The sequence below is a fragment of the Pseudomonas sp. NDM genome (assembly GCF_003105095.1).
Taxonomy (GTDB): Bacteria; Pseudomonadota; Gammaproteobacteria; order Pseudomonadales; family Pseudomonadaceae; genus Aquipseudomonas; species Aquipseudomonas moraviensis_A.
On sequence record NZ_QETJ01000017.1, the window covers coordinates 1 to 57,671 of the forward strand.

Consider the following 57,671-nt stretch of genomic DNA (forward strand, 5'->3'; position numbering starts at 1 on the left):
CATCAAATTGACTGACACACCGCTATCGCGAGCAGGCTCACTCCTACAATTCGATTTGTGGTGTGGGTTAGAGCGGGGCGGGCTCTTGCGCCGGTTTTGATTTGTCGATCGCCGGCACATGCAGGTTGCCTTCGGCCACCTGGTCGCCCTCAAGCTGCGGCTGGGTCACCCAGGTCAGGATGTCGTAGTAGCGCCGGATGTTCGCCACGAAATGCACCGGTTCGCCGCCGCGGGCGTAGCCGTAACGGGTCTTGCTGTACCACTGCTTCTGCGACAGGCGCGGCAGGATCTTTTTCACGTCCAGCCACTTGTCCGGATTCAGTCCTTCCTTCGCCGCCAGTTTGCGCGCGTCATCCAGATGGCCGCTGCCGACGTTGTACGCCGCCAGGGCAAACCAGGTGCGGTCCGGCTCCTGGATCGAATCGTCGAGCTGATCCTTCATGTAAGCCAGGTACTTGGCGCCGCCCATGATGCTCTGCTTGGGATCGAGGCGGTTGGATACGCCCATCGCCTGCGCGGTGTTCTGGGTCAACATCATCAGGCCGCGTACGCCAGTTTTTGACGTCACCGTCGGCTGCCACAGCGATTCCTGATAACCGATGGCGGCGAGCAAGCGCCAGTCGACTTTCTCTTTCTTCGCGTAATTCTTGAAGTGCTGTTCGTATTTCGGCAGGCGCTGCTGCAGGTGCTGGGCGAAGGTGGTAGCGCCCATGTAACCAAGGACATCGACGTGGCCGTAGTAGCGGTCTTTCAGGCGTTGCAGGGTGCCGTTCTTCTGCACCTTGTCCAGGTAGGCGTTGATTTCGTTGAGCAGGCTGTTGTCTTCGCCCGGACCAACCGCCCAGCTTTGACTGCGCGCGTCGCCAAGGTCGAAGGCCACGCGGATGTTGGTGAAGTACACCTGATTCATCGCCACTTCGTTGGAGTCGACCAGAGTCAGGTCAATCTGGCCCTCATCGACCATGCGCAGCAGATCGACCACCTCAACCGCGTCGGATTCTTCGTATTCGATACCGGGATATTTCTGTTTCAGCTCGGCCAGTTGCTCGGCGTGGGTGCTGCCCTTGAGCACGGTGATCTTCTTGCCGACCAGATCCGCCGGATCGGTGGGCCGCGACTGGCCGTTGCGGTAGATGATCTGCGGGGTAACTTCAAGGTAGGAGTGGGAGAACCGCACCTGCTTCTTGCGCTCGTCGCTGCTGACCAGACCGGCCGCCGCGAGCACCGGGCCGTTCGGCTTGCCGACCTGATTGAACAGGTCGTCGAGGTTGTCGGCGGTTTCGATCTTCAGCTCGACGCCCAAATCGTCGGCAAAGCGCTTCACCAGCTCGTATTCGAAGCCGGTTTCACCGCTGCGATCCTGAAAGTAGGTGGCGGGGCTGTTGCGGGTAACCACGCGCAGCACACCGTCCTCCTTTACGCGCTCGAGTGTGTTGGGTTTATCAACACAACCACCGAGCATCAGGAAGAGTCCGGTTGCGATCAGCCATTTGGCGTATCGCGGACGCAAAGCCGTTGGGAAAAACATCTGCGCAGTATACGCAAACGGCCACGGGCGCCATATCTCGACAGCGTAGGAGTAGTCTGCTAGCGATCACAAATCCGAGCGAAATCCCTTGAATACGGGCCTTGCCGGCATTTTGTTACAGTAAAAATAAGCCGTCCCTGAACGCCCGATTTACCTGACCCCGGAGGCAGAAACACAGATCGCCACCCGAGTGCAACCGTGCGTAGCGTTTCGGGTGATGTTGAGGTCGGTTTAGGCTAGAATGCACGGCCTCAAAGCACACCCCTTCCCGAGGCTGTCCCGAAGATGTTGATCCTGCGCGGCGCTCCTGCCCTTTCTGCCTTTCGCCACAGCAAACTCCTTGAGCAACTGAGCCAGAAGGTTCCAGCTGTCAGTGGCCTGTATGCTGAATTCGCTCACTTCGCCGAAGTCACCGGCGTCCTGACCGGCGACGAACAGCAGGTGCTAGCGCGCCTTCTGAAGTACGGCCCAAGTGTTCCGGTTCAAGAGCCGACCGGTCGTCTGTTTCTGGTGTTGCCGCGTTTCGGCACCATCTCGCCGTGGTCGAGCAAGGCCAGCGACATCGCCCGCAACTGTGGCCTGAGCAAGGTCCAGCGCCTGGAACGCGGTATCGCCTTCTACGTCGCCGGCCAGTTCAGCGAAGCCGAAGCCCGGCTGATTTCGGACGCCCTGCATGACCGCATGACCCAGATCGTGCTGGCCAACCTTGAGCAGGCTGCCGGTCTGTTCAGCCACGCCGAGCCGAAGCCGCTGACCGCAATCGACATTCTTGGAGGCGGCCGCGCCGCGCTGGAAAAGGCCAACACCGAGCTGGGCCTGGCCCTGGCCGAAGACGAGATCGACTACTTGGTCAATGCCTTCAACGGTCTCAAGCGCAACCCGCACGACATCGAACTGATGATGTTCGCCCAGGCCAACTCCGAGCACTGCCGCCACAAGATCTTCAACGCCAGTTGGGACATTGACGGGCAGAGCCAGGAAAAAAGCCTGTTCGGCATGATCAAGAACACCTATCAGATGCACAGCGAAGGCGTGTTGTCGGCTTACAAGGACAACGCTTCGGTGATCGTCGGCAATGTTGCCGGCCGCTTCTTCCCGAACCCTGAAACCCGCCAGTACGGCGCGGTGCAGGAGCCGGTGCACATCCTGATGAAGGTCGAAACCCACAACCACCCCACCGCGATCGCCCCGTTCCCGGGCGCATCCACCGGTTCGGGCGGTGAGATCCGTGACGAAGGTGCAACCGGTCGCGGCGCCAAGCCGAAGGCCGGCCTGACCGGTTTCACCGTATCGAACCTGCAGATCCCGGGCTTCGAACAGCCGTGGGAAGTGCCGTACGGCAAGCCTGAGCGCATCGTCACTGCGCTGGACATCATGATCGAAGGCCCGCTCGGCGGCGCCGCGTTCAACAACGAATTCGGCCGTCCGGCGCTGACCGGCTACTTCCGTACCTTCGAGCAGTCGATCAGCACCCCGCACGGTGATGAAGTGCGCGGTTACCACAAGCCGATCATGCTCGCCGGCGGCATGGGCAACATCCGCGAAGAGCACGTCAAGAAAGGCGAGATCGTCGTCGGCTCCAAGCTGATCGTGCTCGGCGGCCCGGCGATGTTGATCGGTCTCGGTGGCGGCGCGGCTTCGTCGATGGCCACCGGCACCAGTTCGGCGGATCTGGATTTTGCTTCCGTGCAGCGTGAAAACCCTGAAATGGAGCGTCGCTGCCAGGAAGTCATCGACCGTTGCTGGCAGTTGGGTGACAAGAACCCGATCAGCTTCATCCACGACGTCGGCGCGGGGGGTCTGTCCAACGCCTTCCCGGAACTGGTCAATGACGGCGACCGCGGTGGCCGTTTCGAACTGCGCAACATCCCCAATGACGAGCCGGGCATGGCCCCGCACGAGATCTGGTCAAACGAATCCCAGGAGCGTTACGTGCTGGCGGTCGGCCCGGAAGACTTCGAGCGTTTCCAGGCGATCTGCGAACGCGAGCGCTGTCCGTTTGCCGTCGTCGGTGAAGCCACCGCCGAACCGCAACTGACCGTGACCGACAGCCACTTCGGCAACAACCCGGTGGACATGCCACTGGAAGTTTTGCTCGGCAAGGCGCCGCGCATGCACCGGTCGGTGGTTCGCGAAGCCGAACTGGGCGATGACTTCGATCCGTCGAACCTCGACATCAGCGAGTCCATCGAACGCGTTCTGCATCACCCGGCCGTGGCGAGCAAGAGCTTCCTGATCACCATCGGCGATCGCACCATCACCGGCCTCGTCGCTCGTGACCAGATGGTCGGCCCGTGGCAGGTACCGGTGGCCGACGTTGCCGTCACCGCCACCAGCTTCGATGTCTACACCGGTGAAGCGATGGCAATGGGCGAGCGCACTCCGCTGGCTCTGCTGGACGCCCCGGCATCGGGCCGCATGGCCATCGGCGAAACCATCACCAACATTGCCGCGTCGCGCATCAACAAGCTCTCCGACATCAAACTGTCGGCGAACTGGATGTCGGCGGCCGGCCACCCGGGTGAAGACGCGCGTCTGTATGACACCGTCAAAGCGGTCGGCATGGAGCTGTGCCCGGAGCTGGGCATCACCATTCCGGTGGGCAAGGACTCGATGTCCATGGCCACGCGCTGGAACGACAACGGCGAAGACAAGACTGTCACCTCGCCGATGTCGCTGATCGTTACCGGTTTCGCGCCAGTGGCTGACATCCGTCAGACCCTGACCCCGGAACTGCGCATGGACAAGGGCACCACCGACCTGATCCTGATCGACCTCGGTCGCGGTCAGAACCGTATGGGTGCTTCGATCCTTGCTCAGACACACGGCAAGCTCGGCAAACACGCGCCGGACGTCGATGACGCCGAAGACCTGAAGGCCTTCTTCGCCGTGATCCAGGGCCTCAACGCCGACGGTCACCTGCTGGCTTACCATGACCGTTCCGACGGTGGTCTGCTGGCCTCCGTGGTGGAAATGGCCTTCGCCGGCCACTGCGGTCTGAGCCTGAACCTGGACAGCGTCGCCGAATCCGCGTCGGAAATCGCCGCGATCCTGTTCAACGAAGAACTCGGCGCGGTGATCCAGGTTCGCCAGGACGCCACCCCGGACATCCTCGCGCAGTTCAGCGCCGCCGGTCTGGGCGACTGCGTGTCGGTGATCGGTCAGCCGATCAACAATGGCCAGATCAACATCACCTTCAACGGTGACACCGTGTTCGAAGGCCAGCGTCGTCTGCTGCAGCGTCAGTGGGCCGAGACCAGCTACCAGATCCAGCGTCTGCGTGACAACGCCGACTGCGCCGAGCAGGAATTCGACGCGCTGCTGGAAGAAGACAACCCGGGCCTGAGCGTCAAGCTCAGCTACGACGTCAATCAGGACATCGCTGCGCCTTACATCAAGAAAGGCATCCGCCCACAGGTTGCCGTGCTGCGTGAGCAGGGCGTCAACGGTCAGGTGGAAATGGCCGCCGCATTCGATCGCGCCGGTTTCAGCGCGATCGACGTGCACATGAGCGACATCCTCGCCGGTCGTGTCGACCTCAACGAGTTCAAAGGCCTGGTGGCCTGCGGCGGTTTCTCCTACGGCGACGTGCTCGGCGCCGGTGAAGGCTGGGCCAAGTCGGCGCTGTTCAACAGCCGCGCCCGCGACGCGTTCCAGGGCTTCTTCGAACGTAACGACAGCTTCACGCTGGGCGTGTGCAACGGTTGCCAGATGATGTCCAACCTGCACGAGCTGATCCCGGGCAGCGAGTTCTGGCCGCACTTCGTGCGCAACCGCTCCGAGCAGTTCGAAGCGCGGGTGGCGATGGTGCAGATCCAGGAGTCGAACTCGATCTTCCTGCAGGGCATGGCCGGTTCGCGCATGCCGATCGCCATCGCCCACGGTGAAGGACATGCCGAGTTCGCCAGCGAAGAAGCGCTGCTGGAAGCCGATCTGTCCGGTTGCGTGGCGATGCGTTTTGTCGACAACCACGGCAAGGTCACCGAAGCCTACCCGGCCAACCCGAACGGCTCGCCGCGCGGGATCACCGGTCTTACCAGCCGTGACGGTCGCGTGACGATCATGATGCCGCACCCGGAGCGAGTGTTCCGCGCGGTGCAGAACTCGTGGCGTTCGGAAGACTGGAACGAGGACGCACCTTGGATGCGCATGTTCCGTAACGCCCGCGTCTGGGTCAACTGAGGCCTGTGTACAAGCTCGCCTTTTTTGTTCCTGACAGCCATGTCGAGGTGGTCAAGGGCGCTGTGTTCGCTGCCGGTGGTGGGCGGATCGGTGACTATGACCACTGTGCGTGGCAGGTGCTCGGTCTGGGCCAGTTTCGACCTTTGGACGGGAGTCAGCCGTTTATTGGTGAGGCGGGGCAGGTTGAGCGGGTTGAGGAATGGAAGGTTGAGCTTGTTGTTGCGGATGAGTTGATTGTTGCTGTTGTGGCGGCTTTGAAGCTTAGCCATCCGTACGAGACGCCGGCTTATGAGGTGTGGCGGCTGGAAGATTTCTGATCTTCTTGGCTGCTGAAACGGGAAACCCGCAGATGAGGGATTGTCTGCGGGTTTTTTGTTGCCTGCGATTTGCTTTTCTGTAGGAGTTGGCCTGCTCGCGATGGCGCCCTTATAGGCGACCATGCTCTGGCTGACTGAGTGAATATCCGTTTCTTCGGGGGCTGCGGCTGGCGGTTTCGCCCTTACGGCGAGTCACCTTTTTCAAACGCCAAAAAGGTAACCCAAAAGGCTTGCTCCTGCGTTCGGCCCTCGCAGGCTCGGGTTCCTTCGCTGCGGGACTGATCCGGGCGCAGCGGCTCCGGTTTGCTCCGCTGCACCTACACTCGCTGTGTCTGGCTGCGCCAGACGGTCGCTGCGCTCCCACGCCCGGATCAATCCCTCCGCTCAGCCTTCCGACGTCGCCCGTGGATCAAGATCAAAAGCTTTACTCGAGCTAACGCTCATCGTGTAGGAGCTGCCGAAGGCTGCGATCTTTTGATCTTGCCTTTGCTTTTCTGTGGGAGCGAGCCTGCTCGCGAAGGCGGCCTGACAGCCGACCTGTTTCTTGAGGTTGTACTCGATCCAATTGTAGGAGTGAGCCTGCTCGCGATGAGGCCCATCCAGACGCCCGACAACTTGAGATTGTTTAAATCCGGTACCCGATGACCAGAACCTTCCCACAAGGTTTTCAGGTTGTCCGTCGGACGTGCGATCTCTAGTCTTTTCCCGTCGCTGCGAATCAGCGATCGGGAGTGAGATCCCCGGATAGCTTGCAACTGGCGCCAGCACCACGATAATTGGCGCCAGCTCAATCTGCTGCCTGTTTTATGGCGGCTGTGTGCGGGCAGACTTCGGTCTGGCCGGTTGCCTGCTCCGGTGGATCTCACCTCGCACATAGCTGCCACCCATTCGCCGCGTGAGATCCGGCGATCGATGGCTGCCCATCAGCATCAGCAGGAGAAGCACTGTGGACAAAATCGTTCCCGACCCACCCCTCGAACCCACAACCCCCCTCGAACAAGCCATCCGCGCCGACGACCTCGCCAAAAACCGCGAAGCGATCAAGCGTGCTCTGGATTTTTACCTGTGCCCGCAGCCAGGCAAACCGCACCCGCCCAGCACCATGTTTGTGATCCAGCCGGAAATCGACACCGAAACCCTCCTGGCCCACGCCTGTGAATCCCTCGCTTCAGCCAACACTCTGGCCAGCGATTTCGCCGATCAGCTGGGGCGGCCACAGCGCAATACGGCGCTGGCCATTCAGCAGATCATCATGCTCGCGGAGCTGGCGGTGAATCGGGCGCTGGATCGGGTTGATCCGCGAACCTGAAACCCGGGTCCCTGGCCGTTCGCTTGCTTTCGGTCATAAAAAAACCACTGGGCTTCCAGACCCAGTGGTTCTTACACAACGCGCAAGCGAACCTGTGTTATTTCACCTGGGTCAGTTTCACGTCGGTCACAAGCATCTCGATCAGCGTTCGCAGGTATTTGAACCCCTGGTCTTTCTTATCCCAGCGATCTATGAACAACAAGCCTTGGTCGTTGGCCTGAATCGGCGTGACGACAATTTCACCCGCTTTGGATTTATGCACCAGACGTGTTCCGCTCGTGCCTTCGTTTTCGATCAGGAACATACCGGGCTGGGTCAGTTTGCTGCGTCTGACAGGCGGCGTCGGCGCAATGTTCTTTTTGCCAGGCACCGCGATGTTCAGGGTGAAATTACTGCGCACGGCCCGTGTGTTGACCGCTTTTTCCGGAATCATTGTCGACCACGCGCCCTGTTGGATCGAGCTGGCCAGACCAGGCGTACTGTCGCGGACGTGAAGACTGACCGCGCCCAGCGTCTCGCCCAGCCCCGGAACCCCCAGACTGTAGTTGGTCTGCGTGGCGTCAACGAGTGCCATCCATTTATGCGGCCCGTGGACCAATTGGTCATTCTTGATCACTTGCGTGGCGAAATAGCTGAATATCTCTTTCCTCGACAGCTCGGGATCCGGCAGCCCTTTAACGTGGTAGCTGGCGACGCAATCGATGGCGCGGATACGGATGTTGTATTTGGCCGCCGCCTCACAGACCTCGTTGAAATTGTCGTTACCCACATAACCACTCGGGCGGTCCGCGCTCAGCTTTTGCAGATGGGCTCTGAGGCGCTCGGGCATGCGCTGCGTCAGATGAAAAATATCCAGTTCGGCCTGATGCAGATCGGTGAACATATTCGCAAGGTACAGCGTGTCATAACCCGCATCCTTGAATGCCTTCATGTGTTTCCTGAGCAGCGCCTTGCCTGACACCTCGGTTGGATTTTCTCCGATCAGCAGATTCAAGCGGCCGTCGGCCAGTTTTTGCAGAAACGTGTCAAAGGTTTCGTCGCTGGCAATCACCGGCAGCGCGTCTGGCTTCGCATGTTTGAATTCGCTGGAGGCGGCTCTGGCCGCTTTGCCCAGGCGCTGTCGGGTAGCGATAAAGGCCGTGAACAATTCACGGTCTTCTTTCGCGGGATTGAAGAAAGTGTCGAGGCCGTTTCGGTCGCGCATCAGCCTGACCACACCCTCGTGAAACGACGACGCCATGTCGTAGTCGCCCAATTGAGCGGAAGCCGCGGCCGGTGCCACTGGCTTCGGGACGGCCCGTGGTGCCTTGTACGCAGTCGGCATTTGCACAAGATAATCTCCCTTCGCGGCTGCATCACCGCTGATCGCACCGGGTGAATCGAGGCTGATGCGTGCGGATTGACCCAGGTCGATGTCTTCAATCCGCACGGCGATGGCATCGTGCAGGTCGGCCAGGCCTGGTGTCTCGTCGAAGGTGCACATGCGTGACTGTTCGGTGAGGACGATCCAGCGTTCGTCGGGGGCGTCGGCGATATCGGCAGACAGTTTCCTGTGCGAATAAAAATTTCTGATGCTGTTGCTTCGTGGGGTCAACGGCGAGGCGTCGGCCAGCGTCATGGCGCGCTCCAGTTGATAACTGGTCGAGGCGTCCAGAGCGTGGACGCGCAACTTCTTTTTCCGGGCGGCGCGCATAAGTGCCAGATAGGAGAACGGCGCCTTCTCCGTGTGCCCCAGCGCGTGGTCAACACCTCTGAGGTGGGTTTTGATGTTTTCCCAGCTGAGCTTCTTGTTGAAATTTTCCAGCTTGGCATGAAAGATGTCGTCCGCCAGATACTCGACATGCAAGCGCTTGAAACCGCTGGCAATGAGTTCGTCCAGAGAATCGATCAGCACCTGTTTGCTGGCGATGGAACCGGGTTGGGCGCCGATCACCAGGTTTTTCCCTTTGAATGCGTCGCTGTTGATCAACTGCGCAAATGAAGTATCGGCAGCAACTGCCGGGACTTCGGCGCGAGCGGGCAGGGCGGCGAGTTCGGCGAAATGACCTGTGGCATCGGTGGTGAGTTTTTCTACCTGATCCATATAGGCGGCGCGTGTCGAGGCCAGACCCTCAACTACGCCGGTCAGGGTTGAGAGGGGCGAGACGCCCATGTAGTCCTGACCTCTCTTGATTACGTCGTCGCGGAATTGCGGATTCATCACCATCGCGACGCGCTCCCGGTATTTGGGCACCACGCCGTAGTCTTTGCGTGGGCTCGGTGTGTCTGGCACGGCATCGTATTTCGGCGCGCCGCCGACCATGCCACTGCGCACCATCACCCCGTCTGAATTGCGAACAACGAGGATGCCGGTCGAGACGATGTCAGGGGAGTTCGGCTTGCTGCGATAGAGCAGATAACGACCGAGTGCGTCGGGATTTTTCCCGGCAAGGTAAATCCGGCCTCTGAAAACCACCGGACGCATGTCATCCCAGTCAGGTCGAGGCGCTACCTGATCGACCAAGGTCACGACATTCTGCTGTTCGTTGCCAGCACTGGCGATCGCTTGGCGCAGCGGTCGGCGCGCGAGCTTGAGTGAGCGCAGGGCGGGGCGGAGATCGGTCAGCACCGCGCCGACACTGTTGAACAGGTAACCGAGCAAATGCTGGAAAGCTTCACCGTGGTCACCCTGCCGATAAGCGTGCAGGGCGAGCATCGCGTCCTTGAAAGCCAGCAGCAATCCGGTGCTCAGACTGAGCAGCGGGAAAGGGGCGGTGGCAATGGCCGCGAGCCATTCGACACTGGTCCAGATCAGCCCGGCGATCATCTGCGCTCGACTGGTGGTCGTGGCGTGGACGTTGTCGATCCGGCGCTGCAGCTTCATGTTGTACAGCGCCGAGCGCAAATCGCTGACGGCAGCGGTGGCGGGCGTTGAATCGTAGCGCGCCGGGCTGGGCGTAGTCTTGTCGAGGCCTTTGGGGAGCTGTTTTTTTTGCGTTTTCGAGGAACGTCCGCACTCGCGTCTGAGCACTCACGCCTACCCGAGAGGTGAGGTATTCGATCATGCCGGTCTGCTGTTGGAGCAGGTAGTTGAACAGCCGCGCTTCGCGAAACCTGACACCGTCGGGTGCGTCCGGGGTATAGAGCAACACCGGGTTATCGGAATGGCTGAACAGCCACACATCCATCACCCACTCGCCATCGATCATCAATCGATGGATCGGGTATTTGGTGCGCGTCGGCCCCGAGGTTTCCTCCATGCTGGTGATGCTTTGCTCCAGCCATTGCCGATCGCTGCGGCTGATATGTCCTTGCAGCTGGCATTCCAGCGCGGCGACCTTCATCTGGCGCTGAGTAATCGCCAGGGTCGCGTTGCGTCTGAAATCGTAGCCCTCGCTGGTCGAGCTCTGCAGGTCATCCCTGACCTTGTTGGTGTAGCGTTCGCCGATCCACACCCCGGTGACCGAGCGTGCGACGTTCTGTGCGGTCAGGTTGCTGACATCGATACCCGGCGGCCCCTTGAAACGTGCCGAGCGGGAGAATTTCTCATCGAGAAAACCGACGCCATCGGCATAGCCGTCGCGATACAACTGGGTATACGTCAGCGGTTTCGGCGTCAATGAGGGCACGATGGACATCGGCGCGTAGGCCCAGACGGTATCCGGGTCGACATCATTGGCCGAGCGCTTGAGCAGGCGGTTCAGACTGATCTTCGCCTGTTGGTGCACGTAGTCATCAAAAGCCGGAAATTGGCTGCCGGACAAGGCGTGCTGGTTGAACCCGCGCAACGCGCCTTCGGCCTCTTCGCTCAGGGTCGAGAGTTGTCTGCGATCGGCAGCGGTGGTCGAGCGATACCACAGGGGGGTGCTGAAGTCGTAGTCATCGACGCGCGTAGCGAGCATGTGAACGGCCATCGCCTTCAGGCAGACGAGATGGTCGCCACAGTGTTCGAAAGTGACCTTCTGGTGTTCCATCGCTTCAGGTCTGAAGCTCAGGCCCGCCAGTACTTTGCGCAGCGCCGGGCGAAAGCGCATCGGTGCGCGGCTGATCAGGTAGCCCGTCATGCTGTCGGCGGTATCGCTGTGTGTGGCCCAGCCCAGCAGATGGGTCTGGCATTCAAGCTCACTGTCGAAGGCCTGGAACTGTCGCTCGCGAGGGGCCTGCGGGGTGCACAGCAAGACACGCTTGACCGCGCCGCTGGCGTCGCTCTGGCGCAAGACCCATACATCCTGCAGTTGTGCGCCGTGCACCGACAGAGTGGCGGCGCTCAGGAGCGGATCGCCGCCGCTGCGCAAGCGCTGGATCAACGACAAATCACTGTCGAGCAGGTGCCCCTGCAGGACTGCCGTATGGGCGAGGGCGACGATGCGTTGATCAAGCATTCGCTCAATGGCGGGCTTGATTGCGGCTCGGGCGTGCATGTCTTTTTGCAGGCGATTGAAGTCAACCCGGGGCTCCAGGCTTATCGCTTCCTTGACCAGCCATTGCGGTGTCAAGTCGACATAACGCTCCGGCAAGGGCGCGCCGTCGTAGGTGAGCGTGGTGTAGCTCAGGAATTCCGAGCCCGGCAATTCATCGCCCGTGTGCGCGCCGCGCAAGGACAGATCGAGCAGATTGCATTGATGCGTATAAACGCCATAGCCCGGCACTCGGCGATCGGTGCTGATCTGCAGTTTTTCCGGCTCGAGATCGTCGATCTCCAGATCATCGCTCAGGCGTTCCAGCCATTGCTGGCGCGCCAGTGCGATCAGACTGCCGACGGGCTCCATCAGGTCGAGCAAACGTTCCCGCGCCTGCTGGTAGTTGCTCAAGTGCTGCGCCAGTTCGATCTGTTTTGTGCTGCTGGCGCTGCGGTACCAGTCCGGTGCGCTGTAGCGCAAGTGGCGTTCGAACAGGGTCAGTGCGCGTAACTCCAGGCGCGGCGTGAGATCCGGCAGGGTGGCGGTGACCGCTTTTTCCAGCGCTGTGAGCAATTGCGCAGGGTCTTGTTGCGGGTTGTCGGCGAAGCTCAAGGCGCGCTCGATATCCTGCGTGCGTTTTTCGATCAGCGCGTCGTAGGTGTGTTCGAACAGGGGTTTGCTGTCGATTGGCGCGAGCGATAGCGGCCAGATCCCTGCGGCACCGACGTCGTGATAGCGCGTCGGCAGCATTTGCATGAAGTCGAGACGGCCACTGCGCGAATTCAGCGACTCGCGCAGGTGACTATCGAGATCGGTCAGAGAATTGAAGAACTCGATGCCTCGTGCGGGCGTGAACAGCACGGCGTAGCCGGCGCTTGAACCGTTCAGCAGGTCGGTGACTCGCGGGCTGTCATTTTGCGTGACGACAAAGGCGCCGGCCAATTCGACAATGGTGGCCTGATAGCTGAACTGCAGTGCATACATGGCGGGACGCAGCATCGGGCCCAGGCCGGTTTTTTTCAGCAACTCGCCGGCTTGCGGGTGCAGCAGGCGATCACTGACGGCCTGTTGTGCCTCGTGTTCGATGGCGGTGAAGCCCGCGTCATATTTGAGGAAGGTTTTTGCCGGCTTGCCGTCGATCTGGTCCCGCAGGTCCATGTTGATCAGTTGGGTGTTGAGCCTGATCTTCAGGGTTGCGATCAGCTTCTTGCCGTTTTCGCTTTGCAGGTCGCTGGTGTCCAGCTCCTGAAAAAGCAGACGGCTGCGTTGCTGATAGCTTGTCCGGTAGGTTTTCAGCTGTTCGTTGAGGCGTTTAAGGTAGGTCTGTCCGGTGGTCGGTTTGAGTTCGGGAAGCAGCGGCGTGGGTGTGTTGAACAGATAATCGCCGATCTGGTTGAGGTCGCTTCTGATCTCTTCGGGGGTGGGGGCTTTGGGGGTGCTCACGGGCACTTTCTCCAGGCTGAGGATGAAGGCTCAGCATGGCGAGGGAGGTGTTTTGCGGGGTGGTATATATGTATGTGTCGGGAGCCTCTTTGTGGAATGCCTGTCTGGGTGGCGGCGAGCCTGCTCGCGAAGAGGCCCGCCAGACCAGCGCAGATTCAAACCTGCGCGCTGAACTCCCGGCGACTGACCAACCCCTCCAGCGCCCCACTCAAACTCGCTGCCTTGTCGCCCACCAGCAAATGCCAGACCCCACCGTCCAGGCGGCTGACACCCAGGCAGCCCAGCACCTTGAGCTGCGTCTCGGACAACACCTTGTCATCGGCCAGTTGCAGGCGAATCCGGGTCATGGCGATGCAATCAAGCTGCAGCACATTGTCGCGGCCGCCCAGAGCATTCAGCCACTGCTGCGCCTCGTTGCTGGCAAGTGCAACGGTCATCGGCTCCTCGACGGTCACAGCAGTGTCAACCAGCGCCCCACGGCCCAGCGCCGGCATCGCCAAGCGGATTTCATCAGCGATGCTATCGGCCAGCGGTCCGACCACGACCTGCAAACTGCCACCCTTGCCCGGGCGCACCACGGCCATCGCGCCCAGCGCTTTCAGCCCGGCGTCCGACGCCTTGTTGCGGTCGACCATTTCCAGGCGCAGTCGGGTCGTGCACGCGCCGACGGTCAGCAGATTCTCTGCGCCGCCCAAGGCCTTGATGTAAGCGCTGGCGCGTTCGGTCTGCGAAAGCACGGCTTTTTCTGCCGTGGCCACGTCTTCGCGTCCCGGCGTCTTGAGGTTGAAGCGGCGGATACAGAAGTCGAACACCAGGTAATAAATGACCGCGTAAGCCAGGCCGACAGGCACCACCAGCCAGCCATTGGTGGATTTGCCCCAGCCGAGAATCATGTCGATGAAGCCACCGGAAAAGGTAAAGCCCAGATGAATGTTCAGGCCGTTGGTGATCGCCATCGACAGCCCGGTCAGCAGCGCATGCAGGAGGAACAGCAGCGGTGCGAGAAACATGAAGGCGAACTCGATCGGCTCGGTCACGCCGGTCAGAAACGAGGTCAGCGCCATGGATAAAAAGATCCCGCCCATCACCTTGCGCCGCTCCGGCAGGGCATTGCGGTACATCGCCAGACAGGCGGCGGGGAGGCCGAAGATCATCATCGGGAACATGCCGGTCATGAACTGGCCGCCCTTCGGGTCGCCGGCGAAATAGCGCGACAGATCGCCAGTCACCAATGCCCCAGTGGTCGGATCGGTGAAGTTGCCGAAGACGAACCACGCCATGTTGTTGAGGATGTGATGCAGGCCGGTGACGATCAGCAGGCGGTTGAACACGCCGAAGACGAACGCGCCAATGCTGCCGCTTTCCATCATCAGCGCGCCGAACGCGTTGATGCCCTGCTGGATCGGCGGCCAGATGTAGCCGAACAGCACGCCCAGCCCGACCGCCGCGAACCCGGTGACAATCGGCACGAAACGCCGGCCACCGAAGAACGCCAGATACTCCGGCAGCTTGATGTCCTTGAAGCGGTTGTACAGCGCGCCGGCCAACAGGCCGCTGACGATCCCGGCGAGCATGCCCATGTTGATGGTCGAATCGAGCACCTTGAGGGTAGAGATCATCACCAGATAACCGATCACCCCGGCCAGGCCGGCGGTGCCGTTGTTGTCTTTGGCGAAACCGACGGCGATGCCGATGGCGAAGATCATCGCCAGGTTGGCGAAGATCACTTGCCCGGCATCGTGAATGATCGCGATGTTCAACAGGTCGGTGTCGCCCAGGCGCAGCAGCAGGCCGGCGATCGGCAGGATCGCGATCGGCAGCATCAGCGCGCGGCCGAGGCGTTGCAGGCCTTCGATGAAGAGTTGGTACATGGCGTTGGTCCTTGTTGTTTTTGTTAGCGCAGAGGCCAATGTTGATGACAGGCGTGGCGAACGGCGGCGGCGCTGGACAGCTTGAGCAGGTCGCGGCTCAGGCGCTGACATTCGGCTTCGTGCACCTGGCGCACGCGGTCCTTGATCTCACCGATCTGCACCGGGCTCACCGACAATTCGGTGACGCCCAGGCCGATCAGCACCGGCGTCGCCAGCGGGTCGGAGGCGAGGGCGCCGCAGACCCCGACCCAGCGTTTGTGCACCGCCGCGCCTTCGCAGGTCATGGCGATCAGACGCAGCAGCGCCGGATGGAGGGCGTCGACCCGCGCCGCCAGGCCGGCGTGATCGCGGTCCATGGCCAGGGTGTATTGCGACAGATCGTTGGTGCCGATCGAGAGGAAGTCGGCGTGTTCGGCCAGTTGTTCGGCCTGCAGCGCGGCGGCGGGGACTTCGATCATCACGCCGATCTCCGGGCGCTCGGCAATGCCCAGCTCAAGACACAAGGCGTCGACGCGCTGGCGAATCTGCAGCAGTTCGTCAACTTCGGTGACCATCGGCAAGAGAATCCGGCAACGTTGCAACGGCTTGACCTGCAGCAGCGCGCGCAGTTGCTGATCGAGAATTTCCGGGCGCGCCTGGGCCAGACGAATGCCGCGCAGACCGAGCACCGGGTTGGCCTCGGCGGGCAGCGGCAGGTAGTCGAGTTGCTTGTCGCCACCGACGTCGATGGTGCGAATGATCACCGATTTGTCGCCCATGGCATCGATGACCGCTTGATACGCGCCGCGCTGTTCTTCGACGTCCGGTGCCGTCTGGCGATCGACGAAGAGAAACTCGGTGCGCAAGAGGCCGACGCCATCGGCACCGTCGGCAAAGGCGTCTGCGGCTTCGCTGCTGGAGGCGACATTGGCAACTACTTCGATGTGCACGCCATTGCGGGTTTCGGCGGGCAAATGCGCCTTGGCTTGCTGGCTTTCGCGACGCTGCTGGCGCTGGATTTGCGCCTGTTGCACTTCGCTCAGGCGCTCGGCGTTTGGCGTCAATTCGAGACGACCGCCGTCGGCGTCGAGTACCACGGCCTGATCTTGCGGTTGATCGAGCAATTGCGCACCCAAAGCGACGATGCACGGCAGGCCTTTGCCGCGCGCCAGGATCGCGACATGGGAGGTGGCGCCGCCCTCGGCCATGCACAACCCGGCGACACCTTGCGCGCTGAGTTGCAGCAGATCCGACGGCGTCAGTTCCTGCGCCGCGACGATGGCGCCGGCCGGCACCTGGTATTGCCAGGCCTCGCCAAGCAGGGCGCGCAGTACGCGCTGCCTGAGGTCGCGCAAATCGTTGGCACGCTCGGCCAGCAGCGGACTGCCGGTGCCTTGGAGCATGGCGCACTGGGCGTCGATCGACTGACTCCAGGCGTGCGTCGCTGCGGTGCCTTGCGCGATGAATTGCTGCGCGGCGTCGAGCAGGGCCGGATCTTCGAGCAGCGCCATGTGCGCGGCGAAGATCGCTTCTTCGTCGGCGTTGCTGTGCTTTTTCGCTTGGGCGAGAGTAGCGGCGATTTCGCTGCGCACCGCGTTCAACGCCGTTTCGAGAGTCTGTTGCTGTTGCACCGGATCGTGGTTGCCCATATCCGCCGGCAACGTGATTGCGTTCAAGCGAAACAACGGCCCGGCGACCAGCCCCGGCGCCGCGCAAACACCGTGCAACACGCCAGCCTCGGCCGGACGTTTCAGCGCCGCAGTGCTGACCGGCGCTTGCCCGTGATGATCGTCCGGCAGCGCCGTGGCCAATGCGCTGAGCAGCGCTTGCAATGCGGCATCGGCGTCCGGCCCCTGACAACTGACCTGCACTTCATCCTGTTCAGCGATCGCCAGCCCCATCAAGCCGATCAGGCTGTTGCACGGCGCTGATTTGCCGTTGAAGTGCAGCTGTGCCTGGCTGTTGAAACCCTGGGCGGTTTGCCGGATCAGCGCAGCGGGGCGCGCATGCAGGCCGCCGCGATGAGCGACCCGCACCTGGCCCCGAGCCTCGGGGCCGCCGCTTGTATCGGCATTCGCCGCCACCGCTTGGCGCGCGATGATGTGCAGCAGTGGCTCGCCGACCTTCACCGTTTTGACGGTAATCGGCCGCACCTGAAAATCCGCGCTGTTGGTCAGAATCAGCAGGCTGACCAGGCTTTTGCACTGCTGTCCGACCTTGTCCAGGTCATAACGCAACAGCGGCTGACCGAGGCTGACGCGGTCGCTTTCCTTGACCAGCATGGCGAAACCTTCACCGTTCAGCTCAACAGTGTCGAGGCCCAGATGCAGAAGGATTTCGGCGCCGTTGTCGGCGCGCACGGTCACCGCGTGGCTGCTGCGCGCGACGTGGATGATCACGCCGGCGCAGGGCGAATACAGCGTGTCGTTGAGCGGGTCGATGGCGATGCCGTCGCCCATCGCGCCACTGGCGAACACCGCGTCCGGGACGTTGGCGAGCGTCAGCACGGGGCCGCTGAGCGGGGCGCTGAGGGTCAGCTCTTTATTGTTGTCGGGCATGGCTGGGTCTCATCAGGTGTGCAGTCAGTCGGACTTAATGCGTGCGGGTCACTTTGCTCAAATGGCGCGGCTGATCCGGGTCCATGCCCCGCGCCACGGCCAGGCCTGCGGCCATCACGTAGAAACTCTGGATCGCCAGAATCGGGTCGAGGGCCGGGTGGTCGGCGCGAGTCAGGGTCAGGTCGCGTTCGCTGACGTCATCCGGGGCGGCGAGCAGTACCCGGGCGCCGCGTTGGCGCATTTCTGCCGCGAGGCTCAGCAGGCCAGCCTGCTCGGCGCCGCGTGGGGCAAAGACCAGCAGTGGATAGTGTTCGTCGATCAGCGCCATCGGCCCGTGACGGACTTCGGCGCTGCTGAACGCTTCGGCCTGAATCGCCGAGGTTTCCTTGAATTTCAGCGCCGCTTCCTGGGCGATGGCGAAACCGGCGCCACGGCCGATCACCATCAGGCGCTGACAATCGCGCAGCGTTTCGATGGCGACGCTCCAGTCCTGTTTTGCGGCTTCGCGCAAACCTTCAGGCAGGGCGTTGCCGGCCTCGAGCAATTCGCTGTCTTCTTTCCAGTGCGCGATCAAGCGGGCGCTGGCGCTAAGGGTGGCGATAAAACTCTTGGTCGCGGCGACGCTGCTTTCAGTCCCGGCAAGCAGCGGCAGGCTGAATTCACAGGCTGCTTCCAGTGGCGAATCGGCGGCATTGACCATCGACACACTTAGCGCGCCACGCTTGCGCAACAGGCGCAGGCTGTTGACCAGATCCGGGCTCTGCCCCGACTGCGAAAACGCGAACGCAACCTGACCGCTGACTTTCAATGGCGCTTGCTGCATGGTCACTACGGACATCGGCAATGAGGCCACGGGCACGCCGAGTTGCTGCATGGTCAGGTAGGCGAAGTAGCTCGCCGCGTGGTCGGAGCTGCCACGAGCGACGGTCATCGCCACTTGCGGCGGCTGCCGGCGCAGGCGCCCGGCGATTTCGATCATCGGCGCGTCGAGCTGTTGCAGTTGGGCTTGCACGGCCTCGAACGAGGACAGCGCCTCTTCAAGCATTTTTGAAGTCAATGTCTTCTCCTTCGACCATGACGGCGGTCAGTGTGAGTGAACGATCGAGCCGCACGCAGTCGGCCCAGGCACCCGGGGCCAGGCGCCCGCGTTCGGTAATGCCGAGGTAGTCGGCGGGAAATTGCGACAGACGTTGCGAGGCCTCGGCGATCGGCAAGCCGATCTTCACCAGATTGCGCAGAGCCTGATCCATGGTCAGGGTGCTGCCGGCCAGCGTGCCGTCGGGCAGGCGCACGCCGCCCAGGCATTTGGTCACGGTGTGGCTGCCGAGCTTGTATTCACCGTCGGGCATACCGGCGGCGGCGGTCGAATCGGTCACGCAATACAGGCACGGGATCGAGCGCAGGGCCACGCGAATGGCGCCGGGGTGCACGTGCAGCAGATCGGGGATCAGCTCGGCGTACTGCGCATGGGCGAGTGCCGCACCGACGATGCCCGGCTCGCGGTGATGCAGCGGGCTCATGGCGTTGTACAGGTGAGTGAAGCTGGTCGCACCGGCAGCCAGCGCGGCGACGCCTTCCTCGTAGCTGCCGAGGGTGTGGCCGATCTGCATGCGGATGCCACGGCTGCTCAGTTCACGAATCAATGCATCGTGGCCGGCGATTTCCGGGGCGATCGTAATCACGCGGATCGGCGCCAGCGCCAGATATTCTTCGACTTCGGCCATCAACGCGGTATGGGCGAAATTGGGTTGGGCGCCGAGTTTTCCCGGGTTGATGTACGGGCCTTCAAGGTGCACGCCAAGCACTCGCGCGGCGCCTTTCGGACGCTGTTCGCAGAACTCTCCTACCGCTTTGAGGACGCTGGAGATCTCGGCGCGCGGCGCAGTCATGGTGGTGGCCAGCAACGAGGTCGTGCCAAAGCGCACGTGGGTTTTGCTGATGGTTTCGAAGGCGTCCGCGCCTTCCATGATGTCTTTGCCTCCGCCGCCGTGAACGTGCAGGTCGATGAACCCCGGCAGCAGATAAGGCAGATCGTTATCGGCCGGATCGCAGGGCACGCCGTCGATCGACACGACCTTGCCGTGTTCGTGAATCAGCCGGCCGCGAACCCAGCCGCTGGCGGTGAGGATGTTGTCTTCGGACATTTTCGTTCTCGCTTGGGGCCGCGCTCAGCGGCGCAGCTCTGCAACAAAGTCGTAGTAATCGTTGCGGCAATAGGTGTCGGTGACTTCGATCGGCGTGTTGTCTTCCAGATAGCCGACCCGGGTCATCAGCAGCATGGCGGTGCCGGGGGCGATGCCGACCAGGGCGGCGAACTCGTCAGAGGCGTTGATCGCCTGGATGTGCTGGAGGGCGCGGACGATCGGTTTGCCGATGCCGTCGAGGTATTCGTAGAGCGAATCACCCACCGCTTGCGGTTTGGGCATGATCGACGCGGGCAGGGTACTCATTTCAATCGCCATGACCGTGTCATCGGCTTTGCGCAAGCGCTTCATCCGCGCGACTTTGTCATTGGGCGACAGGCCGAGGCGGATCAGTTCTTCGTGGGTCGGCAGAGTGATTTCCCGCTCCAGCCACTTCGAGCTGGGTACGAAGCCTTTCAAACGCAGCATTTCGCTGAAGCCGGAAAGCCGCGACAGCGGTTGTTCCAGACGTGGGGTGATGAATGTGCCAGAGCCTTGCAGGCGGCGGATCAGACCTTGCTCGAGCAAGACTTCCAATGCCTTGCGCGCGGTGACCCGGGAGATGCCGAGCTGGTCGCTGAGGTTGCGTTCGGACGGCATTGCCTGTTCGGCCTTCCACTGCCCGGCATGAATCGCCGCTTCCAGATTGCGCGCCAGCTGCAAGTACAGCGGCGTCGGCTGGGCGTCGTCGGGACGTAGGGATTGGAGGTCGTTCATGTAGGTTGTTTCCGTCGCGAGTATAGGATTGTTGTGGCTCGCTTGTGGGGCGGAAACTAATACCACTTGAATACCATGTCAACGCAGGTAAATGGCCTCTAACCCAGTGAAATGGCGGTGTTCAGGGGTGGTGGTATCAAGTGGTATTAACGATAGGCGATAAAAAGCAAAAGATCGCAGCCTGCGGCAGCTCCTACAATTCGGAGTGGTATCACCCCTGTAGGAGCTGCCGAAGGCTGCGATCTTTTGATTTATTTTTTTACGGGTGACCAGCGGTCGAGGTTACGGGCGAATCTCGATCATGGTGCCGTCCGGCACCAGGTTCCACACTTCACGCATGTCGACGTTGCGCATGGCGATGCAGCCATCGGTCCAGTCGAGGGTATGGAACAGCTGCTCCGGGTTGTCTTCCGAGTCCGGGGTGCCGTGGATCATGATCATCCCACCGGGCTCGACACCTTCACGGCGCGCGCGGGCGGCGTCGCTGATGTTCGGGTAGGAAATGTGCATCGACAGGTTGAATTTCTCGCTGGTCTTGCGCCAGTCGATCCAATAGAAACCTTCGGGTGTGCGTTTATCGCCCTCGATCAGTTTCGGCCCTTTCTTCGCCCCCTTGCCCAGGGAAATGCGATAGGTCTTCAGCGGCTTGCCGTCGGCGATCAACTGCAGTTGGTGGGCCGATTTGAGTACCAGGACTTTTTCGATCAGCGGGGTATTCGATGGCGTCACGGTGGTCACGAATGACGCTTGCGAAACGCTGACGAACGACAGGCAGAACAGGGCAAGCAACCAGCGCATTGAAACGATTCCCCAGGGAGTGACGCAATCAGGTTTTAGGTAGGAGCTGCCGAAGGCTGCGATCTTTTGATCTTCTAGCCAACAATGACCGGCTGCACCAGTGGCGGGATCGATTCCGAACGCACCGGGTAGTTCTCGACGCGCCGATCAGCGAAGAAGCATTCTAAGGTACGCCCGACCGTGCGGAAAGCCAGCTCGTCCCACGGGATGTCGGCTTCATCGAACAACTGCACTTCAAGGCTTTCAGGGCCGGCGGCGAACTCCAGGTCGGCCAGTTCGGCGCGGAAGAACACGTGCACCTGACTGATGTGCGGCACGTCGATCAACGTGTAGATGCTCAGGTTACGCACCCGGGCGCAGGCTTCCTCGGCGGTCTCGCGGATGGCCGCCTGTTCGATGGTCTCGCCGTTTTCCATGAAGCCGGCCGGCAGCGTCCAGTAACCGAGACGTGGCTCGATGGCGCGGCGGCAGAGCAACACTTGCGTGCCCCAGGTCGGCACGCAACCGGCGACGATATTGGGATTCTGGTAGTGAATGGTCTGACAGCTGTCGCAGACAAATCGCAGCCGCGAGTCGCCTTCGGGAATGCGCTGGGTGACCGGGTTACCGCAGTGGCTGCAAAATTTCATGCTCGGGTTCCTGAATGCTGCGCCTATCTTGGCGTGCAGCGGGGCCGGTCGGCAAGTTGTCGTTTCGCGACACGACGGGTTTCGGGGGCTTGGGCGCTCGCTTTGATTGGTGCATGATGCGGAGCAAGGCACCGATCGAGAACACTCATGCTGGACGAGCTACTGCATAGGGTAAGCAACCACACACCGCGCACGCTGGAGACCGACGCACGTTTCCCCGAAGCCGCCGTGCTGGTGCCGATCACCCGCAGTGACGAACCGGAACTGGTCCTGACCCTGCGCGCCAGCGGGCTTTCGACCCACGGCGGCGAAGTCGCCTTTCCTGGTGGACGCCGCGACCCGGAAGACCCGGACCTGATCTTCACTGCGCTGCGTGAAGCCGAAGAAGAAATCGGACTGCCGCCGGGGCTGGTCGAAGTCATCGGCCCGCTGAGTCCGCTGATTTCCCTGCACGGTATCAAGGTAACGCCGTATGTCGGGGTGATTCCCGACTTTGTCGAATACCAACCCAATGATGCCGAAATCGCCGCCGTCTTCAGCGTGCCCTTGGAATTCTTCCGCAAGGACCCGCGCGAGCACACCCATCGCATCGACTATCAGGGCCGCAGTTGGTATGTGCCGAGCTATCGCTTCGGCGAGTACAAGATCTGGGGGCTGACGGCGATCATGATCGTCGAGTTGATCAACCTGCTCTATGACGCCAAAATCAGCCTGCACCAACCGCCGAAAAGCTTTATCGATACCTGAGCCGTCGTTCGAACGGCCGTGAGCCCCGAGGAAAACAAGATGAAATATCGCCTGGGCGACGCCCGTGTCGAAACCCATCCGCAGAGCTGGGTCGCGCCCAATGCCGTGCTCGTCGGCAAGGTCCGCCTGGAAGAGGGCGCCAACGTCTGGTTCAACGCCGTGTTGCGCGGCGACAACGAACTGATCCTCATCGGCAAGAACAGCAATGTGCAGGACGGCACGGTGATGCACACCGATATGGGTTATCCGCTGACCATCGGCACTGGCGTGACCATCGGCCACAACGCCATGCTCCACGGCTGCACGGTCGGCGATTACAGCCTGATCGGTATCAACGCGGTGATTCTCAATGGCGCGAAGATCGGCAAGAACTGCATCATCGGCGCCAATTCGCTGATCGGCGAAGGCAAGGAAATTCCTGACGGTTCGCTGGTGATGGGCTCACCGGGCAAGGTTGTGCGCGAACTCACCGAGCCGCAGAAAAAGATGCTCGAAGCCAGCGCCGCGCACTATGTGCATAACTCGCAGCGTTACGCCCGTGATCTGGTTGAGCAGGAAGAATGACCAGCATCGAACGACCTGTTGCCTCGCCATGCGTGAATATTTGCGCGCTGGATGAAGACGATATCTGCACCGGCTGCCAGCGCACGGTCGAGGAGATCACCCGCTGGGGCCGCATGAGCAATGACGAGCGTCGGGCGGTACTGGGGTCGTGTCATGAGCGGGCGAAGGCGAGTGGGTTGGTGTGGATGATTGGTAAGACAACCGGGCATTAAGATCAAAAGATCGCAGCCTTCGGCAGCTCCTACATTTGAAATGCGTTTTCCCTGTAGGAGCTGCCGAAGGCTGCGATCTTTTGATTCTACTTTGGCTGAAGTAATCTGTGTGCCAATCTGCCAGGTCGCCTCCATGATTTTCCTCATCGCTTACATCAGCAGCGTCGTGCTGATCAACTTCGCCTTTTCCACCGCGCCGCACCTGGACATCATCTGGTCGGCCTGGGGCGGGCTGGTGTTCGTACTGCGCGACATGGTGCAAACGCGCTTCGGTCATGGTGCGATCGTGGCGATGCTGGCGGCGCTGGTGCTTTCCTACATTACCTCCGACCCTTCCATCGCACTGGCCAGCGCCACGGCGTTTGCGGTCTCCGAGTGCATCGACTGGCTGGTGTTCAGCATCACCAAGCGGCCGTTGCGCGACCGCTTGTGGATCAGCTCGGCGCTGAGCATTCCGCTGGATACCTTCATCTTTTTCGGCATGATCGACGCCTTGACGCCACCGGTGATCATCACTGCGCTGGCCTCCAAGTTCGCCGGCGTCACGGCGGTCTGGCTGATCATGGCCTGGCGTGATCGCAAACAGGCTGTCGCCAGCTGAAGCCAAACCCTCGGGTTCATGTAAAATGCCGCGCTTTCTCCCCATGGAAAGCGCACCTGCGTGGCTTTCCTCGATGATCCGCTTCCTTTGAGGACCTGAGATGACCCGTATCGGAACTCCATTGTCGCCAACCGCGACCCGCGTATTGCTGTGTGGCTGTGGTGAGTTGGGCAAGGAAGTGGTAATCGAACTGCAGCGCCTGGGCGTTGAAGTGATTGCCGTCGACCGCTACGCCAACGCGCCGGCCATGCAAGTCGCCCATCGCAGCCACGTGATCAACATGCTCGATGGCGCCGCCCTGCGTGCAGTGATCGAAGCGGAGAAGCCGCATTTCATCGTGCCGGAAATCGAGGCCATTGCCACCGCCACGCTGGTCGAGCTGGAAACCGAAGGCTTCACCGTCATTCCAACCGCGCGTGCGGCGCAACTGACCATGAACCGTGAAGGCATCCGCCGTCTGGCCGCCGAAGAGCTGGACCTGCCGACCTCGCCATACCACTTTGCCGACACATTCGAGGACTACAGCAAAGCCGTTCAGGATCTGGGTTTCCCTTGCGTGGTCAAGCCGGTAATGAGTTCGTCGGGCAAGGGCCAGAGCCTGCTGCGCGGCGCCGAGGACGTGCAGAAAGCCTGGGATTACGCGCAAGAGGGCGGTCGCGCCGGTAAAGGTCGGGTGATCATCGAAGGCTTCATCGATTTCGATTACGAAATCACCCTGCTGACCGTGCGCCACATCGGCGGCACTACGTTCTGCGCGCCGGTCGGTCACCGTCAGGAGAAAGGTGACTATCAGGAATCCTGGCAGCCACAAGCGATGAGCCCGATTGCCCTGGCTGAATCCGAGCGTGTCGCCAAAGCAGTGACTGAAGCGCTGGGTGGCCGTGGTCTGTTCGGCGTCGAGCTGTTCATCAAAGGCGACCAGGTGTGGTTCAGCGAAGTCTCGCCACGCCCGCATGACACCGGTCTGGTGACGCTGATTTCCCAGGACCTGTCGCAATTCGCTCTGCACGCCCGCGCCATTCTCGGCCTGCCGGTGCCGCTGATCCGTCAGTTCGGCCCGTCGGCGTCGGCGGTGATTCTGGTGGAAGGCCAGTCGACCCAGACTGCATTCGCCAACCTCGGCGCTGCACTGAGCGAGCCGGACACGGCGCTGCGCTTGTTCGGCAAGCCGGAAGTGAACGGCCAGCGCCGCATGGGCGTGGCGCTCGCGCGGGATGAATCGATCGAGGCGGCGCGTGCCAAGGCGACCCGTGCTTCCAAGGCTGTTGTTGTAGAGCTGTAAGCGAGTCGCGCCGATCGCGAGCAGGCTCACTCCTACAATTTGAAATGCGTTCCCCTGTAGGAGTGAGCCTGCTCGCGATAGCTATCTATCAAGCGACACGATTCAGGTCGTTGCCGCGCGTCTCCTTCAAACACAGCACCGCAATCAGACTCAACACCGCTGCCGCCGATACATACCCGCCGACATAGCTCAATCCACCCATCGCCACGAGTTTCTGCGCAAAGAACGGCGCCGCCGAGGCCCCGACGATGCCGCCCAGGTTGTACGCCGCCGAAGCGCCGGTATAACGCACATGGGTCGGAAACAGTTCAGGCAGCAGTGCGCCCATCGGCGCAAACGTCACGCCCATCAAGAACAGCTCGATGCACAGAAACAGCGCCACGCCCCAGGTCGAGCCCTGAGTCAGCAACGGCTCCATCAGAAATCCGGACAGAATCGCCAGTACACCACCGATGATCAGCACCGGTTTGCGCCCGTAACGGTCGCTGGCCCAGGCAGACAGCGGTGTCGCGGCCGCCATGAACAGCACGGCAAAGCACAGCAGCCCGAGGAACGTTTCGCGGCTATAGCCGAGTGTGGCAACCCCGTAACTCAGAGAAAACACCGTCGAGATATAGAACAGCGCATAGCAGACCACCATTGCCGCCGCGCCCAACAAGGTTGGTGCCCAGTACTGGCTGAACAACTCGACCAGCGGCACCTTCACCCGCTCCTGACGGGCGATGGCATTGGCAAACACTGGCGTTTCATGCAGCTTGAGGCGCACGTACAGGCCGACCATCACCAGCGCCGCGCTGAGCAGAAACGGAATGCGCCAGCCCCAACTGCGGAATTGCTCATCATCGAGCGTCATGGCCAAGGTCAGGAACAAACCGTTGGCGGCGAGAAAACCAATCGAAGGGCCGAGCTGCGGGAACATGCCGAACCAGGCACGTTTGCCTTTCGGCGCGTTCTCCGTGGCCAGCAGAGCGGCACCGCCCCATTCGCCACCCAATCCCAAGCCCTGACCGAAGCGCAGCACACATAACAGAATCGGCGCCCATGCGCCGATGGTGGCGTAACCCGGCAGCACGCCGATCAGCGTCGTACACACGCCCATCAACAGCAGCGAGGCCACCAGCGTCGATTTGCGCCCGATACGGTCACCGAAGTGGCCGAACAACGCCGAGCCCAGTGGTCGCGCCAGAAATGCGATACCAAAGGTAAGAAACGCCGAAAGCATCTGCGCCGTGCCGGACGTCTGCGGAAAGAACACCGGCCCGATCACCAGCGCAGCCGCTGTGGCGTAAACATAGAAGTCGTAGAACTCGATCGCGGTGCCGATAAAACTCGCCGTAGCCACGCGGGTGGCAGAATTGGTCGGCTGGGCAGGCGCGGTTTCGCGGTAAGCGGTATGGGTCGTCATGCGGTGATCCCTGACAGTCATGAGCTCCAGTGGAGCGAATTATTATGGTCGAACACCCAGGGATGTGGGGTAGGGCGCGAGCGCTGTTTCGAGTAGGAACAGTCGTCGGTTTGCAGCGGAAACAGTCAGGATCCGGGTAGTGCCGGGTAAGCACAGGGATCGACGGCGCTTGGGTAAGCGCCTCGATTATAGGAAGGGGGCTAACGATCAAACAAGCGCAAAAGATCGCAGGGTAGGAGCTGCCGAAGGCTGCGATCTTTTGATCTTTTGATTTTTATCTGGCGGGCACCAAAGCAGGAGCAGAAGAGGTGTGCCAGATCAGCACCTTGCTCACCCGGTTCTCCTCGGTCTCGAGGATTTCCAGTCGATAACGCCCGATCTTCAGGCACACCGCGCTTTCCGGAATGGTTTCCAGCGCTTCGGTGACCAGGCCATTGAGCGTCTTCGGCCCGTCGCTTGGCAGATGCCAGCCCAGGCACTTGTTCACATCGCGGATCGATGCGGCGCCATCGATCAGCATGCGCCCGTCGGCTTGTGGATGGATATGCGGGTTGTCGAGGCTGTGTTCGCTTTCGAATTCGCCGACGATCTCTTCGAGAATGTCCTCGAGGGTGACGATGCCGAGGACTTCGCCATACTCGTCGACGACCATGCCCAGGCGGCGCTGCTGCTTGTGAAAATTGAGCAATTGCAGTTGCAACGGCGTGCTTTCCGGGACGAAGTAGGGCTCGTAACTGGCGGCCAGCAGCGCTTCGCGGGTGAGTTCGCCATTGCTCAGCAAATGGCCGATCTGCCGGGTGTTGAGCACCGCTTCGACCTGATTGATGTCGCTGTGAAACACCGGCAGGCGCGTGCGTGTGTTGTTGCGCAGTTGCTCGATGATCTCTTCGATCGAATCGTCGAGATTGATGCCGTCGACATCACTGCGCGGCACCAGGATGTCGTTGACCGTAATGTTGTCCAGCGCGTGAATGCCTGCGACCGGGTGGGCGCGAACCGGGTGCTCTGGGGCGTCGTCAGGATCGGCCGGCAAATCATCTTCGCTCTGCTGCACCACCTGAGCCGTTCGCGTGAACGGAGTCGTCAGCAAAACGCTGAGACGGCTGAGCAGCCAGGCGAACGGGTAGACGATTTTCATCGGCACGGCCAGCAGAGCGTTGCCGAACGCCAGTACGGCGTCGGGATAGCGCCGGGCTACGGCGCGCGGGAAATAATCGGCGAACACCAGCAGGATGGCGCCGGCGCCAAGGCAGGCCGCCCACGGGCCGTTTTCTTCACAGAGGAAGATCGCCAGCAGCGTCGCGATGATCACCGCAAGGGCGCGGCACAGGGTGTTGCAGAGGATCAGGCTGTCGAGCGGGAAGCTCAGCCTGGCCAGCGGTTTATCGCTGGCGCGCGAGGCGACACGTTGCGCAAGCAGGTACTGCTGCGCGATTTCGACGGCGGTAAACAGCCCCGACCATAAAATCAGCAGGACAAATACCGCGAGCATCGGCCCTATGGGCAAACCGTCCATTTATGCCGCCCGTCAGATGTGCAGAATGTATTCACGAACCAGTTTGCTGCCGAAGTACGCCAGCATCAGCAGGCAGAAACCGGCGAGGGTCCAGCGAATCGCCTTGTGGCCACGCCAGCCCAGACGGTTGCGGCCCCACAGCAGCACGCTGAAGACGATCCACGCCAGGCAGGCCAGCAGGGTCTTGTGCACCAGATGCTGGGCAAACAGGTTCTCGACGAACAGCCAGCCGGAGATCAGCGACAGCGACAGCAGCGTCCAGCCGGCCCAGAGAAAACCGAACAGCAGGCTCTCCATGGTTTGCAGCGGCGGGAAGTTCTTGATCAGCCCGGACGGGTGCTTGTGCTTGAGCTGATGGTCCTGCACCAGCAGCAGCAACGCCTGGAACACCGCGATGGTGAACATGCCGTAGGCGAGGATGGACAATAGAATGTGGGCGAGGATGCCCGGCTCTTCATCGATGATCTGCACCGTGCCGGTCGGCGCGAACTGCGCCAGCAATACTGTGATCGCGCCCAGCGGGAACAGCAGCACCAGCAGGTTTTCCACCGGGATCCGCGAACAGGCGAGCAGGGTCAGGGCAATCACCGCGGCGGCAATCAGGCTCGAGGCGCTGAAAAAGTCCAGGCCCAGGCCGATCGGGGTCAACAGATGAGTGAGCAGGCTGGCGCCGTGGGCGAGCACGGCGAACACGCCGAGGCTGACCAGCAGGCGCTTGTTCGCCTTGGCGCCGGTGGCCAGGCGGGTACTTTGATAGACGGTCGCAGCGGCATAGAGCAGGGCGGCGGCGAGGGTGGTCAGCAAACTGGGTGACAAGGGGAGCATAAATCCTGTTAGGCGAGCCCGAAAGGCGCTGAGTTTGGCATAGAACCGCCACGGCACGAAAGACTCCGCAAGCTGACGGCGAGGTGTCCGCCGGTCGCAGTCTTCGCTATAATCCGCGACCTGCCCACGCCGCAGGCTCGCCGAGCACATGTTGATTCCGGTCTGGGCCGCCATTATCCCGGTCTGTACAGGGCCTGAAAGGATCGCGCAATGTTTGAAAACTTAACCGACCGTCTCTCGCAGACGCTGCGCCATGTTACCGGCAAGGCGAAGCTGACCGAGGACAATATCAAAGACACCCTGCGTGAAGTGCGCATGGCGTTGCTCGAAGCTGACGTCGCATTGCCGGTGGTCAAGGACTTCGTCAATTCGGTCAAGGAACGCGCTGTCGGCACCGAGGTGTCGCGCAGCCTGACGCCGGGCCAGGCGTTCGTGAAGATCGTCCAGGCCGAACTCGAAAGCCTGATGGGCGCGGCCAACGAAGATCTGAACCTGAGCGCTGTTCCTCCTGCCGTGATTCTGATGGCCGGTCTGCAGGGTGCGGGTAAAACCACCACTGCCGGCAAGCTGGCGCGCTTCCTTAAAGAGCGCAAGAAGAAGTCGGTCATGGTCGTGTCTGCGGACATCTACCGTCCGGCCGCGATCAAGCAGCTGGAAACCCTGGCCAACGACATCGGCGTGACGTTCTTCCCGTCCGACCTGAGCCAGAAGCCGGTCGACATCGCCAACGCGGCTATCAAAGAAGCAAAACTGAAATTCATCGACGTGGTCATCGTCGACACCGCCGGTCGTCTGCACATCGATGAAGAGATGATGGGCGAGATCAAGGCGTTGCACGCCGCGATCAACCCGGTGGAAACCCTGTTCGTGGTCGACGCCATGACTGGTCAGGACGCCGCCAACACGGCCAAGGCCTTTGGCGATGCGCTGCCGCTGACCGGTGTGATCCTGACCAAGGTCGACGGCGACGCCCGTGGCGGTGCCGCGCTGTCGGTGCGCGCGATTACCGGCAAGCCGATCAAGTTCATCGGTATGGGCGAGAAGAGCGAGGCGCTCGACCCGTTCCATCCTGAGCGGATCGCCTCGCGGATCCTCGGCATGGGCGACGTGCTCAGCCTGATCGAACAAGCCGAAGCGACGCTGGACAAGGACAAGGCCGACAAACTGGCCAAGAAGCTGAAGAAGGGCAAGGGCTTCGACCTCGAAGACTTCCGCGATCAGCTGCAACAGATGAAGAACATGGGTGGCCTGGGCGGGCTCATGGACAAACTGCCGAGCATCGGCGGCGTCAACCTGTCGCAAATGGGCAATGCCCAGAACGCCGCAGAGAAGCAATTCAAGCAGATGGAAGCCATCATCAATTCCATGACCCCGGCCGAGCGCCGTGACCCTGAGCTGATCAGCGGTTCGCGCAAGCGTCGGATCGCCATGGGTTCCGGCACTCAGGTGCAGGACATCGGCCGCTTGATCAAGCAGCACAAGCAAATGCAGAAGATGATGAAGAAATTCACCGCCAAGGGCGGTATGGCAAAAATGATGCGCGGCATGGGCGGTATGTTGCCCGGCGGCGGCATGCCGAAGATGTAAGACGTTCTGTCTGATCCATTCTTCTTATATATGGCGAGAGAAATGGGTAAGGCGGGCACAAGATCCGCGCCGGTCGTCGCACCGGCGCAGACCCTGCAAGGAAGCAGGATCCACAGCAAACCCGCACTCGGCGGGAGCTGACTGGCCGTTTTCATCGACGGCTCTCCATGCAAATCTGCACGGCATGCCATGGGCGCCGGAAAAAGGCATTTGCAAAAGTCCGGATATTCCTTAGAATATGCGGCCTTTCGGGCACCCATGCCCGCTGTGCATTTAGATTTGCAGCACCGACTACAGGAACGATGTTCACATGCTAACAATCCGTCTTGCCCTTGGCGGCTCCAAAAAGCGCCCGTTTTACCACCTGACCGTAACCGACTCGCGTAACCCGCGTGACGGCTCCCACAAAGAACAGGTTGGTTTCTTCAACCCTGTTGCCCGTGGTCAGGAAATCCGTCTGTCCGTGAACCAAGAGCGCGTTGCCTACTGGCTGAGCGTTGGTGCACAACCTTCTGAGCGCGTTGCTCAGTTGTTGAAGGAATCTGCCAAGGCTGCGGCCTGAGCAATATGAACGCGACGCCAGCTCCTGCCGATGATTTGATCGTTATTGGCAAAATTTATTCTGTTCATGGCGTTCGCGGCGAAGTGAAGGTTTATTCCTTTACTGATCCGACTGAAAACCTGTTGCAGTACAAAACCTGGACGCTCAAGCGCGAAGGCAATGTCAAACAGGTCGAGCTGGTCAGTGGACGCGGGAGCGACAAGTTCCTGGTCGCCAAGCTCAAGGGTCTCGATGATCGTGAAGAAGCTCGTCTTCTGGCCGGTTATGAGATCTGCGTGCCGCGCAACCTGTTCGCTGAATTGACCGAAGGCGAGTACTACTGGTACCAGCTGGAAGGTCTGAAGGTCATCGACACTCTTGGGCAATTGCTCGGGAAAATCGATCATCTTCTGGAAACCGGCGCCAATGATGTAATGGTCGTCAAGCCTTGCGCTGGCAGCCTGGATGATCGCGAACGCCTGTTGCCCTATACGGAGCAATGCGTGTTGGCCGTCGACCTGGAAGCGGGCGAGATGAAGGTGGATTGGGACGCGGATTTCTGAACGTGGCTAACTTGCGCGTAGAAGTGATCAGTCTGTTTCCCGAGATGTTTTCCGCCATTGGCGATTACGGCATCACCAGTCGTGCGGTCAAACAGGGGCTCTTGCAGCTGACCTGTTGGAATCCGCGAGATTACACGACGGATCGGCATCACACTGTGGACGATCGCCCGTTTGGCGGTGGTCCGGGCATGGTGATGAAGATCAAGCCCCTGGAAGATGCTCTGGCCCAGGCCAAGGCAGCAGCCGGGGAGGCGGCGAAGGTGATTTACCTGTCCCCCCAAGGCCGTCAACTGACTCAGTCGGCGGTACGCGAGCTGGCACAATCGGATGCATTGATCCTGATTGCCGGCCGCTACGAAGGCATTGACGAGCGCTTTATTGAGGCTCATGTCGATGAAGAGTGGTCGATTGGCGACTATGTACTGTCTGGCGGCGAGCTGCCGGCCATGGTCCTGATCGATGCGGTTACACGACTGCTGCCTGGAGCTTTAGGGCATGCGGATTCCGCTGAGGAAGATTCCTTTACGGATGGTCTGCTGGATTGCCCGCACTACACCCGACCGGAGGTGTATGCGGATCAGCGTGTTCCCGACGTGTTGCTGAGTGGCAATCACGCGCATATCCGGCGTTGGCGTTTACAGCAGTCCCTTGGTCGGACCTATGAACGACGCGCCGATCTTCTGGAAAGCCGCTCGCTTTCTGGAGAAGAGAAGAAGCTGCTCGAGGAATACATCCGCGAGCGGGACGATAGTTAACAACGTATCGATGGTAGATCGAACGATTTACCTTAGGAGCACAGCATGACCAACAAAATCATCCTTGCACTCGAAGCAGAGCAGATGACCAAAGAAATCCCTACCTTCGCCCCAGGCGACACTATTGTCGTTCAGGTGAAAGTGAAGGAAGGCGATCGTTCCCGTCTGCAAGCGTTCGAAGGCGTTGTAATCGCCAAGCGTAACCGCGGCGTGAACAGTGCGTTCACCGTTCGTAAAATCTCCAACGGTGTTGGCGTAGAACGTACTTTCCAGACCTACTCCCCGCAGATCGACAGCATGGCTGTTAAACGTCGCGGTGACGTACGTAAAGCCAAGCTGTACTACCTGCGCGACCTGTCGGGTAAAGCAGCCCGCATCAAGGAAAAACTGGCTTAAGCCCAGCTTCCGATGCAGAAAAAAGCAGCCTACGGGCTGCTTTTTTGTTGCCTGCGATTTACCGGACGCCTTGCACGCGCCTCGCTTAATGAAGCTGCCTGTTTCTTGAACTGGCCGGCTATGAAAGACTGGCGCCCCTTTACTGACTATTTGCACGCCGCGCGAAAAGCAGCCTGCCCGAGCCCCCATGCCTGCCATCGACCATCCGCTGATTGATCAATTCCTCGACGCTTTATGGCTGGAAAAAGGCCTCTCCGACAATACCCGCGACGCCTATCGCAGCGATCTCGCGCTGTTCAACGGCTGGTTGCAGGAGAAGAATCTCGAACTGATCAATGCCGGCCGAGAGTTGATCCTCGATCACCTGGCGTGGCGCCTGGAGCAGAACTACAAGCCGCGCTCGACCGCCAGATTTCTCTCCGGGGTGCGTGGCTTTTATCGCTATCTGCTGCGGGAAAAGCTGATCAGTGTCGATCCGACGTTACGTGTCGACATGCCGCAACTGGGCAGGCCGTTACCCAAGTCGCTATCGGAAGCCGATGTCGACGCGCTGCTCAAGGCGCCGGATTTGAGTGACGCCATCGGCCAGCGTGACCGCGCGATGCTGGAAGTGTTGTATGCCTGTGGTTTGCGCGTGACCGAACTGATCAGCCTGACGCTGGAGCAGGTCAATCTGCGCCAGGGCGTATTGCGGGTGATGGGCAAGGGCAGCAAGGAACGGCTGGTGCCGATGGGCGAGGAGGCGATTGTCTGGGTCGAGCGTTATATGCGTGATGGCCGTCAGGAATTGCTCGGTGGCCGCCCTAGCGATGTGCTGTTCCCGAGCCAGCGCGGCGAGCAGATGACCCGGCAGACGTTCTGGCACCGGATCAAGCACCAGGCCAAGGTCGCCGGGATCAACAAGTCGCTGTCTCCGCATACCTTGCGCCACGCGTTTGCCACGCACCTGCTCAACCATGGCGCGGACTTGCGCGTGGTGCAGATGCTGCTTGGCCACAGCGATCTTTCCACCACGCAGATTTATACCCACGTCGCCCGCGCCCGCCTGCAGGACCTGCACGCCAAACACCACCCCCGCGGCTGAACACCAAACCCTTGTAGGAGTGAGCCTGCTCGCGATAGCGGTCTGTTAGTCAAAGCCGTGTCGGCAGGACTACCGCTATCGCGAGCAGGCTCACTCCTACAAGGATTCTGCGGTGACGTTCAAATGTGTGGCGACAGGCGCATTCGGCCCTCGCGGCCTTATGTGTTAGGCTTTCCCGGTTTGCACGATGGACGGTTATGACCCGGTGTTTCGCACGGGCGTTCTGATCGTTTCATTGGCCCGCCCTCAGGAGTACTCATGCGTCTGACCCAGATTTTCGCCGCCGCCGCTATTGCGCTGGTGAGCACCTTTGCCGTCGCCGACGACGCGGCCGACAAAGCCATTCGTCAAAGCCTGGAAAAACTCGAACTCGAGGTTCCGGTCGAAAGCATCAATGCCAGCCCGTTGCCCGGCATGTACGAAGTCAAACTCAAAGGCAGCCGCGTGCTCTACGCGAGCGCCGATGGCCAGTACATCGTGCAGGGCAACCTGTACCAGCTGGAGAACGGCAAACCGGTCAACCTGACCGAGAAGACCGAACGCCTGGGCATTTCCAAACTGATCAATGCCATTCCGGTCGCCGAAACCGTGGTGTACCCGGCGGTGGGCGAGACCAAATCGCACATCACCGTGTTCACCGACACCACCTGCCCGTATTGCCACAAACTGCACGCCGAAGTGCCCGAGCTGAACAAGCGCGGCATCGAAGTGCGCTACGTGGCGTTCCCGCGCCAGGGCCTGAATTCGCCGGGCGACGAACAGCTGCAAGCGGTGTGGTGTTCGAAAGACAAGAAAGCTGCCATGGACAAAATGGTCGATGGCAAGGAAATCAAGGCCGCCAAGTGCGATAACCCGGTTTCCAGACAGTTCGCCCTCGGTCAGTCGATCGGCGTGAACGGCACACCGGCCATCGTTTTGGCTGACGGCCAGGTCATTCCAGGCTACCAGCCTGCGCCACAAGTCGCCAAACTGGCGCTGGGCGCGAAGTAATTCGCATCGTCACGGGCAGCCGTTGACGATCGTGGTCCGGCAGCAATAGCGCCGGGCCATCAACAGAGAGCCGCGAGCACGCGGTTGTTTTCCGGCCGACCCTGCGTCGGCCGTTTCATGGGGAGTTCACAGTGAATCCGGTCAAAGTAGGCATCTGTGGGTTAGGGACCGTCGGTGGCGGTACCTTCAACGTACTTCAGCGCAACGCCGAGGAAATTGCTCGTCGTGCCGGGCGTGGAATCGAAGTGGCACAAATTGCCACGCGCACGCCAAAGCCTCAGTTCCAGACGACCGGTATTGCGATTACCAACGATGTCTTCGAAGTGGCCACGAACCCTGAGATCGACATCGTCATAGAGCTGATGGGCGGCTACACCGTTGCCCGCGAGCTGGTACTCAAGGCCATCGAGAATGGCAAGCATGTGGTCACCGCGAACAAGGCACTGATTGCCGTTCACGGTAATGAAATTTTCGCCAAGGCCCGCGAGAAAGGCGTGATCGTGGCGTTCGAAGCAGCGGTGGCCGGTGGCATTCCGGTGATCAAGGCGATCCGCGAAGGCCTGTCCGCCAACCGTATCAACTGGGTCGCCGGGATCATTAATGGCACCGGCAACTTCATCCTCACCGAAATGCGCGAGAAGGGCCGTACGTTCGAAGACGTGCTGGCCGAAGCGCAGGCGCTGGGTTATGCCGAAGCCGACCCGACCTTCGACGTCGAAGGCATCGATGCCGCGCACAAGCTGACCATTCTGGCGTCGATTGCGTTCGGTATTCCGCTGCAATTCGACAAGGCATACACCGAAGGCATCACCAAACTGACCACCGCCGACGTCAACTATGCCGAAGCGTTGGGCTATCGCATCAAGCACCTCGGTGTGGCGCGCAGCACTGACGCCGGCATCGAGTTGCGCGTACACCCGACGCTGATCCCGGCCGATCGCCTGATCGCCAACGTCAACGGGGTGATGAACGCAGTGATGGTCAACGGTGACGCCGCCGGTTCGACGCTGTTCTACGGTGCCGGCGCTGGCATGGAGCCAACCGCTTCGTCGGTGATCGCCGATCTGGTCGACGTGGTTCGCGCCATGACCTCCGACCCGGAAAACCGCGTGCCGCACCTGGCCTTCCAGCCGGACTCGCTGTCGGCACATCCGATCTTGCCGATCGAAGCCTGCGAAAGCGCTTACTACCTGCGCATTCACGCCAAGGACCACCCGGGCGTACTGGCTCAGGTGGCGAGCATCCTGTCGGAGCGCGGCATCAATATCGAATCGATCATGCAGAAGGAAGTCGAAGAGCATGACGGCCTGGTGCCGATGATCCTGCTGACCCACCGCGTGGTCGAGCAACGTATCAACGATGCGATTACTGCGCTGGAAGCACTGGCTGGCGTCGACGGCCCGGTTGTACGGATCCGCGTCGAACACTTGAACTAAAAGCAGCGGCAGGCTTCGGGCGGCAAGCGGCAAGAGAGAAGCAGTCTGGCTTTTACTTGCAGCTTGCAGCTTGCAGCTTGCAGCTCAAACCGAAGGTTTGAAAAAATGCGATATATCAGTACCCGCGGCCAGGCACCGGCCCTGAATTTCGAAGACGTCCTGCTGGCCGGTCTGGCGACCGATGGCGGTCTGTACGTCCCGGAAAACCTGCCACGTTTCACTCAGGAAGAGATCGCCTCCTGGGCCGGCCTGCCCTATCACGAACTGGCCTTCCGGGTGATGCGCCCGTTCGTTACCGGCAGTATCCCGGATGCCGATTTCAAGAAGATCCTCGAAGAAACCTACGGTGTGTTCGCCCACAGTGCCGTTGCGCCACTGCGTCAGTTGAACGGCAACGAGTGGGTGCTGGAGCTGTTCCACGGTCCGACCCTGGCGTTCAAGGACTTCGCCCTGCAACTGCTGGGTCGTCTGCTCGATTACGTGCTGGAAAAGCGCGGCGAGCGCGTGGTGATCGTCGGCGCCACTTCCGGTGATACCGGTTCGGCGGCCATCGAAGGCTGTAAGCACTGCGAGAACGTCGACATCTTCATCCTGCACCCGCACCAGCGCGTCTCTGAGGTGCAGCGTCGGCAGATGACGACGATCTTCGGCGAGAACATCCACAACATCGCCATCGAAGGCAACTTCGATGACTGCCAGGAAATGGTCAAGAACAGCTTCGCCGACCAGAGCTTCCTCAAAGGCACGCGTCTGGTGGCGGTGAACTCGATCAACTGGGCGCGGATCATGGCCCAGATCGTTTACTACTTCCATGCGGCCCTGCAGTTGGGCGGTCCGGCGCGTTCGGTGTCGTTCTCGGTACCCACCGGCAACTTCGGCGACATCTTTGCCGGTTACCTGGCACGCAACATGGGCCTGCCGATCAACCAGTTGATCGTCGCAACCAACCGCAACGACATCCTGCACCGCTTCATGAGCGGCAACCAGTACGTCAAGGAAACCCTGCACGCGACCTTGTCGCCGTCGATGGACATCATGGTTTCGTCCAACTTTGAACGCCTGCTGTTCGACCTGCATGGTCGCAATGGTGCGGCAATCGCCGGCCTGATGGGCTCGTTCAAAAAGGACGGCAGTTTCAGCGTCGAACAAGAGCGCTGGACCGAAGCGCGCAAACTGTTCGATTCGCTGGCGGTGGATGACACACAGACCTGTGAAACCATCGCCGAAGTCTACGAGCAGACCGGTGAAGTCCTCGATCCGCACACCGCCATCGGCGTCAAAGCCGCGCGCGAGTGCCGTCGCAGTCTGGATATCCCGATGGTGATTCTGGGCACTGCCCATCCGGTCAAGTTTCCCGAGGCAGTGGAGAAAGCGGGTGTAGGAAAAGCGCTCGAACTACCTGCACATCTTTCTGATTTGTTTGAGCGAAACGAGCGCTGCACGGTTCTGCCGAACGACCTGAAAGCCGTGCAAGCCTTTGTCAGCCAGCATGGCAACCGCGGCAAGCCACTCTAAGCCTGAAAAAGCTGTCACATTTTGAAGCCCGTCTCCTGACGGGCTTTTTTGTTTCTGCTGCCACACTGCTCGGGTTTTCACCCACGAAGGACGGGTGAGTCGATCACGAAGGAAATGGCAATGCTGTTTTACAGAGGTTTGAAACCGGCACTGGGCTGGTTGTTTTTGTCGGCGGTGCTGGGGTGGATGCACAGCGCCATGGCAGCGCAAATGGTACTTGATCAGGCGAATGCGCCCGTCAATGTGCAGCCTGTCGAACTGGACGCACGCGAACGTCAATGGATTCGCGAAAACCCGAAGGTGACAGTGGCATCAGTGCAATACCCGCTGTATTTGTTTCAGGACGAGCACGGGCAGTGGAACGGTCTGAACAACGACGTGCTCAAGCGTGTCACCGCGATGACCGGGCTGCAATTCGAGCATCAGGAATCCTTTTCCACCGACCACATGCTCGAACGCCTGCAAAGCGGGGTCGCGGACATCAGTACGACCCTGGCCATGAGCGATGATCGCAAGCTGTTCCTTGATTTCAGCCACGCTTTCGGTGGTGCGGGCTGGGTTTTTGTCGGCCATGCGGATGCGCCAGTGGTGGACTCTTTCGAGCAACTGGCGAAGCGCGTGTTGGTGCTACCTGCCCGGCACGCACTGGAAGATGTGATTCGGCGTGATTTCCCTTCGATTGAAATACGCTCAGTGAAAACCTACGCCGAAGCCCGGGCGCTGGTTGAAAGTGGTGAAGCCTACGCCACGATCGAAAACGAAATCGGCGCGCAGCTCTATCCGCTGGGCATGCTCAAAGTCGGTGGCTTGGTGGAGGGCAAGTGGGAAGCCGATCACCTGGCTGTACGAAAAGGCATGCCCGAGCTGCTGAGTATTCTCAACAAGGCACTGGAAGCTTTCCCGGCCGCTGAGTTGCGCGCGATCCGGCTCAAGTGGCTCGAAGGCATTTCACCGGCGCCCGTGCCATCGATCTGGCAGCAGTTGGTTGAATGGGGATGCTGGGCGATGGGGGTGATCGGTGTTTTCGGGATACTGTCGCTGGTGTGGAACAGGCGTCTGGCGGCGGTGATCAAGTTGCGCTGTGAGGCGGAGAAGGAGTTGGGTGATCAGTTGGCGTTTCAACATGCCCTGATCGATTCCATGCCGGATCCGGTGTTCGTGCGCGATCTCCAGGGGCGTCTGATCATCTGCAACCGCAGTTACGAAGAGGCGCTGTCGGTGCGCCTGGACCAGATGCAGGGGCGGTTGTTGATCGAGGTCGATGCGTTTCCCGAAACGACCGCGCGGATGCTGCACGATGAGTTCATCGCGCAGCTGCAGACTCGCAAGTCGCGCTTCAGCAAGCGCGAGCTGCTATTCAATGGCGGCCCACGTGAGGTCTATCAGTGGACGGTGCCGTTTTACAGCGGTGACGGCAAATTGCGCGGCTTGTTGGGTGGCTGGACCGACATCACTCAACGCCGGACTGAGAGCGGCTGCCGATGTCTGCATTGAAGAAGGGAAATGTCCTGCAAGACGCGACTACTTTTCTGATGGGAGGCTTAAGACGCCTGGCCTAGAGTGGACGACAACTGCGGTGAGAGTCCGCGATGATCGCTCCAGAGGTCGCCCATGCGCTCGCTTAAAGTCCTGATTCTTGAACCCAATCCGTTCCAGCTGATGGCATTGCATCAAATGCTCAATGCCATCGGCATCTACGACGTCCTGACCGCCCCCTCGTTAGCGTCAGCCTTATGTTCCCTGGGGCACCGCGGTGCGGTCGATATCGCCATTTGCGATCCGCAACTCAAGGGTGGGGATGGCCTGGCCCTGATCCACCATCTGGCCGCGCACCATGAGGCACGGGCGCTGATTCTGCTGGGGTCGGTCGCGCAGAGCCTGTTGACTGACCTGGAACCGGTGCTTCGCCAACAACGACTGCGCCTGCTGGGGCGTCTGCAAACGCCGGTCTCGGCAGTGTTGATGAGGGGCCTGCTGGACAGTTATCTGATCTCGCCGCCGGAACTCATCGAGGCCTGAAGGGGACGGTTATTTTTCTGTCATCTTCGCCGTGCATGCTCTGTCAGACGCAGCCCCCACGAGATTGGGGCGCGAGAGGCAGAACTTTCTTCTCGGGCCGGTGGTCATTTAATGTGAACACGCCCCAGGCACTGTGTTTTCGGACTATTGAGTGGAGATCGAGATGGAAAGTATCAGTCTATTGCTCGGTGAGGCTCTGAGCCCGTATCAGGTGACGCTGACCCCTCGCGGCAGCCATGGTGAATGTCTGGTGACGCTGAAGAACAGCAGCGGCGCCATTGTGGTGGAACGCGAATTCAATCAGGCCCAGTTGAGCGACAAGCGCTTGCTGACAGATGTGGTGGACGGCCTGCACCGCGACGTGATGATCGCCGAAGGACGGCTGGAACCCTGCGTCATCGCGGCGTTGCGCAATGCGGCACTGGACAAGCGTCCGGCCCTGTAAAGATGAAATATGTTTTGTGGGAACCTTCCTGCATCCCTGTCAGTCAGACCCCATAACAGCAGGATCAAGCATTGTGCTCCGGTGCTTGTCGCTTGCTGCTACGGGTCTCGAAGCAGACCACGTTTAACCCCGAGTCGTCTCCCCACTTCTCGGGGTTTCTTTTTGCCTGGCGTTTGCTCACTGCGCATTGGGTTGGTCGAAAGCCAGAGTGCACAGCGGTGCTTAAATGGCTCCGTCTTCACGCAACCTGGCGATGTGCGCCGCGTCGTAGCCCAGTTCGCCAAGCACCTGCGCGTTGTGTTCGCCAAGCTGTGGTCCGACCCACTCCGACGAACCCGGCGTTTCGGAGAGTTTCGGCACGATGCCGGGCATCTTGAAATCCTTGCCGTCCGGCAGCTTGGCATGCAGGAACATCTCCCGCGCCAGGTATTGCGGATCGTTGAGCATGTCCTCGGCGCTGAAGATCCGGCTGACCGGTACGTCGGCCTGATTGAGCAAGTCGAGAACGGTCTGCAGCGGTAAGGAATTGACCCAGCGATCAATCACGCCATACAACTCGTCGCGACGACTGTCGCGGCCGTCATTGCTGGCCAGTACCGAGTCGTTCGCCAGGTCGTCGCGCCCGATGACCTGCATGAACCGTTTGAAGATTGCATCGCCATTGGCGCCGATCTGCACATGCTTGCCGTCGGCGCTGGTGTGGATCGAGGAGGGCGTGATGCCCGGCATGATGTTGCCACTGCGTTCGCGGATGAAACCGAAGACGTCGAACTCCGGCACCATGCTTTCCATCATCGCGAAAATCGCCTCATACAGGGCGACGTCGACCACTTGGCCAAGTCCGCCATTGACCTCACGATGACGCAAAGCCATCAACGCACCAATCACGCCCCACAGCGCGGCAATTGAATCGCCGATGGAAATCCCGGTGCGCACCGGCGGCCGATCCTCGAAACCGGTGATGTACCGCAGGCCGCCCATGGATTCGCCAACCGCGCCGAAGCCTGGCTGATCCTTCATTGGCCCGGTCTGGCCAAAACCGGACAGGCGCACCATCACCAGTTTCGGGTTCAGCGCATGCAAGGTTTCCCAGCTCAGGCCGAGTTTTTCCAGCACGCCGGGGCGGAAGTTTTCGATGAGGATGTCGGCTTCGCCAAGCAGCTGTTTCAGGATCGCCAAGCCGTCGGGGTGTTTCAGATTGAGGGTCAGCGACTTCTTGTTGCGCGCCTGGACGAACCACCATAGGGAGGTGCCTTCGTACAACTTGCGCCATTTGCGCAGGGGATCACCGCCGTCCGGCGATTCGATCTTGATCACTTCGGCGCCGAACTCGCCGCAGATGCGCGAGGCAAAAGGCCCGGCGATCAGCGTACCCAATTCAATGACTTTCAGACCCGAGAGCGGTTTGCTGGTGAACGGCATGCGAAATCCTGTAGGACAAGGCTGAGCGGATAGAGGGTTTTAACATAGCCGGCTGTCCGACGCCGCAGCTTGAGTGCCATCAATTCGATGATTGCCTGTGGCATCGGTTAGACTTGCCGACTTTCCTCGTATCAAGAAGCCCGTTCATGGCCCAGCCGTCCACAACCTACAAATTCGAACTGAACCTCACCGACCTCGACCGCAGCGTCTACGAGAGCGTCAAGCAGACCATCGCCCGTCATCCTTCGGAGACCGAAGAACGCATGACTGTGCGGCTGCTGGCCTACGCGCTCTGGTACAACGAGCAGCTGTCGTTCGGCCGTGGTCTGTCAGACGTGGATGAACCGGCCTTGTGGGAAAAGAGCCTGGATGACCGCGTCCTGCACTGGATCGAAGTCGGCCAGCCGGACGCCGACCGCCTGACCTGGTGCTCGCGCCGCACCGAACGCACCAGCCTGCTGGCCTACGGCAGCCTGCGCGTGTGGGAGACCAAGGTGATCCCGGCGATCAAGAATCTGAAAAACGTCAACATCGCTGCCGTCCCGCAGGAAGTGCTGGAAACCCTGGCCAAGGACATGCCGCGCGTCATCAAGTGGGACGTGATGATCAGCGAAGGCACGATCTTCGTCACCGACGATCGCGGTCAGCACGAAGTCCAGTTGCAATGGCTGCAAGGTGAGCGCGGCTAAAGTCGCGACACCGCCGATATTTCCCACGAACCAAAGAGAAGCCTCCGTCACCCCATGCGTATCGAACCTCGCCAATTGCCTGCCACACTGCCTTTTCTCGGTGATCTGCCGCCACTGCTGACCCGGCTTTACGCGGCTCGGGGCGTGCAGTCGGAGGCGGAGCTGGACAAAAGTCTGGCGCGCTTGATCCCGTTTCAGCAGCTCAAAGGCATTGATGCGGCGGTAGACCTGCTGGTGACGGCACTGGAGCAACGCCAGCGCATTCTGATCGTCGGCGACTTCGACGCGGACGGCGCCACCGCCAGCACCGTCGGTGTGCTCGGTTTGCGCCTGTTGGGCGCGGCGCATGTCGATTATCTGGTGCCGAACCGTTTCGAATACGGCTATGGCCTGACTCCGGAAATCGTCGAAGTTGCGTTGACCCGCGAACCGCAATTGTTGATCACCGTCGACAACGGCATTTCCAGTGTCGAAGGCGTCGCGGCGGCCAGGCGCGCCGGGCTGAAAGTGCTGATCACCGACCACCACTTGCCCGGCGATGAACTGCCGCAGGCCGACGCGTTGGTCAATCCGAACCAGCCAGGCTGCGAGTTTCCTAGCAAGGCACTGGCCGGCGTCGGGGTGATTTTCTATGTATTGATGGCCTTGCGCGCGCGCCTGCGCAGCCTCGGCTGGTACGAGAGCAAACCGCAACCGAACATTGGCGAGCTGCTGGATCTGGTGGCGCTGGGCAGCGTCGCGGACGTGGTACCGCTGGATGCCAACAACCGTATCCTCGTGCATCAAGGTCTGGAGCGGATTCGCGCCGGGCGGGCGCGGCCGGGGATCAAGGCGATTCTCGAAGTCGCCAAGCGAGAGGCGGCGCGGATCACTTCCACCGATCTTGGCTTTATCGTCGGCCCGCGCCTCAACGCCGCAGGACGTCTGGACGACATGAGCCTGGGCATCGAATGCCTGCTCACCGGCGACGCCAATCTGGCCCGGGAAATGGCTGCACAACTGGACGGCATGAACCAGGATCGCAAATCCATCGAGCAGGGCATGCAGCGTGAAGCCCTGGCGCAGCTCAAGGATCTGCCGGTCGAATCGATGCCGTTTGGTCTGTGCCTGTTCGATCCGGAGTGGCACCAGGGTGTGATCGGCATTCTCGCTTCGCGCATGAAAGAACGCTATTTTCGCCCGACCATTGCCTTCGCCGATGCTGGTGATGGCTTGCTCAAGGGCTCCGGTCGTTCGGTGCAGGGCTTCCATATACGTGATGCGCTGAGCGTGGTCGCGGCGCAGCATCCAAACCTGATCGCCAAATATGGTGGTCACGCGATGGCCGCTGGTCTGACCTTGCCGCAGGAGAATTTTCCGCTGTTCGCCGAGGCATTCGACGCCGAAGTGCGTAGGCAACTTCGCGAGGAAGACCTCACCGGGCGCATGTTGTCGGACGGCACGCTGGCCGTCGAAGAGTTCCACCTCGAACTGGCCCGCGCCTTGCGCCACGCCGGGCCGTGGGGGCAGCATTTTCCCGAGCCGCTGTTTCATGGCGTGTTTCAGCTGGTCGAGCAGCGCGTGGTTGGCGAACGGCATTTGAAAGTGGTGCTGAAAAGCGAATGCGGCTCGGTGAAACTCGATGGCATCGCGTTTGGGATCGATCGGGATATCTGGCCGAACCCGACGATTCAATGGGTCGAGTTGGCCTACAAACTTGACGTTAACGAGTTTCGTGGCAACGAGACTGTGCAGTTGATGATTGCTCACATCGAACCGCGTTGACGCCATTCGCGAGCAGGCTCGCTCCCACAGGGAATGTATTCCAAATGTGGGAGCGAGCCTGCTCGCGAAGCATCCTCACACACTGAATTACTCTGAACCCTCCTTCATCCCCGGTTGTCGACTAGGCTCTAAGCACTGCTTGATTGGCCTTGTGACGTCTTGTCGAATTTTTGCCCGCGGGGGCGGGTGCTGCACCCTTTTTCTGTCACTCGTCGACTTTTCAAACAGAACCCTGGAGCCTGCCCACTGATTCGAGAGGTGCCCCATGAGTCTGCTGCTTGAACCCTTTACCCTTCGCCAACTGACCCTGCCCAACCGCATTGCCGTGTCGCCGATGTGCCAGTACTCCAGCGTCGACGGCCTGGCCAACGACTGGCATCTGGTGCACTTGGGCAGCCGCGCGGTGGGCGGTGCCGGGCTGGTTTTCACCGAAGCCACGGCGGTCACTGCCGACGGGCGCATTACCGCCGAAGACCTCGGCCTGTGGAATGACGAACAGATCGCTCCGCTGCAACGCATCACCCGCTTCATCACCGCCCAGGGCGCGGTCGCCGGTATTCAACTGGCCCATGCCGGGCGCAAGGCCAGCACTCACCGGCCGTGGATCGGCAAGCATGGCAGCGTCAAACCCGAAGATGGCGGCTGGACCCCGGTCGGGCCATCGCCGATTGCTTTCGATCCGCAGCATACGCAGCCGAAACAGCTGGATGAAGGGCAGATCGCTGAAGTGATCCAGGCCTTCGTCGACGCGGCCAAACGCGCGCTGACGGCCGGTTTCAGCGTGGTCGAGGTGCATGCCGCGCATGGCTATCTGCTGCATCAGTTTCTGTCGCCGCTGAGCAATCAACGCCGCGATCAGTACGGTGGTTCGTTCGAGAATCGCATCCGTTTGGTGCTGCAGGTCACAGAAGCGGTGAGGGCGGTGTGGCCGGAAGAACTGCCGGTATTTGTCCGCGTTTCGGCGACCGATTGGGTTGAAGATGGCTGGAATCCGGATGAGACCGTGGAGCTGGCGCGGCGTCTGCACACCCTTGGCGCGGATCTGATCGACGTGTCGTCGGGCGGGACTGCGGCCAACGCGGAGATTCCGGTCGGGCCGGGTTATCAGACACGCTTCGCCGAGCGTGTACGCAAGGAGTCAGGCATTGCCACTGGCACTGTCGGAATGATTACCGAGCCTGCGCAGGCTGAGCACATTCTGCGCACCTGCCAGGCCGATATCATTTTCCTCGCCCGCGAGCTGCTGCGTGATCCGTACTGGCCGCTACACGCCGATGATGATCTGGGCGGGCGCAAGGCGGTGTGGCCGGCGCAATACCAACGCGCGACCCATCGCGATCAGCCGATTCATGAGTCTGATTTGCGTGATTGATTGAAGGCTGGAAAGCAAAAGCCCCGAGCCGGTGGTGGTCGGGGCTTTTCTATTCGGCACAAGTTTGCGTTGTCAGGCGGACCTCTTCGCGAGCAGGCTCGCTCCCACAATAGGAATGCGGACCCCTGTGGGAGCGAGCCTGCTCGCGAATGACGCCAGAACAGCCGCCTTATAACCTCAAGGGTATTTGCGCTTGTCCGGCGCCGGCGGGAAATACTGGTACAGCCAGGTCTCGCTCAACGTGCGATCGTTGGTGCGAATGAACAAGCGCAGTTCCACTGGCTCGACGCTGTCATTGGTCGGGTACCAATCGAACAGAATCCGATAACCCTTGATGTCATCCAGCACCAGCACGCTGAAGTCCTGCACCTTGCCGTTGGAGCAAGTGATCACGGGCTCGATCCCGGTGCCCTGTGGCAGGCGCTCGAGGCCGCCACCGGTGAAGTCCACGGCAAAACGCCGGGCCCAGACCGGCGGGTAGTGCTCACCCGGCGCCCAGCCCTCGGTGAAGCCGCCCATGCCCGAACGCGTCGCGTGCACCCTTGCCAGTGGCGTGCCCACCGGTGGCAGTGCGCTCCAGTACAGCTTGTAACCGTAATTCAGCGAATCACCGGCAGCCACTGGTTTCTTCGGCGTCCAGAACGCGACGATGTTATCCAGCGTCTCGCCGGTTGTAGGAATTTCCAGCAGATCGATAGAGCCTTCGCCCCAGGCGGTTGTAGGTTCTACCCACAGGCTCGGGCGTTTGCTGTACCAGTCGACAGTGTCCTGATAGTTGGCGAATTCGTGATCGGTCTGCACCAGGCCAAAGCCCTTCGGGTCCTTGTCGGCAAATGCGTTGAATTGCAGCGTCGCCGGGTTGTTTAACGGACGGCAGATCCACTCGCCATTGCCGCGCCACATGGCCAGGCGATCGGAGTCGTGGATTTGCGGGTGAATGGTGTCGCACATGCGACGTTCGTGGGTGCCGCAGCTGAACATGCTGGTCATCGGCGCCACGCCGAGTTGCTCGATGGTGGTTCGAGCGTTGATGTGCGCGTCGATTTCCATGACCACGCGCTCGGCCTGGCAATCGATGTCGAAGCGATAGGCGCCAGTGGCGCTCGGCGAGTCGAGCAGGGCGTAGACCACAAAACGCGTGGCGTTTTTATCCGGCGTTTCGAACCAGAACTTGGTGAAGTCGGGAAACTCCTCGCGCTTCTTCGCGTAGGTGTCGATGGCCAGGCCGCGTGCGGAGAGGCCATATTGGCCAGTGGCGTCGACTGCGCGGAAATAGCTGGCGCCGAGAAACGACACCACGTCATGGCGATCCAGCTCCGGCGCCTTGAACAGTTTGAAACCGGCGAAACCCAGGTCGCCCTTGAGCTGCTGGGTGTCGACCGAAGTGTTCTCGTAATTGAACAGCGCCGGACGGAAATGCACTTCGCGAGCCATGCGCGTCTTCGGATCAACGCTGTACATGCGCACCGGTTGACGGAAACCCATGCCGACGTGGAAGAACTGCACATCCAGCTGGCCTTTGTTCTCCTTCCACAGGGAATGCTCGCCGTCATAGCGGATCGCGTTGAAATTCTGTGGAGTCATGGTCGCCAGGGTCGGCGGCAATACCTGTTTCGTATCCTGATAGGCATTGCCGGCGAGCTGCTTGGCCTGACGCTTCAACGACTCGAAATCGAAGGCCTGGGCCTCGCCATCGGCGGCGCCACCATTGGCCGCCCAAGCGCGAGCGGCCAACAGGCCCGACGCGGAAAGACCGGTATAGGCCGCAATGGCCATGGACGCTTTGAGCAAATTCCTGCGGTGCATAAATACAACCTGTCGTGTGCAATCCCGCGCCTTTCCTGGCACGTGTCGGATCGGAAATTACGGTTCGGTCATGCCTTCGGCCAAACGCAACGGACTATAAACAGATGCCCGCTAGCTTAATCGGTTCGATTGTCGGGCAAAAAGGGTTGTTTGCACCGTGTCATCTGGCAATGAAACAAGACATGTCTGTAATTTTTCTGACAGGGCTCTCTGATTTAGAGGGCATATCTGCTTTTTTCGATTAATTACTCTAAAAACCACTTTTCAACGCCGATTTAATTCCTATTCTATGGGCAAGACCGGATACAAGCCTTCGTGCCGGCGGGGCACACGACGCTGCTCGAAGAGGCAGGGCGATGTGAGGTTCAGCAGTTTCTTGACTCAATAGAGAAGGACATCGTCCATGGCAAAAATACAAGGCATCACCGAAATGTTAGGCATCTTCCCTTGCTTGGGCGGCGGGCGCAGAAGACGCCGCCTCAACTCCGAGGAACTGAAACTGGTGGAACGTTATCGAGAGCTGTCAGAGAGCGACCGGATCGCCATGCGGTATTTGGTGGATGCGATGCGCAGTGTTTCGCGATTCTAAGGGGGAGGGGAGAAGGGGGCAGGCCGAGAGGCCTGCCCCTTTTCAATTGGGTAACGCTTGAAACATGCCCTTCTGAGTGGCGAGCAACATCTCGAAGCACACTCGCAGGTCGGGGTCGGGCACTTTCGAACTAGGCTGAGGGCCTTAGATCCGGATAACCCTTGTTTGGAGACGGAACATGAACACCCGTGGATTGCTCGATCAACTGCTCAAGTCCGGGCAGGAAATGCTGCAGAACAAGACTGGTGGCGCTTCCAACAAGTCGGCTGCCAGCGGACTGGGCGGCTTGCTCGGCGGCTCGTCAGGCTCCAGCGGCCTCGGCGGCCTGCTCTCCGGCGCGGGCGGCGGCGCATTGGCCGCTGGCGCGATGGGCCTGCTGCTTGGCAACAAAAAAGTCCGCAAGGTCGGCGGCAAAGTCGCCATCTACGGCGGCCTCGCCGCGCTGGGCGTGCTGGCCTACAAGGCCTACGGCAACTACAACGCCCAGAAAGGCAGCGCACCCCAACGCGAACCACAAACCCTCGACCGCCTGCCACCCGCGCAAGTCGAGCAGCACAGCCAGGCAATCCTCAAAGCCTTGGTCGCCGCCGCCAAAGCCGACGGCCACATCGACGAGCGCGAGCGCGAACTGATCGAAGGCGAATTCACCAAACTCGACAACGACCAGGAGCTGCAACACTGGCTCCACGCCGAACTCAACAAACCCCTCGACCCCACCGACGTCGCCCGCGCGGCAAGCACGCCGGAAATGGCGGCGGAGATGTACATCGCCAGTGTGATGCTGGTGGATGAGGAGAATTTTATGGAGAAGAGCTATCTGGATGAACTGGCACGGCAGTTGAAGCTGGAGCCGGGGTTGAAGGTGGAGTTGGAGAGGCAGGTGCGGTTGGCGGCAGATTGATTCTATGGGGTGAGAAATCGCAGTGTTGTGCTGCGATTTTTCCTGTGTCGCTTATTGAGGCGTCAATACAGATTTAGCTCGGAAAGCCGTTTTTAATCTTTTTGATTCGTGAACAATGATGTAATCAAGCCTCAATCATAAAATCTTCAATTCTTTCAATGAATTCGATTTTGCTTTTGGTTCTGAATTCACCTAGAAACTTTTCGGAGTTTTTGATTGGCTCACCTCTTCTATCGTATTCGATCGTTAGCATATCAATCACAAATTCTCCGTCGGGATCCCCTTCGGGCTCGACTCTCGTGTCAAAGCAATGGCCGGTACTCTGGCGGACTCCTCCGATCAGTACCGAACTAGAGAACCAGTTGCAAGTCTCCGGTGTCAGCTCCACCTCAAACAGATTGTTGATTGTTATTGTCCAGCCGCTTGGTACTCGGATGGGTTGGAGTTTGTATTCGAGTTTTGATCTCATTGGGTCTCTCCGAATCTTTGCATTCGTGAATACTTTGCTCTGATCATTCAAACGATAATCGTGCTTACTGCAGCGTTGAATAAATGCGCTGGCAAGTATCAATTTTTTTACTTTAATTTGTATTCGAATTTTTCATCTAAGCCCAGGGATATGTCCTGATTTTCTGTTCGCTCGAATATAAATATCATTTTTTTAAAAGTTTCGCCCATGCTTTGTTCAGATTCTTTCGAATTTTTCCATACTATTTCAATCGGACGCTCCACGTCCGTACTGAGCAAATCCCACAGAGAATTTAGGTTGTTTCCATAGTACTGAGCCCAAGAAAATGCAGAAGCTATCCGCTTGTGGAAATCCTGCTCGGAAGAAATGGATAGGCCGTCAAGTTCAATTATCATTCAGGTTATTTCCACTTTCCTATTGGGCTGACAGCGCCCATCAGCTCTGAGCAGCCTGCCTTAAGAAAAGGGGACAGATTTATATTCAGTTTGAAGAAAGAAATCTGTCCTCTTTTACTCAGTCCCTTTTGCTCAGAAGACAAAGCGACCACATGATCGCTCTGTCTTCAGAGATGAATTAGACCTCCTGCCGCCAAGCGGAAAACGTGATCACTGTGCCGGCTTCTTTTCTATTGGTGATTTCTACTTTATAGGTACCACCATTGATGCGGCCTTCAACGAGCGCTTTGCGCTCGTTGCCGCTGACTTCGGCGTCCTTTGCATGTTGCTGATAGAAGTCGATAACATCCGCGTATTCGGTAAAAGTCCTGAGAATGACCTCATATTCATGCTGAGGGCGTCCGGCTATTTTGTCCCAGTCACCGTCAATTGACGTGCCCTCCATACCCGGTGTCGTAAAGACACCGTGAGCGCCGGCGCCAATCAAGTGAGCTCGCTGCGGAAGCAACGGCAGCATCGCTTTTGGAAAATCGGAAGGTAATTGAGCCGCAGTCCAGGCTCCCTGTTTCGGCTGAGTCACGATGTACTCAACGTGGGCAATCTTCTGCGCAGCGGCTCGGCGTTCTGGATCGTCACTCTCCGCCCACAGCGCCATCATAGGAGGCAGTTGCTTACTCCAGGGGATCAAAGCATCGGCGTCAGACTTGCCGGCGCCTTCTGGCTGGAAAATGGTCAGCACGGTTTCCGGCGCATCGTTACAAGTCAATGGTTCCTCGCGAGACTTGACGGTGCAGTGGCCATTGACCAGTCCTACGGCGAGCAACTGCCCCTTGTCGTCCAGCAGCAATGCGCCGCGCTCAAATCCATTATTACCGTCGTCCATGGCGGTGATTACTTTTATGCCGGAAGGCACACCATCAACAAACGTCGACATTTCCGAATCGAGCGCTTCAAGAACCTGCTGCACGATCATCGTATTGTCATTGGTGTAACTTCCGGTTTGGTACCCAAAAAAATTAACGAGTGCAGAGCGAACCGCCGGGTCTTGGTTAAGCTTGGAAGCCCGTTCTGGACTGGCTTCGTTTGTGAGCAACAAGGCAGTTGTGCCGTCGGGACGTTGTTCGGATCGTAGTGACAGCGCGATTGCGCTTAGGGAGAAGGTGAAGGCTAAAAGCAAGGCGAGAGTGCGGCTCAAGTGTTTCAAGATAACAGTCCTTTGGTTATTTAATCCGTGAGAGTGGTCGCAGAGATGTGATCTGGTGATTATGCGTTGAGCATAAGTTTTCTGTTTTTCATTATTCTTGAATGGGGAGTTTAAGTTGACAGTCGCCTTGAAGGTTTCAGTGATGTGTTTTTCACGCGTATCAGGCGGCCCAGCCGATTTCTTCGTACGGCTAATCATTCAAGGCTTCCAGAATTCAATTCCCTCCACATGACGCTCTATGTCATTCATGTCAATCCTCACCAGGAATTGGGGCAAAATTTTTGCTGATGATTTTTTGATCTTGGATTGGTCGCTGAGTGACGTGTCATCGTTAATGAGCTCGGTTGTAGTTTTTGATATTCTTTAACCGGTTTGTCGCTATAGTAACTTCCCATTTTTTGTAGAAAAATCAAGGTAAATTCAATGTTTGCGAGTGCTTTCAGAGTATCTTCGATGATGAGTGTGATTATCCTGTTTTTTATATTTGTTTTCTCTGATTGAATGGCGCAAATGGGGGCGGATTTATTTCAATAGAAAATCGATTTCCCCTATTTTTCTGCTATGTGTCATGTTTAAGTGGTCTCACTAAAATTGATTTCGCCCTCGCTGCTTATGCAACCTATCAAACTAAACTGCTCGGAGAAAAAATAGGTGTGTTGCGGTATTTCAGAGAATGTCATTATTATTTTTTTAAGATCGGCGGTGTGGAATTTGTAAGCATTCTCTGTTAGCGAGTCGCCGATAAAGGTAATCTCAGTTATTTTGAGGTCTTTTGCTTTTTCTGAAATTTCTTCAATGGCTTTGTTAATAGTGTTTTTTGAATGCGATATGCTGTTGGGAAGTGAGCTCCAAGCGATTTTTGATCCAATAAACGGAAAATTTCTATTGATATGTGAGACGGCGTTGTCATGCGCATCATTGTTAAGTTTCATGTAGTTAATGCTGGATTCTAACAATTCTTTCTCAAGTTCTTCGTCGAAGTAGCTCATTTTTTAAATGCCTTTAGTAATTTTAATACGGTTTTTTCGCTTGCATTGAAAAGGTAATGTGGTGCTGGCTTTTTTCCTGACCAAACGTTTATATGTGCGCCGCTTCTTTCATCATATTCGATTCGATAGCCAGTCTTGCCGTCAGCGGTTTGCATGCCTACAACCTTCCCGGCATTTGTACCAAACTTCCCAATGGTTGGCTTTTCTGCTTTGAATCCATTGCTTTCAAGCCATTCAAGTGCCTTATTGCGCGCTTGCTCGAAATGCTCAAATTTAAGTGTCTCGCCAACCTCGGGCGGGGTCGTTTTTTGCGGAGGCTTTTTCGGAGTGGCACCGTTTGTCTGTTTACACACCAGCCCCAACGGATCCACCCACCCCGTAGGGTTAGGCACGTACTGGTAGCTGTTCAACCCACCCGCAAGCTTGATCGGGTCCGGCGTCAAGAACCGCCCAGTGCTCGGATTGTAGTAGCGGTGGCGGTTGTAATGTAACCCTGTCTCGACGTCGAAGTACTGACCCTGAAAACGCAGCGGGTTATCGATTTCGCTGATATCCAGCGCTGCGAGATTGCCGTAGGCGCGGTACTTTGCCGACCACATGATTTCGCCACTGTAGTCGGTGAGCTCTTGCGGAGTGCCAAGGTGGTCGAGTTGATAGTAGAACGGGGCAGCCTTTAGTGGGCCTTCGCCGTCGAGCATCGCCAACGGGCGGAAGCTGCCCGGCTCGTAGATGTAGCTGCGATAACGTTTTTCTGCGCTTTCGGCGATGAGGCGTTCGCCTTGCCAGAGGAATTCAGTGGTGTGGCCGTCGACGGTTTTCTCGATGCGGCGGCCGAAGGCGTCGTATTTGTAGCTTGCGGTGCTGCCACCCGGCAGGCTTACGCCGATCAGGCGGTGTTGGCAGTCGTAGCGGTATTCGGTGATGAGCTTTTGGCCGTTGCCGCGACGCTCGCGGATCAAATTTCCGTACGCGTCGTAGTCGTAGTGGCGGTCGCCCTGCATGAGCAGGCGGTTACCTTTGACGTTGGCGAGGTTGGCTGCGGGCAGGTCATTTTGCCCGAGGAGGTTGCCTGCCGGGTCGTGAGCGAAGCTCTCTGGCATGGCGCCGCGTACGCTGATCAGTCGGTCGAGTGGATCGTAGTGATAGCTGCGGTTGCCTTTGCGGCTGTCGTTAATACCGGCGAGGTTGCCGTTGGCATCGTAGTTGTAGCGACGCTGGAACAGGTGCTTGTCCCGTTGGCTGACGCTGTGGGCCTGTAGTCGGCCCTGTTCATCGTATTGGTATTGGCTAAGCAGCAAGCCTTGTTGGCGTTGTTGCTCGCGACCGGCGTTGAACTGGTGGCTGGTCAGGCGAGAGCCGTTGAGGTCGATGCTGCTCAGCCGTCCACCGGACAAATGACGGTAATCGAGCGTGCAGCCATCGGGCAGACGGCAGTGGCTGAGCTGACCGACTTTGTCGTAAGCGTAACGCGTGGTGCCCCAGCCCTGATGTTCGGTGATCAAGCGATCTTGCACGTCGTATTCATAAGCGAGCGGCCAATGGCCGTCGTCGACGTTTACCAGGCGACCGAGTGCGTCGTAGCTGTAATGAATCTCTTCGCCATCGGGCAGCGTCTTGACCAGCAAACGGCCTGCGGCATCGCGCTGGTATTCGGTAACCAGTTCACTACCGTCGTCACCGAACTCGGTTTTCTTCAGCAGTTGGCCGTTGAGGTCGTACTCGTACGCGGTGCGTCGACCATCGAAACCGGTTTCCTGCTGGATCAGGCCGTTCGAGTAATAATCGAGTTGATAGCGTTCGCCGCGCTCGTTTTCGATCTCGGTGAGGTTGAGTTGCGAGTTGTCGTAGCGATAGCGCAGTTGGCTGCCGTCGGGATTGATCCGGCGGCTGACGAGGTGCAGGTTGTCGGCGTATTCGTAGCGGGTGATCCGCCCGAGCTCGTCGCGTTCGGCGGTGACGCGGCCATACGGGTTGTAGGTAAACGCACGTGTGGCGCCGCCGGGCAGGGTGACCTGAGTGAGGCGGTCGACGACATCCCATTGGTATTGGGTGATCGCTCCGAATTCGTCCTGGCGAGTGATTTGCCGGCCGAGCGCATCGTAGCGATACTTGCGTTGACCTCCATCCGGCAGGCGTTCTTCCAGCAATTGGCCGAGGTTGTTCCAGCCCAGTTGATGACGACTGCCGTCGGAGTGACGGATCTCCAGCAAGCGTCCCTGACGGTCATAGCTGTAGAAGGTCTCGTTGCCGTCAGGATCGGTTTGTTGGGTGATATCGCCCTGACGGTTGCGTTCGTATTTCCAGCGGGCCTTGCCGCGCTGGACATCAATAAGTTGACCGTTGAAGTAGTTGTAACGCGTCGGAACACCTTCCGGTGGAATCACTGCAATCAAGCGTCCGGCATCGCTGTACTGATACTCGGTGATCGCTCCCATGGGATCTTTAACAGCAATCAGTCGACCCTGATCGTCATAAGCGTTCTGCGTTTCACCACCGTCGGGCGCGGTCTCACTGACCAGGCGTGCATTTTCGTCATGCACATAGACCAGCTCACTGCCGTCAGCGTTATGGACAATGACCGAGCCTTTATCGTCCCACTCGTAACGCGCTTCCATCTGCGCATAATTGGCCCAATGACGCACGCATCGGGACAGCTTGCCTTCACGCTCCCACTCCCAGAAGAAGCTAGCCCCTCCGGCCATTTGTCGCTCAAGGATGACGTGCTGATCGTTGTAGCGGTAATGCTCGGTTTCGCCGATCGCATTGGTGGAAGAAATCAGTTGATTGAGTGCGTTGTATCGGTAGGTGACGAGGGTATGAATCGTCAGCCATGGGTCTTGGCGTTCGCCGCGTTCATTGTATTCGTGGCGTTGTTGCTGTTGGTCGACAGCAACGATGTGTCTGTCTTCGTAGCGCAGCAAAAGGGCGCGCCCTGCGCCGTTATCTATGCGCTGGATACGATCAACGAAGTCATAACTGATGTGCAGACGATTTTCGTAAGCATCGCTGATCGCGGTCAGTCGACCGGCACGGAAATGGTAGAAGCGGGTTTTTGCCCCGGCTTGGGTCAAAATGAGTTCGCCGGGTTCATTACCTAGATAAATCGCTGCCTGAGCCAGGCTGTTAGTGATGGCCGGCCGCTGTTCCGTGGGCATCGGAAAACGGGTTTGCCGGTTCTCGTTGTCCGTCCACAGCACACCCTCATCGTCGATCTGCAAGCGATGAGACAGCGAATGACTCCAGCCATAGCCGAGGCGGCTATCAATTTCGACTGCACTGCTTCGGTATAGGCGTGTCCACTCAAAAGGCAGCAGGCCACCCAGTTCCCCATCGGTGAGCGTCAGTAACTCTTCACCGGTCACCATCGATACTGGTTCGCCGTCTGAGCATGTGTCGTCGACGCATTGTGCAGGTTTTTTTGCTGGGTTCTTCGGCTGTTCGGGGGCGTTGTCGACGGTCTCTACTTGCTCGATCCGTGAGGCTGGCTCATCTTTTTTACGGGTTTGAATCTGCGCATCGGATTCCAGTTTTCCGCCGGTGACCGGTAGCTTGCTCTTCGGAGCTGTCGCGGTTTCGGCAGGTTTGGGAGCGGCAATCTGAACATCCGCTTTGGGTGTCGGATTGAAATTCGAATCACTTCCGCCAGTGATCGGTGGCCTGCTTTTAGGAGCTGTGGCCGTTTCGGCGGGTTTGGGGGGCGCAATCTGAACATCCGCTTTGCGTGCCGGATTGAATTTCGAATCACCATTGAGTAGCAACGGCTTCGATGCTTCGGTATGGGGCGTCGCTTTGGACTTGCTGACTTTCATCAACATGCCGGTGAAGTCTTCAATCAGCTTTATGACTTTGCCGCTGCTTTGTACCCCTTTGACGGCCTTTGTACCCACGCGTACGGCCAAGCCAAGACCACCAGTCAAGACAACGCCGATCAAAATGTTGAGCAGGAACTCTGTCGACATTTGCGCCAGCACTTCGGTACAAGTCTGCGGCGGCAGCATTTTCACCCAGGCCACGATGGCCGCGACGTATATCCACATCAACGGCTCATCGCTCGCGATCAATAAAGCAGTGTGAATAGCGTCGGCAGAGGCGTCGTAAATTTTCTTGATCTGTTCTTCAGTGAAAAAGTTTTTCAGCTTCTCGTAGTTTTCGCGAGGATGGGCGATGAGGTCGTAGAGACTTTTGATATCGCCCCACAATCCCATAATCGCTTTCATGAAGCCTTCCCAGGCCGCTTCCAGCTCCTGCAAGGCGCGACCTCCAAGGGAGGCATCGGTGTGAGCTTGCCAGAGCGGCAGGAAGCTGGTGCTCCATTGGGTTTGTAGCCAGCCACCCAGCTCGCCGATCACACCTTGGTAGGAGTTGAATAAACTGTCGATCTGGGCACGCGTAGGATTCGGGAAGAAGGTGATTTTGTATTGCTGATTGGGAGTAAGGCCTGAAACTTCAAGAATCCCTGATGCATCAATGGTTTTATTGATGGTCGGTCCAACTTCGTTTTTGCCGATGAAGCGACCATTGACGACCGGTGTCAGTTGAACTGGCGTATTGCCGATCGGCACAAAGCGCGCGGACTCGAAACTATGGATCAGCACCAGCTTGCCGTTCGCAGGACAGTTGGCATAAAGGGTATTTTCCTTCTTGCTGTCCTTGTCAGCCGTGCCAACTTCGTCACCGACTTTGAATTGCTGCTCCGCATCCAGAATGCCGCCGTACCAGGCTTCGGCATGCTCGCGGTAATCCTTCAGGCACTTCTTGAAGTCGTTGATGATGGCCTGAGCATCGGGTTGTTTTGCTGTGAGACCGCCAACGATCCCGCCCATTAAAACGCTCATACCACCACCTCTTTTTCCAGATAGGCCTTCAACAGCCCGGTAAAGTTTTCTTCCGTGAGTGGCGTGCGTTTAACAAAGCGCGCCACTTTTTGTTTCAGGTTCGATTCGGGAAAGGAGAAATACAGATCGGCGTGTTCCTCCTGTAGCCACTGCAGCATGTTGCCGATAACGGTGGATGGATTTTCTGCCATCAACCCATCCAGCAACTCCTTCGGCACCTCCCACCACGGCCAGTCCCGCACCTTCGGCACGACCCGCGTGCCCACTTCCAGCGCTTGTCCATTAATCAGATACCGCTCAAACACCGGCAGCACCTCTCCGGCCTTCTCCCCAAGCCCCCGCAGGATCGGATAAATATGCCGCCCATCCCAAAACCGGAAAAACACCTCGGTGCCGTCCGGCATTTTTACCTGCGTCAGGCTGCGCAAATGTTCGAACACTTCGTTCGGCGCTGATCGCGATGTCGCCAGCCAGCCCCAGTCCAGCGCATCAGTTTCGGCGATCCAGGGCAGGAAGGCCGAATTCGGCTTGAGCTCGGTGAGGTAGGGCATCACCGGTTGCCAGGTGGAGTAGGGCGTGCCGCCCCAGATCGGCAGGAGCTGGGCGGTGGGTTCGGTGAGGTACAGGGTTTTCAGTGCGTCGGCGTCGCTGGCGGCGCTGACGATCAGGTACAGGCGCTCGCCGCTTTGCAGCGGCTGTTGCGCCAGCCAGTCCTTGGGGGAAATTCGTTCAGATGGCACAGGCACCTGCCTTGCATTTTTCGCATTCTTCGCAGAACGGCGCGTTACGTTTCAGGGTGTTGATCTGCGCCGGGGTCAGGACCTGGCCGGCCTTGTCGGCGTCGGCTTGTTTCAACACAC

The 57,671-nt window shown here is 59.4% G+C and carries 45 protein-coding genes and 1 pseudogene (1 of these 46 running past the window's edge); 25 read left to right on the top strand and 21 right to left on the bottom strand.

The window, feature by feature from the left end; genetic code table 11:
- Nucleotides 1-67 precede the first annotated feature (67 nt).
- Complete coding sequence (gene mltF / locus DCO47_RS06570; RefSeq protein WP_080902468.1) at nt 68-1,528, bottom strand: membrane-bound lytic murein transglycosylase MltF; 1,461 nt, start codon at nt 1,526-1,528, stop codon at nt 68-70.
- A gap of 285 nt (nt 1,529-1,813) precedes the next feature.
- Between mltF and purL the strand changes: the two genes are divergently transcribed.
- From purL to DCO47_RS06590, 3 genes are all read left to right on the top strand, one after another.
- Nucleotides 1,814-5,710, top strand: coding sequence for a phosphoribosylformylglycinamidine synthase (gene purL / locus DCO47_RS06575; protein ID WP_116657762.1), 3,897 nt, complete (start codon nt 1,814-1,816; stop codon nt 5,708-5,710).
- Nucleotides 5,711-5,715: 5 nt separating this feature from the next.
- A complete protein-coding gene (locus DCO47_RS06580) occupies nt 5,716-6,027 on the top strand; it encodes a YqfO family protein (RefSeq protein WP_042607740.1) in 312 nt (103 codons plus the stop codon).
- A 946-nt stretch (nt 6,028-6,973) separates the two neighbouring features.
- Nucleotides 6,974-7,336, top strand: a complete 363-nt coding sequence (locus DCO47_RS06590; RefSeq protein WP_116657764.1) for a DUF6124 family protein — start codon at nt 6,974-6,976, stop codon at nt 7,334-7,336.
- 2,663 nt (nt 7,337-9,999) lie between these two features.
- On the opposite strand, the gene DCO47_RS27220 is transcribed toward DCO47_RS06590, so the two are convergent.
- The 8 genes from DCO47_RS27220 to DCO47_RS06630 all read right to left on the bottom strand — a co-directional run bounded on the left by DCO47_RS27220 (nt 10,000) and on the right by DCO47_RS06630 (nt 21,893).
- Nucleotides 10,000-13,158, bottom strand: coding sequence for a dermonecrotic toxin domain-containing protein (locus DCO47_RS27220; protein ID WP_256590090.1), 3,159 nt, complete (start codon nt 13,156-13,158; stop codon nt 10,000-10,002).
- Nucleotides 13,159-13,313: 155 nt separating this feature from the next.
- A complete protein-coding gene (gene nagE, locus DCO47_RS06600; protein ID WP_116657765.1) occupies nt 13,314-15,029 on the bottom strand; it encodes an N-acetylglucosamine-specific PTS transporter subunit IIBC in 1,716 nt (571 codons plus the stop codon).
- 23 nt (nt 15,030-15,052) lie between these two features.
- Nucleotides 15,053-17,566, bottom strand: a complete 2,514-nt coding sequence (gene ptsP, locus DCO47_RS06605; protein ID WP_116657766.1) for a phosphoenolpyruvate--protein phosphotransferase — start codon at nt 17,564-17,566, stop codon at nt 15,053-15,055.
- Nucleotides 17,567-17,600: 34 nt separating this feature from the next.
- Complete coding sequence (locus DCO47_RS06610; RefSeq protein WP_116657767.1) at nt 17,601-18,623, bottom strand: SIS domain-containing protein; 1,023 nt, start codon at nt 18,621-18,623, stop codon at nt 17,601-17,603.
- A complete protein-coding gene (gene nagA, locus DCO47_RS06615; protein WP_116657768.1) occupies nt 18,604-19,710 on the bottom strand; it encodes an N-acetylglucosamine-6-phosphate deacetylase in 1,107 nt (368 codons plus the stop codon). Before nagA ends, DCO47_RS06610 begins: the two co-directional genes overlap by 20 nt.
- A 24-nt stretch (nt 19,711-19,734) precedes the next feature.
- On the bottom strand, nt 19,735-20,466 hold the full coding sequence (locus tag DCO47_RS06620) for a GntR family transcriptional regulator (protein WP_042606908.1): 732 nt from the start codon (nt 20,464-20,466) through the stop codon (nt 19,735-19,737).
- A gap of 282 nt (nt 20,467-20,748) precedes the next feature.
- Entirely contained in the window at nt 20,749-21,264 is a 516-nt protein-coding gene (locus DCO47_RS06625) for a murein L,D-transpeptidase family protein (RefSeq protein ID WP_042606909.1), read from the bottom strand.
- Nucleotides 21,265-21,338: 74 nt separating this feature from the next.
- On the bottom strand, nt 21,339-21,893 hold the full coding sequence (locus DCO47_RS06630) for an NUDIX hydrolase (protein WP_042606910.1): 555 nt from the start codon (nt 21,891-21,893) through the stop codon (nt 21,339-21,341).
- A gap of 147 nt (nt 21,894-22,040) precedes the next feature.
- Here DCO47_RS06630 and DCO47_RS06635 point away from each other — a divergent pair, with 147 nt between their 5' ends.
- The 5 genes from DCO47_RS06635 (at nt 22,041) to purT (ending at nt 25,299) form a co-directional block, all read left to right on the top strand.
- On the top strand, nt 22,041-22,640 hold the full coding sequence (locus DCO47_RS06635) for a CoA pyrophosphatase (RefSeq protein WP_042606911.1): 600 nt from the start codon (nt 22,041-22,043) through the stop codon (nt 22,638-22,640).
- A 39-nt stretch (nt 22,641-22,679) separates the two neighbouring features.
- On the top strand, nt 22,680-23,204 hold the full coding sequence (locus DCO47_RS06640) for a gamma carbonic anhydrase family protein (protein ID WP_042606912.1): 525 nt from the start codon (nt 22,680-22,682) through the stop codon (nt 23,202-23,204).
- Nucleotides 23,201-23,416, top strand: a complete 216-nt coding sequence (locus tag DCO47_RS06645) for a DUF1289 domain-containing protein (protein WP_064364385.1) — start codon at nt 23,201-23,203, stop codon at nt 23,414-23,416. The genes DCO47_RS06640 and DCO47_RS06645 overlap by 4 nt, the downstream gene beginning before the upstream one ends.
- Nucleotides 23,417-23,549: 133 nt before the next feature.
- Entirely contained in the window at nt 23,550-24,017 is a 468-nt protein-coding gene (locus tag DCO47_RS06650; RefSeq protein ID WP_016771544.1) for a VUT family protein, read from the top strand.
- 100 nt (nt 24,018-24,117) lie between these two features.
- Nucleotides 24,118-25,299 carry a formate-dependent phosphoribosylglycinamide formyltransferase gene (gene purT / locus DCO47_RS06655; RefSeq protein ID WP_065615856.1) on the top strand — a complete coding sequence of 394 codons (1,182 nt, stop codon included), beginning with the start codon at nt 24,118-24,120 and terminating at the stop codon, nt 25,297-25,299.
- Between the two features lie 88 nt (nt 25,300-25,387).
- Here the strand turns inward: purT and DCO47_RS06660 are convergent, their stop codons facing one another.
- From DCO47_RS06660 to DCO47_RS06670, 3 genes are all read right to left on the bottom strand, one after another.
- Nucleotides 25,388-26,704, bottom strand: coding sequence for an MFS transporter (locus DCO47_RS06660; protein ID WP_116657769.1), 1,317 nt, complete (start codon nt 26,702-26,704; stop codon nt 25,388-25,390).
- 274 nt (nt 26,705-26,978) lie between these two features.
- Nucleotides 26,979-28,220: a transporter associated domain-containing protein gene (locus DCO47_RS06665; protein WP_064364383.1), complete on the bottom strand. Its 1,242-nt coding sequence runs from the start codon at nt 28,218-28,220 to the stop codon at nt 26,979-26,981.
- Between the two features lie 12 nt (nt 28,221-28,232).
- Nucleotides 28,233-29,045 (bottom strand): inner membrane protein YpjD, encoded by an 813-nt coding sequence (locus tag DCO47_RS06670; protein ID WP_016771539.1) that lies wholly within the window; start codon nt 29,043-29,045, stop codon nt 28,233-28,235.
- Between the two features lie 210 nt (nt 29,046-29,255).
- Between DCO47_RS06670 and ffh the strand changes: the two genes are divergently transcribed.
- The 12 genes from ffh (at nt 29,256) to DCO47_RS06730 (ending at nt 40,376) form a co-directional block, all read left to right on the top strand.
- Nucleotides 29,256-30,632 carry a signal recognition particle protein gene (gene ffh / locus DCO47_RS06675; RefSeq protein WP_007967791.1) on the top strand — a complete coding sequence of 459 codons (1,377 nt, stop codon included), beginning with the start codon at nt 29,256-29,258 and terminating at the stop codon, nt 30,630-30,632.
- 310 nt (nt 30,633-30,942) lie between these two features.
- The gene (rpsP, locus tag DCO47_RS06680; protein ID WP_003185073.1) at nt 30,943-31,194 is read left to right on the top strand and encodes a 30S ribosomal protein S16; all 252 of its coding nucleotides are present in this window, start codon (nt 30,943-30,945) and stop codon (nt 31,192-31,194) included.
- Nucleotides 31,195-31,199: 5 nt separating this feature from the next.
- A complete protein-coding gene (rimM, locus tag DCO47_RS06685) occupies nt 31,200-31,736 on the top strand; it encodes a ribosome maturation factor RimM (protein WP_016771538.1) in 537 nt (178 codons plus the stop codon).
- Between the two features lie 2 nt (nt 31,737-31,738).
- The gene (trmD, locus tag DCO47_RS06690; protein ID WP_038860625.1) at nt 31,739-32,491 is read left to right on the top strand and encodes a tRNA (guanosine(37)-N1)-methyltransferase TrmD; all 753 of its coding nucleotides are present in this window, start codon (nt 31,739-31,741) and stop codon (nt 32,489-32,491) included.
- A 45-nt stretch (nt 32,492-32,536) separates the two neighbouring features.
- Entirely contained in the window at nt 32,537-32,887 is a 351-nt protein-coding gene (gene rplS, locus DCO47_RS06695; protein WP_003175895.1) for a 50S ribosomal protein L19, read from the top strand.
- A gap of 187 nt (nt 32,888-33,074) precedes the next feature.
- Nucleotides 33,075-33,971 (top strand): site-specific tyrosine recombinase XerD, encoded by an 897-nt coding sequence (gene xerD, locus DCO47_RS06700; RefSeq protein WP_064364382.1) that lies wholly within the window; start codon nt 33,075-33,077, stop codon nt 33,969-33,971.
- A 258-nt stretch (nt 33,972-34,229) separates the two neighbouring features.
- Complete coding sequence (dsbC, locus tag DCO47_RS06705) at nt 34,230-34,961, top strand: bifunctional protein-disulfide isomerase/oxidoreductase DsbC (RefSeq protein WP_042606918.1); 732 nt, start codon at nt 34,230-34,232, stop codon at nt 34,959-34,961.
- A gap of 131 nt (nt 34,962-35,092) precedes the next feature.
- Entirely contained in the window at nt 35,093-36,397 is a 1,305-nt protein-coding gene (locus DCO47_RS06710) for a homoserine dehydrogenase (RefSeq protein ID WP_024011722.1), read from the top strand.
- Nucleotides 36,398-36,502: 105 nt separating this feature from the next.
- Nucleotides 36,503-37,912: a threonine synthase gene (thrC, locus tag DCO47_RS06715; RefSeq protein WP_116657770.1), complete on the top strand. Its 1,410-nt coding sequence runs from the start codon at nt 36,503-36,505 to the stop codon at nt 37,910-37,912.
- Between the two features lie 120 nt (nt 37,913-38,032).
- Nucleotides 38,033-39,406, top strand: a complete 1,374-nt coding sequence (locus tag DCO47_RS06720) for a transporter substrate-binding domain-containing protein (protein WP_064364380.1) — start codon at nt 38,033-38,035, stop codon at nt 39,404-39,406.
- A gap of 117 nt (nt 39,407-39,523) precedes the next feature.
- Nucleotides 39,524-39,931 carry a response regulator gene (locus tag DCO47_RS06725; protein ID WP_042606921.1) on the top strand — a complete coding sequence of 136 codons (408 nt, stop codon included), beginning with the start codon at nt 39,524-39,526 and terminating at the stop codon, nt 39,929-39,931.
- Between the two features lie 163 nt (nt 39,932-40,094).
- Nucleotides 40,095-40,376 (top strand): DUF3509 domain-containing protein, encoded by a 282-nt coding sequence (locus DCO47_RS06730; protein ID WP_016771530.1) that lies wholly within the window; start codon nt 40,095-40,097, stop codon nt 40,374-40,376.
- A 222-nt stretch (nt 40,377-40,598) separates the two neighbouring features.
- Here the strand turns inward: DCO47_RS06730 and DCO47_RS06735 are convergent, their stop codons facing one another.
- A complete protein-coding gene (locus tag DCO47_RS06735) occupies nt 40,599-41,798 on the bottom strand; it encodes a CaiB/BaiF CoA-transferase family protein (RefSeq protein WP_116657771.1) in 1,200 nt (399 codons plus the stop codon).
- A gap of 146 nt (nt 41,799-41,944) precedes the next feature.
- Here DCO47_RS06735 and DCO47_RS06740 point away from each other — a divergent pair, with 146 nt between their 5' ends.
- The 3 genes from DCO47_RS06740 (at nt 41,945) to DCO47_RS06750 (ending at nt 45,623) form a co-directional block, all read left to right on the top strand.
- Nucleotides 41,945-42,487, top strand: coding sequence for a YaeQ family protein (locus DCO47_RS06740; RefSeq protein WP_007908961.1), 543 nt, complete (start codon nt 41,945-41,947; stop codon nt 42,485-42,487).
- Nucleotides 42,488-42,541: 54 nt separating this feature from the next.
- The gene (gene recJ / locus DCO47_RS06745; RefSeq protein ID WP_065615862.1) at nt 42,542-44,251 is read left to right on the top strand and encodes a single-stranded-DNA-specific exonuclease RecJ; all 1,710 of its coding nucleotides are present in this window, start codon (nt 42,542-42,544) and stop codon (nt 44,249-44,251) included.
- A 265-nt stretch (nt 44,252-44,516) separates the two neighbouring features.
- Nucleotides 44,517-45,623 carry an NADH:flavin oxidoreductase/NADH oxidase gene (locus DCO47_RS06750; RefSeq protein ID WP_041478189.1) on the top strand — a complete coding sequence of 369 codons (1,107 nt, stop codon included), beginning with the start codon at nt 44,517-44,519 and terminating at the stop codon, nt 45,621-45,623.
- Nucleotides 45,624-45,800: 177 nt separating this feature from the next.
- Here the strand turns inward: DCO47_RS06750 and DCO47_RS06755 are convergent, their stop codons facing one another.
- Nucleotides 45,801-47,429, bottom strand: a complete 1,629-nt coding sequence (locus DCO47_RS06755; protein ID WP_064364377.1) for a glucan biosynthesis protein D — start codon at nt 47,427-47,429, stop codon at nt 45,801-45,803.
- 403 nt (nt 47,430-47,832) lie between these two features.
- On the opposite strand from DCO47_RS06755, the gene DCO47_RS06760 reads away from it, so the two are divergent.
- Nucleotides 47,833-48,018, top strand: a complete 186-nt coding sequence (locus DCO47_RS06760) for a hypothetical protein (RefSeq protein WP_016771524.1) — start codon at nt 47,833-47,835, stop codon at nt 48,016-48,018.
- A 178-nt stretch (nt 48,019-48,196) separates the two neighbouring features.
- Nucleotides 48,197-48,919: a tellurite resistance TerB family protein gene (locus DCO47_RS06765; RefSeq protein ID WP_064364376.1), complete on the top strand. Its 723-nt coding sequence runs from the start codon at nt 48,197-48,199 to the stop codon at nt 48,917-48,919.
- Between the two features lie 124 nt (nt 48,920-49,043).
- On the opposite strand, the gene DCO47_RS06770 is transcribed toward DCO47_RS06765, so the two are convergent.
- The 7 genes and pseudogenes from DCO47_RS06770 to DCO47_RS06800 all read right to left on the bottom strand — a co-directional run.
- Nucleotides 49,044-49,388, bottom strand: coding sequence for a hypothetical protein (locus DCO47_RS06770; protein ID WP_071174496.1), 345 nt, complete (start codon nt 49,386-49,388; stop codon nt 49,044-49,046).
- 107 nt (nt 49,389-49,495) lie between these two features.
- On the bottom strand, nt 49,496-49,783 hold the full coding sequence (locus DCO47_RS06775; RefSeq protein ID WP_064364374.1) for a barstar family protein: 288 nt from the start codon (nt 49,781-49,783) through the stop codon (nt 49,496-49,498).
- A 178-nt stretch (nt 49,784-49,961) separates the two neighbouring features.
- Complete coding sequence (locus DCO47_RS06780; RefSeq protein ID WP_231982450.1) at nt 49,962-51,185, bottom strand: hypothetical protein; 1,224 nt, start codon at nt 51,183-51,185, stop codon at nt 49,962-49,964.
- Between the two features lie 374 nt (nt 51,186-51,559).
- Complete coding sequence (locus DCO47_RS06785; RefSeq protein ID WP_064364373.1) at nt 51,560-51,976, bottom strand: hypothetical protein; 417 nt, start codon at nt 51,974-51,976, stop codon at nt 51,560-51,562.
- On the bottom strand, nt 51,973-56,811 hold the full coding sequence (locus DCO47_RS27510) for an RHS repeat-associated core domain-containing protein (RefSeq protein WP_064364372.1): 4,839 nt from the start codon (nt 56,809-56,811) through the stop codon (nt 51,973-51,975). Before DCO47_RS27510 ends, DCO47_RS06785 begins: the two co-directional genes overlap by 4 nt.
- Nucleotides 56,808-57,551: a DUF4123 domain-containing protein gene (locus DCO47_RS06795; RefSeq protein WP_116657772.1), complete on the bottom strand. Its 744-nt coding sequence runs from the start codon at nt 57,549-57,551 to the stop codon at nt 56,808-56,810. Before DCO47_RS06795 ends, DCO47_RS27510 begins: the two co-directional genes overlap by 4 nt.
- A pseudogene (locus tag DCO47_RS06800) lies at nt 57,541-57,671 on the bottom strand (DUF2345 domain-containing protein); its annotated part runs 248 nt beyond the window's last position; the annotation flags it as partial. The gene DCO47_RS06795 and the pseudogene DCO47_RS06800, both read right to left, overlap by 11 nt.

Excerpts from the sequence above, each read along its gene's own strand:
- DCO47_RS06625 (WP_042606909.1), bottom strand. The coding sequence starts at position 21,264 with ATGCGCTGGTTGCTTGCCCTGTTCTGCCTGTCGTTCGTCAGCGTTTCG.
- DCO47_RS06760 (WP_016771524.1), top strand. The coding sequence starts at position 47,833 with ATGGCAAAAATACAAGGCATCACCGAAATGTTAGGCATCTTCCCTTGC.
- rimM (WP_016771538.1), top strand. The coding sequence starts at position 31,200 with ATGAACGCGACGCCAGCTCCTGCCGATGATTTGATCGTTATTGGCAAA.
- dsbC (WP_042606918.1), top strand. The coding sequence starts at position 34,230 with ATGCGTCTGACCCAGATTTTCGCCGCCGCCGCTATTGCGCTGGTGAGC.
- DCO47_RS06750 (WP_041478189.1), top strand. The coding sequence starts at position 44,517 with ATGAGTCTGCTGCTTGAACCCTTTACCCTTCGCCAACTGACCCTGCCC.
- DCO47_RS06640 (WP_042606912.1), top strand. The coding sequence starts at position 22,680 with ATGAAATATCGCCTGGGCGACGCCCGTGTCGAAACCCATCCGCAGAGC.
- DCO47_RS06670 (WP_016771539.1), bottom strand. The coding sequence starts at position 29,045 with ATGCTCCCCTTGTCACCCAGTTTGCTGACCACCCTCGCCGCCGCCCTG.
- DCO47_RS06730 (WP_016771530.1), top strand. The coding sequence starts at position 40,095 with ATGGAAAGTATCAGTCTATTGCTCGGTGAGGCTCTGAGCCCGTATCAG.
- mltF (WP_080902468.1), bottom strand. The coding sequence starts at position 1,528 with ATGTTTTTCCCAACGGCTTTGCGTCCGCGATACGCCAAATGGCTGATC.
- DCO47_RS06725 (WP_042606921.1), top strand. The coding sequence starts at position 39,524 with ATGCGCTCGCTTAAAGTCCTGATTCTTGAACCCAATCCGTTCCAGCTG.
- rpsP (WP_003185073.1), top strand. The coding sequence starts at position 30,943 with ATGCTAACAATCCGTCTTGCCCTTGGCGGCTCCAAAAAGCGCCCGTTT.
- DCO47_RS06720 (WP_064364380.1), top strand. The coding sequence starts at position 38,033 with ATGCTGTTTTACAGAGGTTTGAAACCGGCACTGGGCTGGTTGTTTTTG.
- ffh (WP_007967791.1), top strand. The coding sequence starts at position 29,256 with ATGTTTGAAAACTTAACCGACCGTCTCTCGCAGACGCTGCGCCATGTT.
- nagE (WP_116657765.1), bottom strand. The coding sequence starts at position 15,029 with ATGTACCAACTCTTCATCGAAGGCCTGCAACGCCTCGGCCGCGCGCTG.
- DCO47_RS06755 (WP_064364377.1), bottom strand. The coding sequence starts at position 47,429 with ATGCACCGCAGGAATTTGCTCAAAGCGTCCATGGCCATTGCGGCCTAT.
- DCO47_RS06630 (WP_042606910.1), bottom strand. The coding sequence starts at position 21,893 with ATGAAATTTTGCAGCCACTGCGGTAACCCGGTCACCCAGCGCATTCCC.
- nagA (WP_116657768.1), bottom strand. The coding sequence starts at position 19,710 with ATGTCCGAAGACAACATCCTCACCGCCAGCGGCTGGGTTCGCGGCCGG.
- DCO47_RS06645 (WP_064364385.1), top strand. The coding sequence starts at position 23,201 with ATGACCAGCATCGAACGACCTGTTGCCTCGCCATGCGTGAATATTTGC.
- DCO47_RS06775 (WP_064364374.1), bottom strand. The coding sequence starts at position 49,783 with ATGATAATTGAACTTGACGGCCTATCCATTTCTTCCGAGCAGGATTTC.
- DCO47_RS06660 (WP_116657769.1), bottom strand. The coding sequence starts at position 26,704 with ATGACGACCCATACCGCTTACCGCGAAACCGCGCCTGCCCAGCCGACC.
- DCO47_RS06780 (WP_231982450.1), bottom strand. The coding sequence starts at position 51,185 with ATGATTAGCCGTACGAAGAAATCGGCTGGGCCGCCTGATACGCGTGAA.
- DCO47_RS06635 (WP_042606911.1), top strand. The coding sequence starts at position 22,041 with ATGCTGGACGAGCTACTGCATAGGGTAAGCAACCACACACCGCGCACG.
- recJ (WP_065615862.1), top strand. The coding sequence starts at position 42,542 with ATGCGTATCGAACCTCGCCAATTGCCTGCCACACTGCCTTTTCTCGGT.
- purT (WP_065615856.1), top strand. The coding sequence starts at position 24,118 with ATGACCCGTATCGGAACTCCATTGTCGCCAACCGCGACCCGCGTATTG.
- purL (WP_116657762.1), top strand. The coding sequence starts at position 1,814 with ATGTTGATCCTGCGCGGCGCTCCTGCCCTTTCTGCCTTTCGCCACAGC.
- DCO47_RS06735 (WP_116657771.1), bottom strand. The coding sequence starts at position 41,798 with ATGCCGTTCACCAGCAAACCGCTCTCGGGTCTGAAAGTCATTGAATTG.
- ptsP (WP_116657766.1), bottom strand. The coding sequence starts at position 17,566 with ATGCCCGACAACAATAAAGAGCTGACCCTCAGCGCCCCGCTCAGCGGC.
- DCO47_RS06770 (WP_071174496.1), bottom strand. The coding sequence starts at position 49,388 with ATGAGATCAAAACTCGAATACAAACTCCAACCCATCCGAGTACCAAGC.
- thrC (WP_116657770.1), top strand. The coding sequence starts at position 36,503 with ATGCGATATATCAGTACCCGCGGCCAGGCACCGGCCCTGAATTTCGAA.
- DCO47_RS06740 (WP_007908961.1), top strand. The coding sequence starts at position 41,945 with ATGGCCCAGCCGTCCACAACCTACAAATTCGAACTGAACCTCACCGAC.
- DCO47_RS06650 (WP_016771544.1), top strand. The coding sequence starts at position 23,550 with ATGATTTTCCTCATCGCTTACATCAGCAGCGTCGTGCTGATCAACTTC.
- DCO47_RS27510 (WP_064364372.1), bottom strand. The coding sequence starts at position 56,811 with ATGAGCGTTTTAATGGGCGGGATCGTTGGCGGTCTCACAGCAAAACAA.
- DCO47_RS06620 (WP_042606908.1), bottom strand. The coding sequence starts at position 20,466 with ATGAACGACCTCCAATCCCTACGTCCCGACGACGCCCAGCCGACGCCG.
- DCO47_RS06785 (WP_064364373.1), bottom strand. The coding sequence starts at position 51,976 with ATGAGCTACTTCGACGAAGAACTTGAGAAAGAATTGTTAGAATCCAGC.
- DCO47_RS06665 (WP_064364383.1), bottom strand. The coding sequence starts at position 28,220 with ATGGACGGTTTGCCCATAGGGCCGATGCTCGCGGTATTTGTCCTGCTG.
- DCO47_RS06765 (WP_064364376.1), top strand. The coding sequence starts at position 48,197 with ATGAACACCCGTGGATTGCTCGATCAACTGCTCAAGTCCGGGCAGGAA.
- rplS (WP_003175895.1), top strand. The coding sequence starts at position 32,537 with ATGACCAACAAAATCATCCTTGCACTCGAAGCAGAGCAGATGACCAAA.
- xerD (WP_064364382.1), top strand. The coding sequence starts at position 33,075 with ATGCCTGCCATCGACCATCCGCTGATTGATCAATTCCTCGACGCTTTA.